This window comes from Ochrobactrum sp. BTU1 (assembly GCA_018798825.1).
Taxonomy (GTDB): domain Bacteria; phylum Pseudomonadota; class Alphaproteobacteria; order Rhizobiales; family Rhizobiaceae; genus Brucella.
The window spans coordinates 403,701-461,371 of the sequence record CP076356.1 but is presented as its reverse complement, the minus strand read 5'-3'; the positions used below and the strand labels follow the sequence as shown (position 1 = coordinate 461,371).

Here is a 57,671-nt window from a genome sequence, read left to right as displayed (position 1 = left end):
CTCAAGGTGAAACTACAATTCTATGCAGACAACCGATTTTAACCGTTACGCGGTTGTGATCATGCCATTCGTCAAACCGGCACGTCGGTTCGTACTTGAATTGTTGTCGTTGCCCGAAATTCTTTGATAGTGCCCCGCAAAAGAACATGCTTCAAACTCACTGGAAGGTTTTGCCATGTCTTCGCGGATGCTCCTGCAACTCTCCCTCCTTTCTGTGTTTTCCGCCAATATATTTCTCGCAAATAATAATGGTGCGCAAGCGGAAGACCTCGCCTTGAAAGATGCTGTGTCGATGGCCGGCATGCAACTCTTCCTCAATTCCGGCGCACCTGGATTGATAATCGCCGTAGTGCAGGGAGATAACACGGTTATTCAGGCATACGGGGAGACGGCGCCAGGCAGCAACGTCGAGCCCGACAGACATTCAATCTTTCGCATAGCGTCCGTTTCCAAGGTCTTCGCTGGCGACGCACTCGCAGCACTTGCAGCAACTGGCAAACTCAGCTTGACGGATCCGTTGGCAAAATATGCGCCAGACGGGACTAATGTTGAGAGGAACGGTCGACCTATAACACTTCTTGATTTGGCTACTCACTCGGCTGGTCTACCACGAGAGTTACCAAATCCGGACGTTAAAATCACTGATAATCCGTTTGCAGCTTTCGATCGCGAATATTACTGGAAATGGATCGGAAGTAATCAGCCCGCATACGCGCCTGGTACAACGACGATCTATTCGAATCTGGGATACGGCCTTTTGGGCGACGCCCTCGCTAAGGCTGGTGGCGCTGATTATTCAACTGTCCTCGCCCAAACCGTGATAAAGCCGGCCGGCCTCACTGATACGACGAATGTGTTGGACGAAACTCAGAAACAACGCTTGATGACGGGGCTTGACCCATTCGGTAAGCCGGATCCAAACAACCCTGTTCCCGAAATCATGTACGCCAGCGCTGGTATTTACACGACAGCAGACGACATGGCGCGTTGGATGCATTGGCATCTTGAAGGAGCCGCGCAGTCCAAAGAGGCGTTCTTGCTCGATCATACGCTTTGGTTACCCTACGACGGTCTTAAACATGTGGTGGGAACTGAAGTCACAGCTGGCGATGGCATGGGACTAGGCTGGGTTGCCACGATGCCCCGAAACGAAACGCCGTTTCTGCTAGGAAAGAGCGGCGGGCTTGGAGGGTTCATGAGTTACGCAGTTCTGTCGCCCCAACGCAAACTCGGCATATTTGTCGTTGCCAGCCGGGTAAACTTTGGCATGTTCGAAAATATTCATTCCCAGGTGCGCGAGTTAGCTGCTGAACTGGCGCGTTAATCATGCAGTCGTCCACAAGATCAATGTTCACCTGCATCAGCAGGTGCTGGACCTTCGCTATTTATCAAAAGATATTCAGCATTGTCGTATTCGGTGCCACAGCGTCATTTATGGTGACTACGACGAAAGTATCCGCGCAGGAAAAGAGGGATATTTTTAAGACTGAGATTTTTTTAACACCCTATAGCAAATTAGGCGATACGGGCGAGGCAGACGGCTATCCGCGGCTGAACGGCCAGCTTTTATTTATGGCTGGCTATACTGGCTATTTTGGCATTGATGACAGTAACCACCAGATACCTCGGTCGCACTGGAACAGTTTACAACCGACGGCAGAAGCAGCGCTTGTCTGGCAGCTGTCGCCACACTTCTCGGTACTTTCCAAAATCACCATTGACTCTTCCGAAGAAGCTACGAGGGACAATGCTTTTTCCGATCTCGGTATTGTTCTAAAAAACTTATTTGCTTCGTACACCAGCGATAATTTTGCACTTTATGGCGGCAAAATGGATCTGGGGTTTGGGGACGGCTGGCATGCCATCGATGGCCTCTATAGTGGTTTTACCGAAGATTTTGCGTATAAAGGCTCCTTGGGACTTGGCGGTCGTTACACGTTCAACACCGAGAATTGGGGATCTCACTCTCTAGCTGGTATCGTGTTTAAACACGATGACACGGTTCTCAGCCGTCGTCTGAGCCTCAATGACGGCTTTATATTCGCCACACATGATCAGCCGCCAGCATTTAGCGACGACTTGAACTCTTTTGTGCTGTCGTATGACTTCCGTAATGTTCCGGGCGTTAAAAGCATATCTGGCGGCGTGGACATCGGGCGGCTTTCAGCAGAGCCGGGTTCAGATGAAGGTTCCAGCACGATTTCCGCCCGGCTGCGCTATGATACCGCCTTGTCTGACAAGTGGGGCTTGAGCTGGTTTAGTGAAGCGACCTATTCCACTGGGTTTCGCTTGACACCTGTTTCCAATGGAAACGCTGTCACTTCAGTATCGCTCACCTATGATCGATGGCAGTTCGTCGCAACAAGTGCAGTGCGCAAACTTTCGGGCAGGGAGGATAAGTTGGCACCATACGGCCTTCAGCCCGACGGGGATTGGGGCGTGGCTGGAACCGTTACCTACGTCACGCCCATCGGAATTATCCTGCAAACTGGGCTGGTCCATCAACAAGATCAGACTGTGACTGTCAATCAGGGCGTTTTGCGCCTTGCTTTCCAAAAGGAGTTTTGAACCAGCCATGAGAACCAGAGCGTCGTTCATCGCTATTGCCTTCATCGTCGCGTTTAACTGCTCGACTGCCGCCGAAGCGCAGTCTGTTTTCATTCAGAACCGAACCAACCCAGCAGGTGACGTCGTGCAGATTCCCGAGGGGAGTACCGACAAAGCCGTCAAAGCCTTGCCTGAAATCATCGCTGACGTGATGAAGCGCAGTCAAGTACCTGGCCTGGCAGTTGCTGTTGTCAGTGGTGGGAAGACGGTTTTTGCACAAGGTTACGGCAAACGAGAGATGGGTAAAGATGGGACGGTTGATGCGGGCACCGTGTTCCAGATCGCCTCAATTTCAAAGTCGCTTTCTGCGACGATTGCTGCAATCGCCGTGACGAATGGTGCTGTTGAATGGGACGATCCGGTTTCCAAACATTTGCCAGACTTCAAATTGAGCAACAGTTATGTCTCGGAGCGCGCGACAATCGGGGACTTTTTCGCTCATCGCAGCGGTTTACCCGGCACCGCTGGAGATGATCTCGAGGACCTCGGCTTTAAACGTAATGATGTCCTTAAACGTTTGAAACTTCTGCCGCTCGATCAGTTCAGAACCTCATATCATTATGCAAATTTCAGCACGACGATTGGAGCAGAAGCAATAGCTGCGTCAATGCATCAGCCATGGGACAAGCTGGCGGATGAAATGCTACTGAAACCGCTTGGAATGACAGCAACCAGTTATCGCTTCTCCGATTTCACTGCAAAAGACAATCGTGCGGCGTTACATGCGTATCAGAATGGCTCTTTCCTGCGATTGGGCTCGCGAGACGCGGACGAGCAGGCCCCAGCTGGCGGTGTGTCGTCCAATGTCGTCGATTTAGCTGAATGGTTAAAACTACTTCTTGAAAATGGTGAGTATGATGGAAAGCGCATGATCGCTGAAGACGCGCTCGTGCCCGCGCTTTCACCACAGTCGTTTAGTGCGCGCGCGCATGATACCTCGTCACGATCGGGGTTTTATGGCTTTGGTTTCAACGTGAACACGGAGCTTGGTGGTCGGCCGTCCATGGGTCATTCAGGAGCATTTCTGCTCGGAGCAGGAACGGCATTCAAGATCGTCCCCTCCGCGGGTATTGGTATTATCGTACTGACCAACGGCGCGCCGGTTGGCGCTGCTGAGTCAGTCGTTGCTCAATTCACTGATATAGCCCTTTACGGCAAACCTTCTCGCGACTGGTTTGCGGCCTATAATGGAGCGATGAAGGGCTTTTTTACGCCGCAAGGCGACCTGTCTTTCAAAGAGAAGCCAGCAAACCCTTCGCCTGCAAAGCCTCTTGAAGCTTATACCGGTGTTTTCGAGAATCCCTATTTCGGCAAGACTACAATCAAAGAGAGCAACGGAGCGCTAATACTGGTTCTGGGTCCGAAACAAATGGAGTTTCCATTGCAGCATTGGGACGGAGACATTTTTTCTTTCGTTCCAGTCGGAGAAGCCGAACTCGTTGGTTCTCTCGCGTCAATTAGTTTCAAGGTCAAACAGGATCGAGCACAAGGCTTTACTATCGATTTTTATAATAGTGATGGCACAGGTCAGTGGACCAAAACGCAGCAATAGCAGTCAGGATGTTATGGGGCCCAGCATGAAGGCCCCATAATCAGACAATCACCACCTGTAGTGGAGAGCGCCTTTTCCTGCATAGCTGCTGTCTGAGCCGGAAAACTCAGCGTCGAAACCGGCACTGAGCGATAGCCCGCTCTTCCAGAGCATCTCACCTGAAATACCCGCAAGGGCGGTATCGCGTGACAGAGAAGCTCCATAAACCTTAAAATCCGTGCCTTCAAGTTCGGGTATAGATACAGATAAAGCGCGGCGATTGTTGAAATTTCGAAGCCACGCAGCCTTTCCTCGAATAGTGAGGAGCCCATCGTTGAAAGGAAATGATTGGTCAACACGTATGCCGATTTCGCTTCGTCCGACAGTTTCATGTCTCGACGCGAAGCTTAGAGCATAAGCGCTTTGCCCGGCATCGGCGCTTTCTGAATAGGATGGTAGATCGAAACTTACGAACTGTCCTGCAACATAGGGTGCGATACCAATGTGAGATGTCTGAAAGCGGTAACCAGCTTCCAGACGCCCTGACCCCGCCCCCGCATCATATCCAGCATGTAGCCGATCCGCCCCATTCAGTGCAACGATGCGGTCCGTTTCGATGTTTTGCCAACCATAAGCGAGTGCCGCATTGACATAAAGATTTCCGACTTCATGGCGACCGTAAACGCCGAGCTGGAATAAATCTGAATTGCCACTGCCAAGACTGTCGGCAAGGCTGAAACTGCTACGGCTACCCGCTATTGCAAACCCGACAGACGTTTCGGGGTATATCCGATAATCTGCGCCTACAGCCAACCCTGCAGTCTTGCTGACTAAGTCATGGGATCCAACAAATCTGTTCGCACTCAATTCCCGCTCAGAGCCGAAGCCTCCGCCCCACACATTCCAGCGTCCCACAAGAGGGCCAAAAGGCTCTGTTGAGGGCTTGCCCATAAGAGTCGACGGGTCCGTCATTGTTCCCATAAACTGGCCCATTGCGTCCACTGTCGTTTGTTGAATTGCGGTGGCCAATTCGCCAGAAGCAACCGTTAAACCCTTCGAATCTAGTCCACCATAAGCCAGAGGGATTTGGCCGTTTCTTTCAAAGTAGTCGACGAGAGCCGCCGACAAATTGCGTTGGTTTACGTTGAGGCCACTGAGATTGAGGGTCAGATCAAGGTATACATTGTCTACGTCGTAGCTCAAATTCGAGGTAAAGCTAGTCGGCAGGTCAGTTGTCAACTCCTCGCCGAAACGGCTCTCTTTGATCCCACCTACCGCATTAAGGATCGTGTAGCGGCGCATGACATACTTGTCAGCTGCGAAGGTTGCTAATACTGTCGCCCCGCCAAGATCGGCCTCTCCCACGACATTCGCGCGATCGGCGTCTGAACCAGACACCTCAACAGCGTAAGTTGACCCTCTAGAGAAGCTCAGATCGCCGTTAACGGTTAACGTTCCGATGGAATTGCCGGGTGCAAGGGTGCCCCCATCCACGTAAGTTGTCGGTACTACGCCGGTTCCGCCCAATTCACCATTCTCATAGATGGTGACCTGTGATGAAGACGCAATCGAGCCATTTACGGCAAGCCTCCCCTCATAAATATTTGTGGCGCCCAAGTAACTGCTGTCGGCAGTGAAATTGGTTGTACCCTCTCCAATCTGCAAAACATCACCAATTCCGGATATTCTTCCTGAGAATGTCATGTCGTTGGAACGGTTGAAGGCGAGTGTGCTGTTGTTAATTACATCCCCATGGATACTGCCAGCCTCACCGAGACCAATCACCAACATGCCAGCTGCAACTGCGGTACCCCCGCTATAAGTGTTTTTGCCAGCAAGCACAGTGATGCCATCGCCGATTTGTCCAAACGACCCTGAACCGGAGATTTCGCCCTTCAATACAACGGTTCCCAACCGATTGACGTTGAACGCCCCGTTGTTCTCGACATTTGCTGCAAGCGTGCCCTGTTCGCTGCCATCGCCCAGTTGCAATGTACCAGATGCAACTGTTACACCACCTCCATATTGATTTCTGCCGGTGAGAATAAGGGTGCCCGTCCCCAATTGCTCAAGTTTTCCATCGCCCCAAACCTGGCCGCCAAAATTCAAGATGTCCAAGCGGTTAAACGCAAGTATGCCATTGTTTTGGATATTTCCGCCAATCGAGCCTGATGTCCCACCGTCGCCGAGTTGAAGACGACCCGAAGCAATCGTCGTCGAGCCTGTATAGCTGCTATTACCAGTCAGAACAGTGGTTCCAACGCCGATCTGCTGTAGAGTGCCAGAACCGCTAATTATTCCATCGTATTTGATTGTGTCAGAACGGTTGAAGGCTAATACACCGTCATTACCGATGTCACCGATCAAAGATCCTGAAGTGCCGCCATTTCCAATTACTAAAGCACCAGATATAATCTCAGTACCACCACTGTAGGAATTTGTGCCAGTAAGTACAGTTACACCATCGCCGATCTGACTAACTGTTCCGCTGCCAGAAATACTGCCCGCGAACAAAACTGCATCGGAACGGTTGAAGAGTAAAGAGCCGTTATTGATGATATCTCCTTGAAGCCAGCCAGTTTTCCCACCGGTTCCCAGTTGAAGACTTCCCCCGGCGATCGTCGTACCGCCATAATAAGCATTGTCAGAATTAAAAACAGTCGTGCCCGTTCCCGCTTGCACAAATGCACCCGTTCCTATGATGGAGCTTTCGAAGCTGTATTGATCCGAGCGATCGACAACTAATGTGCCATCGTTCAATATACCGCCTATAATCGATCCACCGGTGCCGCCATCGCCGATTTGCAAGGTGCCGCCAGTAATGAATGTTCCACCAGTATAGGTATTGTTACCTGTGAGGGTCGTAACGCCAGGACCCGATTGGATGAGCGCACCCGCACCCGAAACCACGCCAGAATAGTTAACGCCGTCCTTCCTGCTAAAAACGAGGCCGCCATTATTGAAAATATCGCCGATTATCGAGCCTGTTGTTCCACCATCGCCAATTTGCAAGAGGCCGCTTGTAATTGTGGTGCCGCCACTATGGTTGGCATTGCCACTCAAAATAAGTGTACCTGCTCCTTCCTTGTTGAGGCTGCCGCTCCCAGAAATATCGGATTTGAGATGAAGTGTAGTATCAAATAAAGTATCAATTGTGGCCTCATTTGCCACCTCAATGTCGCGTGAAAGACTGAAAGTGCCAAGAGTAGCTAGCGTTGAACCGTCGATTGCAATAGGCGCGACCCCGGGTCCGATATTTTGCGCCGCCACTATAGCAAGCGTGCCACCAAGTATCTCCGTCCGGCCTTGAAAGTAGTTGTTACCAGTAAGGACAAGAATTCCATCGCCGGTCTTTGTGAAATTGCTGTTTGCGCCAACGCCTATTATATCGCCAGCAAAAGCAGTGTCAGCGTCCTGATTGATGGTGAGGCTTGCATTATCAATGGAGACCGTGCCACCGCTTCCAAAGAGCGAGCTCATGGTCACCGAATTTCCGTTGAGATCAAGCAGTCCGCCCGTCAAAGCAAAATCGGTCATGTCAGGAATCGCACCTGGGCTATCGGCCATCATACGAAGCGTGCCCGCTTCAATAAGCGTTCCCCCCGACCAATTGTTCGCAGCGTTTCCAAGCAGCAAGGTGCCGCCGCCTTGTTTGACCAATAAACCCGATCCGGTGATAGCGCCCGACATTTGCAGCTCTGTGCCGTCCATCACGTCGAACGCTGCTTCATCCGCCAATGTCACGACTCTTGCCATTGAGAGATTGCTGGTTGTCTGAAACGAGCTGCTATTGATCGTAATGCCGTTGCCGGCTGATCCCAAATTGTTGTCAGCCGAGATCTGCAGCGTGCCGCCACTGATTACGGTATCACCAGTGTAGTTGTTTGTTCCGGATAGGATGAGCAATCCGTCGCCTGTTTTCTCGAAACCTTCGTGACCGCTGATAGTAGAGGCAATCGTAGCGGTTTCTCCGGTGAGCACGCGAAGTTCCGGAACAGCGATGGATATGCCATTACCTGAGTATCCCACAAGGTTCAGAGAACCACTACCAGCGAGGGTGTAATTGCCATGGACGAATTGCAGACCAACAGCGGTCTGCGCTCCGTCTAACGTAACGGTACCCCCGATACCTCGGAAGACTGCTATGCCGCTACCCCAACTCGATCCGGTTCCGCTGCTACCACCAAGCGGATCAAGCCAATTTTGTTCGCTTCCAGACCAAGTTCCATCCCCACCATCAAGTGCGGTAGCGCTTCCTCCCCAAGTTTGGAGAACATTCAACCCGTTTGGCTGAACGAGGAGATCAACCACATTGGGCGCATAATCAAAGGTATAGGAGTAACCGAACGGGCTGCTGTCGGGTTTTTCGCCCACTAGCAAACCGTCGTTGGTAGTTGTAAGCGTTCCACTGTAGCTCATCAGCCGGTGATAGCCGATCAGCCCTGTGTCTGACGTACCAATGACATTCAGCGTTGCCCCATCCAGTTTCAAATCGCCTTCGATCTTTAAGGCAGCGGCCTTACTCGAGTTAGACGTCCCAAGGTTAAAATTAAAACTTGCACCGTATTTCAGATCGAGATCGCCATTGATCGTTAATGGCGTTTGCAACCCGGCTGCAATTGTACCGCCATTTTCCACGGTTGTGTCGCCGAGCGTACCTGAACCGATGAGATTGCCACCGGCTTCAATCTTGACTGTGCCATTGAGCGCAGCTGCTCTTTTTAACACGACGGTACTGTTGGAAATACTGGATTGCCCGGAAAACCCCGCCAAGCCTTGTCCGTCTATCGTGGTAGTACCACCCAGGAAGTTAATCTCTCCAGTCCCTTTGACGTCGGTGTTGAACCCGTAGTCGTTGCGGTTATGATTAATATTGAGCGTTCCTTCACTGCCCAGAACTACATTTGCCTGAACTTTTCCAGGTGCCATTGCGTTTTGTCCTGCACGCGCGCCGATATTCACTACGCCCTGTGCCCCGTTTTCTCCAACCCGTATGATGTTGGTGTTTGGTGCATGTCCGATCGTTGCGCCATTTGAGACCGTTAGAGAGCCATCGCCAATAGAACCTACATTGATATGCGCAACGTCGAGTACCGATCCCACTCCATCGACCAAAAGCGTAGCTATATCGCCGCCCGGATTGCCTGCCCCGATCTGCATGTTCTTTCCGAAAACCGCGCCACCATCGGAGATTGAAAGGCGACTACCTATATTTGCCGAGCCGTTAACATGCAGGACTGCATCCTGCCCGCTTACCGCGAGCGCGTTCTGAGAACCGGCGATGATTGCGGCTGTACTTCCCACCGATAAGTCGCCGTTGACAGTCACTCTGCCGCCATCCGCAATCGTCAGCGTGTCGTTGCCAAATCCAGAAACACTTAGTGCGTCATTGACTTTGAGGCTGCTATTTGCCCCCTCTATCCTGAGCATGGCCGTATCGCCCTGAGATGACCCGATTACGACATTGTCTGCCTTTAACTGAGAATTGGTGGACAGCACCAATGTTCCGCCATGCACACCAAGGTCCCCATCAAACGTTTGCGATGATCCAGTGAGAGACCATGTGCTATTGTCGCGCTTTTCTAGGGTGTTGAAGCCCTGAAATCTTGTTTCGAAGCCGGACAGATCGAATTGCGCGGCTTGCGCGCCACCAAAAGCCAGTGTGTTAGAATTCGATGGCTCGGCCTTCACGTTGCCTTTGAAACTATAGCCGGCGCCGAGTACCAGCGTGTTATTGCTGCCGGTGAACTGAACTGCATCGGCATAAGTCCCATCCGTGTTCTGTCCTCCTGCGATTGCACCAGCATTATAAAGGGTTGCGCCTTCGGTGGAAAAAAAGACGCCAACGCCCGCAGTCCCGTTGCGCCCGTTCGTACCAGTATACCACCAGCTCGGTGGATTGGACGATGTCGTGGGGGCTTTACCGCCGGCCCCTCCACTTCCACCTGAAATTGTGGCTCCAGACAAGTTGTTAACCGTCGCGCCTAGAGTTCCCGTATTTATCGAGATACCAATTCCACCATCACCGCCATCGCCACCATTGCCACCTGTATCTGCGCCACCACCACCGCGCCCCCCGTCTCCCCCTGTGCCACCGATGATTGTGCCAGAATTGGTGACTATTTGAGAACCACTGATTGCAGTAATGCCGTTGCCGCCACTGCCACCATTGCCGCCATCCGAAGCCGTATTACCACCAGCCAGACCTGCGCCACCATGTCCGCCAGCACCACCTTCTATTTTAACGCCGTTTTCAATCACTAAGACGGACTGTCCGGAGACACTGATAGCGTCTCCTCCTCCGCCCCCATCACCACTGCGCCCCCGCCCGTGGTCAGCGTGTCGTAGGGTGCACTTGGAATAGAAATAGGGCTGGAACATTCGATCTCGCCTTCATCGTCTTCACAGACCATAATGCTGCCGCCGCTATTTTCATCGGCATGTTGCCCCGAGATCCCTCCGACCCCGCCTTGACCACCGGCGCCACCCAGAACCAGACTTCCGCTCTCAACGGTTAGATCATAGGCCGTAGCAATTCCAATTCCACCACCGCCGCCGCCGCCACCGCCGCCACCGCTGCCTCCTTCACCAGGCGTGACAGTGAACACATTCCAGACGACGACCCCGTCGCCGCCTTGACCACCCGCGCCGCCCGCGCCGCCCGCACCCCGATGATTGTCTGGCCGACAAGAGTTTTTGCTGGTGCGGTTAAAATCACACCAGTACCACCACCCCCGCCTCCGCCGCCACCGCCACCGGAGGCGCCGTTGCCGGTTGCAAAAACACTTTGTCCTTCTTTTCCGATTTCCCCGCTCCCCCGGTTCCTCCGTCAAAAGCTTGGATCAGTGAATAGTCGGAAATTGTGGGACCTGAATACCCAATGGCACCATTGTTACCCGCTCGACCGCCTTGCGCACTTCTCGCACCTTCACCGCCGTCTCCGCCACCAGTTATCGATGCGTTCCTACCGTCGTGTTTGCCGCCGGCAGCGCCACCAGCACCACCACCACCACCGCCGCCACCGGAATTTGCTGTCGAGCCCGCACCTTCCCCGCCAGGATTACCTTTGGCATCAAAATGCGAAGGTGGGGTGCCTTCAGCGCCGCCTGCACCGCCACCGCCGGACGTTTTCTGTGCGAATGCTGTCTGGGTCAGAGATGTGCTCGCGATCACAGCCGCAACTCCGACAAACGCAAACCATGCGGGTCCAGATAGACAAGAGCTCACGTAATGGTCCCTTGAGCGTCGGCCAATCTTGTATATGCGATAGTCTAGACTGCCCGATTGTCCTAGAAGCTTTGCACCAGTCTTTCCGATCAAGGTCAAGTTACGCATTCATGGTCCCCGAGAGCGTCATCATCAGAATGCAATTTTGCTTATCTCAGCAGTTATACAAGCCCATTCGGATGAACCGACACTCCGGTTGGCTGAAACGACATTAACCAGCTTGAGAACAGCGAGATTTCACCCCTCATCAAAGACAAGAACTTGATGAATACCTTGCTCCCAGCACAACGAATCCTGACTCAATGAAACAGGGACTGCTGATGAGATATTGGCTCGACCTAACAGAAAGATGGCGATCAGCGCCCAGATGTCTTCGGGGGAGACCTTATGTCCTTGAACTCAATTGGTTAACGTCAGTCGCGGCTAGCGTGTCATGCATTGGCCCCGCCATGAGTTTCGTGCGAATTGCTTTAAGCAATATAGCTAGATGGAGGCATTCAAGATTATTCCACAGCGTCGCGACGCCAGGCAATAGAGATTGAAGTTGTAGATCTATATCAATATTAATTAATTCTAATATAAATAATTAATTCCGATAGAAATGAAATTAACTATATGAAAATGATTATCATGTTAAATCTCCACAGCGTGATAATATGTGATTCATTTATATAATTAAGTTAATATTAGAAATTTATAATATAATATATCAATATATTTATATTATTTACTTGTTCGATTTTTGATTTATTAGTCGAAATTGCTTGATTGATATTTTGATGTGAGCACCCAACCGTAGTCAAAAGGGTTCCAAAAATGTGTATCGCCTGTAATCCTGGTATGGTTTCTTATCTTCAATCCATGGCTTCACGCCGGGATTTTCTGAAGTTTCTTGGCGCCGGCGCAGCTGCCACAGCGTTTGCCTGCTCGACGACGGAAAGCGCGCAAGCGCAAACATCGTCAAACGGTGTGCAGGACATAATTTTCAAGAACGGCACCATTTTTACGATGGATCAATCGCAATCGCGTGCGGAGGCCGTCGCAATACGCGACAATCGAATTCTAGCTGTTGGGACGGCAGAAGCTGTGCAAGCTTCAATACGGGCGGGCGCTCGAGTAGTCGATCTCGAAGGCCGCACTTTAATGCCGGGATTGATCGATCCACACATGCATTTTGTATTCACTGCATTTCAGGACTGGATTGACGTCAGCCCAATCTCCACGCCAGATTATGCAACTGTTTGGGCAAAGCTCCGTAAAGGCGTGGCTGATGCGAAAGCCGGAGAGTGGGTTCGTGCTCAGCAATTTGACGCCAGCATCACAAGCGGCGCTAAGATACCCACGCTTGCAGAACTGGATGAACTGGCTCCCAACAATCCCTTCTTCATGCAGGAGAGCAATGGCCATATAGCTTACGCCAATAGTGCCGCATTCAAGGCAGCCGGTATTACTCGCAATACGTCTGATCCTTCTGGTGCTCGCTTCGTGCGAGATAGCAGCGGAAATCTAACCGGGCGTATTGAGGAGATGGCAGCGCAGCAAGAATTCCTGACGGCTATGCCCTCTCCCGACGCAGTTGAGATGGTCGGGCGTGTGAAACAGCTTTTGACCCAGGCAAGCTCGGTTGGCTGCACCATGCTTCACGACTGCGGCATTGGCATCATGGCAGGCGCAAAAGATCTCCAACTCCTGGATGCAGTATTTGCCGACGGCACTTCCCCTGTTCGCTATCGCGGTATGTTGGTCTCAACGATAATGGACGAGTGGGAAAAAGAAGGGATCAAGCCAGGGCGTGGAGACGATATTTTCCGGGTCGATGGGATAAAGGCTTGGGCTGATGGTTCCAATCAGGCTCAGACGGGCTTTCAAAGGGAGAATTATCTGGGATCGAATTCACGCGGAGCGCTCAATTACACTCTCGAACAAGTCACCGAGGTGATCCGCCGCGCTCATGCGGGCGGGTGGCAGGTTGGCGTTCATGCAAATGGCGATGCAGCAATCGATATGGTGCTAGATGCGTATGAAACAACGCTAGGCAAGAACGCAGATAGCCCGCTACGTCATCGGATTGAGCATTGTAGCGTGTTTCACCCTGATCAGATGAAACGCATGAAGGATATGGGCGTCTCGCCTTCTTTCCTCATAGGTCATATCCGTTGGTGGGGCAAAGCGTTCCGGGATCGAATTTTAGGTCCTGAACGTGCTCAATTCTACGATCCTTGTGCGTCGGCACTCGCGGCCGGTTTGAAAATATCACTGCATTCAGATTGGAACGTGACGCCTATTGAACCGTTGCGGTATGTTGAAGACGCCGTCACACGTGTGATGAATGAGGGCGGAGACGTCTTCTTTGCCAATGAGTGTATCCCGGTCGAAGCTGCTTTGCGTGCTGTAACAATTGACGCAGCTTGGCAATGTCATATGGACGAAGATATTGGATCGTTACAAAATGGAAAATTCGCAGATTTTGCGATCCTAGAGCAAGATCCTACAAAAAAGGACGCAAAGATCTCTAAGATCAAGGTGAGTGAGACCTGGATGGGCGGGACTCAGCAGTTCAAGGCCTGACAGGGGAACGCTCGGCCCCACCAAGCTATCGCAGGAAGCGATAAGCTAAATGCCATCTCTGCAAAGCGGAATGGCCCCCTTAGGGGAGCCATTCCTGCTATTGGTCAGTGGGAAGCTTTTGACCTCATTGCAATATTAGGCGATCACCGCGCAATATTGCACGGCACCCCATTTCCCGCACTTCCACTTCTCCTTTTCGAATCTGTCTGGGATGTAGGACTGACATCGTCGCTCACCCTCAATGACAACAGCAATTTCAACATCAGCGCGTGACTGTCTTTAAACCGGAAGCATATGCGTCATGGGCCACTATTATTTATGGCCCACTGCCCTTTTCGACGATCCTTAAGGGATGCAAATTAAATAGCTATAACGGGTCAAGTCGCGCAAAATCTAGGACGATGAGACCAAGAATGATCGCATTTCCCAATGCCTTTCGAAAAGTGCTGAAATCTAGAGAACGTTCGTAATAAAAAAGACAGTGCCTACGCCGCACGCCAGTGCAATTGCGGCAAACTGTAAACTGGGCAGGCGGTCGACCACGTCTATTGTTTCTGGAGCCCGGGCTGACGTTGTCGCGGCTTGCTTTCCATCAATAAGGAGCGATTGTAACTTACTAGATTTGTGGAAGCTATTCTCGTCCATGATTTTTCCTCCCATCTTCGCCCCATTTCTGTTCAACAGATTATTTTTACCATCGAGACAAAAACCGGTCATCCCTAACTTTCGATTATTTCTGCGACGTTCGATAGATGGAGGATCCGAGCGAATGGTAGCTTACTAAGCGCACCGACGAAATTAACCCGGATTGTCAGTGACCAGCTGGAACTCAGGAGCGGGAGGTATTCTGAGAAAATGTCAAAAGCCCCGGCACGTCTCCCAACATCCCGGGGCAGCGCAACTGGATGCGACCAAACTTCCTTCCGCTGCGCAGCATGCATTTAATCAAATCCAATCCGCGTGAAAAGATGAAAACCTTGTTGCCACTACATTCGGTCGACGGCTAAGACGGCTCGCGTACCCTGTTCATTTGAACGGACCCGTGCAACAGTCGACGAAGACCGGTGGCTCGTTGCCGATAGAGGCGACCACGGGGCCATATCAGTGATTTATTTCGACGAAGCCGTTGGGTTCTCCTTCGCGAACCAACGGGTTGAGAACGAAAGTGCCCATGGAGTTAACGCGGCGGCAATATTGATATCCAGCAAGGCTACGTCAAATTCGAAGCGACCTGCCACATCGCTTGCATGTTCCGAGAGTCCAACAGGCCTCAGGGTATGCGCACCAAGCTGCGCTTGTACTGAACCGCGGCGCTCGCCTGAAAGGTAGTGATCACAGACAATGGGCTAAGTTAACGGCACCCAAAAGAAGACACCTGACGCACAGAGAATAAGACCCTACTATTTGGCATACGTATAAATAGAACAGGTATTCTTCCAATATTTCTGAATTTAAATCAAAAAGAAAGGCTACTTTCTTTAATTTATATAATTTCTTTTATTTATAGCTGAATAAATTACACAGAAGTTTATGTTTTCTTTCTTCCAATGCATTTAACGAGTAACCGAAAGGTCGATATTAGCTTGGAGGAATATGAGTGACTTTCCTTCTGAAGAGAGTACAAAAGAAGGAATAGCAGTGAAGTCCTGTAACTTACATTCCGGACCTGGATGAGCCTAAATAAACGCTTGCCATAAATCTCTTTTCTAGACTACGTGGTTCGTGTGTCCGTTTTCGATGTTCTTAGCTCTAACTTATATCTTCAAACTGAAGATTTGCCTCCCAATCGCAATCCAAGAAGGATTGCGAGATAACCCATTACAACCGAAATCAGTAAATATAACGACGCTGACACCATATTTGCCGCTCCTCCAGCCATGAGAACATAGGCACCGTAAACGAAGGTGGAGAACGTAGAAAGCCCACCCATAATACCGGTTGAGACCAATGTGTTCACGTCTTCGCTGAGTGAACCTTTCTTATAAAGACTAGTTGAGAGCCCGAGTAGAAACGAGGCGGCAACATTCGCAACCAGGACGGATATTGGAAAACCTTCTGAAAGGTTCGGTATACCCAACATTAGAAATTCTCGGACCATAGCACCGACGGCGCCTCCGACGAATACGAGAATGATTGTGTTCATCATCGCAGTTCCCTCACCCAATCAAGTTTGCAAGAAGCGCTCCGAACGCCGCTGCGGCCAAGCCGAGAAGCACAGACCCCAGGAGATAAATAACTGCCAAGCTTTCGTAATGCTCGCGCGCTAACTTAACTGCATCAAGTTGCATCGAGCTGAACGTTGTATACCCACCAAGGAAACCAGTTAGTACCCCAGCCCTCAATAAATCGCCAAAGCGATCGTACCACTGCACTGTGAACAAAACAGACAGAAAGCCGATTGAAAAAGCACCAGTGACATTGATCAAGAATGTTCCGAGCGGGAATTTGCCCTTGTAGCATTCACCAGCAAGCGCACCCACCCACCACCTAAATAACGACCCAAGCCCCCCTCCGAGGCCAACCCACAGTATATCCAATGGCACCATTGAGCCCCTCCACGCCAATAGAAACAGTTGTGACCGCATTCGATGAATGCAAGTTATCACCCTTATTGACTTCTGTGTTCGAAAATTCTTTCCTAAGAACTATACGTGACACTTATTTTTCACTTACGGTTACTTGGTTGTATGACGCACTTAATTTGATTGAAGGCTGATTTCCGCGCTAAACGATCTAGTCACACATACCATCGTTCTGTAAAATTCGTCGAGCTAGCAGCAGCCGACCAATGGCAACACAGCGTCGGCGCCTCCATTATCTAATTTCAACTCGAGGAGACAGACTCTGGCAGTCAATTTCCAGCGCGGATTTTTCTCGATCTGACAGGGGCAGAGTGATATTCGCCCAACAGGCACGGGGTGACACATATTGGGGCGACAATTATTTGTAGCTCGACAAATGCGTTCGTCTCTCAAACATCAAACCTTGCGACGATCGCGCTTACGAAAACCTCAACGGAATTGAATGATTGCTCTAAAAAAGGTCCAAAAACACTGCCAATTCAGCACTCGATTCAAAAACACCAGAGATCTTACGACACGATCTTCTCCAGCGCTACCGCAAGAATGGCGCTGAATAAATTCCAAGAGATGGCTCAGCTTAAACGGCCCTTTAATAGATATTCTCTAATTAGCACCAGATGTCAGGCTTTGGAACGGGGATACTATGCTTACAGATTTTATTGTTGGCTCGACAGTGGGAATCGTCGTGATGCTGGTTCACTTGCTCGCAACCCTTTGCGTCTACCTATTCGTTCATCTGCTTGGCAGTAAACTCAACGAGAATAGAGTAATATTCTTGGTTGTATCGCTGATCAGCTTATATATTATACTTTTTATCTGCCTATGCTGCTGTGTGACAATATGGGCGCTGACATATTATCATATGGGCCTAGTCGATAACTATGGCGATGCCTTTTATACAGCAATGTTGAATTACACGACGCTAGGATCCGGAGACCTCAGTCAAATCGCTCGAACGCGTCTGTTCGGACCTATCACAGGAGCCAGCGGTATCTTGATGTTCGGATGGGCAGCAGCCTTGCTGGTGTATATAATCCAGCTGCATTTGCCGGGGATGCTCAAAAAGCGCTGGGAAAGTTAAACCATCCGCGCACCCTTCCTTTTGAAAGCCGCATTCGAAGACATTTTATACAATTGCGGGAGAGCGTGTGGATGAAGGCCGTTCTGCAAATTGTCTTCAGCAACCGGGACTCTGGACTACGCCGCACTTGATCGTTTGAGCCAACAGCGACTGTATGATCAACGCTACAAGCATGTAACAATTCAAATCGTCGGATTAAACAGACGACCGATTTCTGAACGTTGGCAAAAGGGAAAGTTTATCCAATCATTGTGGGCAGCATTATCCGGCGCGAAAATCCCTGGGGGTGTGCAGTTCGATTCTGCTCGTCTCGGAGGTTGAGCCGTACTGGCCGGCTATATGCGGTTTGAAATCGCTACGGTCCTTCAAAGCTTGGCATTACACTGAAGCGTTTGTGAACAGAGTCAGAGGGCTCATATTAACACCATCTGTCGTATCAATATCCATGATATCGCCAGAGGAAAGAAACGGTCAAATATCTCTCACAATCTTGATAACAGCAGACGCCGAGCGTAGCTCCCGGATGAAAAAAGTATTACTGTCAACATCGGTTGCAACACGTTGGGACTGATCTTCAATGCATCTTTCTCAAAGGATCAGCGGGCCTTTCCAAAATATCGCTGCCAGATTGATTGTAAGGAACTAGCTGTGTATATACTGGAAGAAAACCGCTGGGTACAGTGAGCTGAGAGCAGGACATGAAATTGAAAAGAATGCATATTTCGTTGAGCGTAGTCGTTGCTTTTATATGCATCGGACTTTTAGTGGCCTACAATGTAGACCTTGGCGAATGGAAAGCCGACCAAGTCAACTCAGAATAGTTGCACTTCACATAAACACGTCTGCCAATAGCGAATAAATCAGTCGCTACGGGAGTGATCATCAAAAACTGTTCTTCTTAAAGTTGATTCATTTTTGCACTATTACCTTCGTCCTGTCGGTAGCACATTCATGCGATTGGCAGCGGCAATTTGATCTATTTCGACGAAATACCTCATCGTGAAATGAAATTGAGTATGAGGGTAGCGTCGGGGCAATTAGTCAACAGTTATGCTGAGCATGGTAGGGCCTCGAGACCAAGCAGCAAAATAGACCAACCAAATACTGTGCATTTGGGAAGTGGATAAATACCAGATCGACATGGAACAGCACGTCTTCGTCCCACTTTACTCCGCACGACATGGCCTGCTCCTCGGGTGCAGCAGCCGTTGAATTTCGGTTTGTTCAAAGTTGGCGCTGGAACAAGGGCTGTCAGCCGGTAACGTTTATGACGCCTCGTGCCTTCGAATAAGTTCCAATAAGGCGTGCCCGCAGGAGAACAGTATACTCAGCAAAATGAAGCTTCCTGCAAACGAGGGTGACTATCACTCTAACCACTGCGATCATGGCTGGTGAATTGGGTGCCAGTTGCATCGCGTTAATTTGAAAAGGAACTGTTGATCTTATCATCGCCGCCAAGCGTTATGAGCTTATCAACCAAGCCTTAATCCGGGCTGTTTATTTCCAATTGTAGCGAGGAGCCCCTCATCGTGGCTTATCGCCAATATGCCAACTTGGAGTTTGTTGGCAAAGGCCAGCAAAAAATGCCAGATCTGAGCTTGAGCGACCGGATCGAGGGCAGAAGTAATCTCGTCTGCGATCAAATAGCGTGGCTTCGCACCAAGGGCACGCAGTATCGAAACACGTTGTAATTGCCCTCCAGACAACTCATGCGGATATCGTTCAGCCCAATCTCTTTGAACACCCAACGCACGCTCTAATTCCGGGTCAACCGCTCCAGGCTCTCTAATCACTTTTCCGATACGCCATCGCGGATTCATAGCGGAGAGTGGAGACTGATGCAGATATTGTACGGGCCACCAGTGGTGCAAATCAGATCGTTGGTTATCGAGCGTAACTTCACCTGAATCAGGTCGACGCAATCCGGCCAAAATCCGCCCCAAAGTGGTTTTTCCGCATCCCGACGGGCCCGAAACACAATAAATCTCGCCTGGCTTTACACTCATTGAAAGGTTTGAAAAGACAGTTGCCTTCCCGAACAATACGCTAATATTTCTTGCTTCAAGCATATGCGTTAAAACCGTTCTGCGGCAATGCACGCCACATCGATTGTGCATATCGGGAATTCAGCTTCTCACCTGCACCGCTAAAAGCTGAAACTGGGGCCACACAGCAAATTTTACCTTCGTTGAGAATTGCTATCCGGTCAGCATAGGGAAATACCGAAACAAGATCATGCGTTATGAGTAACACTGCACCGCCATTATCAGCCTGCTTCCGCAATTGTTGAAGGATCGTATCACAATTGAGCGGGTCCAAACCGGCGGTTGGCTCGTCTGCAATTAACAGGGCAGGTCCGCCCGCAGTGGCTTGTGCCATCAAAATGCGCCGCGCCATGCCCCCAGAAAGCTGATGGGGATATAAGCTAGCAACTTCAGAACTTAGTCCTACTTGTTCTAGACGAGCTTTAATCTGCGGCGTTTTACCGGCGCGTCGCGCCGCCCAGCTTATAAGAGACCCGGTATCAGCTGTTGGGTCAAGGTAAGTAGTTTGTTGCGGAAGAAAAGCAATTTCACGGCCGCGTTTTTTCATAAGGACCGGTTCAGTCAACAATGAACTCTGAAAATACACGCTGCCCTCAACCATAGCATTGGGTGGCAAAAGCCCAAGAATGGCATGCGCCAATATACTTTTCCCGGCCCCTGAATGCCCGATCAGTGCCACAATCTCACCTTGAGCAACGTTAAGGTCTATATCCGACAAGCGAGCGATGCGCTCTTGCCGGAAAAGCCCGGTGTACCGGCTGAACGAAACGGAAAGTTTTGTTAATTCCAACATCAGATCTGAGCCTCTCTTGGATTAGTGAGCCGTCGTATACCGGTGGCAATCACATCGAAGCACAACACCATAATCAACAAAGCCAATCCTGGGAAAAGCGCGAGCCACCAGCGTCCCCCCATGATGTTTTTCATCGCATCCGACAACATAATCCCAATGGCGGGCCTCGAAGGCTCCAGGCCGAAACCGATGAATGTCAGGCCAGCCTCGTGCAATATGGCATGTGGAAACATCAGTAAAAATCCAACCAGCATCTGCGGTAACAGGTGCGGCAGGATGTGGTTGAGGAGAATAAAGCTGTGTGACTTACCAAAGCTCCGCGATGCTTCGACCCAACGCGCTGCCCGAACCTGAAGAAGCTCAGCACGCAAAATTCGAGCAAAACGTGGCCAGTGAGAGACCGCAACTGCAATGATCACAGCGCCAGTGCCACCGCCTAAAGCAAAACTGATCAGAATAAGTAACACTAGATGCGGCATCGACAACATTCCATCAATGACAAATGCGCAGAGAGCATCTGTCACTTTACCAAAACCCGAGAGCAACACGACAACAAGTGCAATGATAACAGAAAGGCTTGCAGCTAGAATCCCGACTCTTAGACTCAGTGTCAGCCCGTGCATGGTCCGCGCGAACATATCACGCCCCATCTGGTCGGTTCCAAACCATTGGGAAAAGGAGGGGGGCATATTCCTTACTGCGAAATCTGCCCTTATCCCTACATCGCCGTAGAGCCAGGCAGACAAAGCGAGAGTTGTGATAATAGTCAGGGCGAAAAGCGTGCTTAACAGTGCCCGTATTCGCCCATTGAAGGAGATTTTTCTCATAATCCCTCTTTCAAGCGCGGATCAGCGAAACGGTATAAAAGATCGGCAATCATATTTCCCGTCGAGACTATCACTGTTGTCAGTATCGCAATGGCGAGAAGCAGTGCGACATCGCCGCGGATACCTGCCTCCACAGTGGCGCGTCCAAGGCCTGGCCAAGAAAAAACTTGTTCTGCCAGAATGGCTCCACCAAATATCTCGCCAATCGACGCAAATAGAACAGTAAGGGCTGGCAAAGCAGCATTGCGAATACCGTGTCGCAGGATAATATCCGTTTGGGTCGCACCTTGAGCACGGGCAAAAATAATGTAGTCAGATTGCAAAACTTCCATGAGTTTGGCGCGCGAGTGCAAAGCAATCTGGGCCACACCAAAGAGGGTCAATGCAGACAATGGCAGGACCAGATGTTGAATGCGTTCAACAAATGTTACCTGATCGGAAGGAACCCCAATCGGCCCCGCACAGCATATTGGTGTCCACCCAAGCTGTACGGAAAATAGCGCAAGCATGAGCATGCCGAGCCAGAATGTCGGAGTGGCGGCAAGAACATAGCAATAGAGCCTTATCATGCGGTCGATCCATCGACCTTCCCAAGCGGCTGAAATAAGTCCGAGACCAAAGCCAAGTACACCGGACAATAGCCACGCCAAACCGGTCAGGGTTAGCGATATCCAGATGCGGCTGCTCAAAGCCTCACTGACGGATGTATTATAGGTAATGCTATAGCCAAGATCGCCGGTGAGAATATTACCGCTCCAGTGCAGAAATTGCTCATGGAGTGGTCGGTCAAATCCCCAGATAGCAGCGATCTGCATTTTTTGCTCTGGTCCGACATACGCGATCGCAGGGCCAAGATACGCATTAACCGGATCAAATGGCGACGCTTTCAACAAGACAAACAGAGCGAGAGCTACCACGGCGATCAACGCACATAGACGCAACAGCCGCTGCGCGATCAGGGCCAGGATGTGAACCGTCACTCGCAGATCCACCGCCAATTGGCGATTGTTGCGGTAATCGGCCAGCCGTGACCATGCGGCTCAATCTGGGTTTGGCCGAGATCGAGACACTTATTTACGAGATAGACGTGGTCAAAATTGACGAGCCATGCCCATGCATTATCTCCCTTTAAGCCGTAGTGATCCGCTGCTTTAGACCAGTACGGCAATGATGCCTCCAGACTCTCTGCCCCTTGTGCCTTTTCGAACAGAATTTCGACGTCCGGATTAGCGTAAAAGCTCGGGTTCATATATTCAACGCCAGCGAGTTTTTCAGCAAAAAGACTGTAAAGCTGGTATGGTGAATGGCTGCCGAAGCCAAACATTACTGGCTCGGAATTCATCACACGCCCGATGGCGTCCCAGCTTGCGCCGCGCGGTGTTGCGTCAATACCGAGTGGGCGAAGCAATTCGGCTGCAGTTTCAGCCAATGCTTGCCGTGTCGCATCGCTTGCAGGATAGTTGATAGGGAAAGCAGCCCGTATACCGTCCTTGACACGCGTACCATCACTGCTAACAACCCATCCAGCTTCATCAAGTATAGCCTTCGCGCCATCAAGTTTAAACTCGATCTGATCCGATTTTCCCGACCATGGAAGCCCGTCGGCCGGGCCGAAAGCCGGCGTTCCATGGCCATGCAACGCCACATCAACGATAAGCTCGCGATCTAGACCTTGATTAATGGCTTTCCGAATTGCCAAATCAGACGTGACATCATTGCCGATTTTACGACCGTCAATCACTTTCGGTTTTATAAGAGGCAAACTGATGCCACGATTATCGACAGTTTGAACCGACACGGCCTTGAAGCCATTTGGAACGGCATCTGCAAGCTGGGAAGGTACCGCTACCATATCAACCGAACCAGCACTCGCCGCCGCCAGGCCAGCATCGGCGCCTGTAAACAGGAATGTGACTTTCTGGAATGGCGACTTTTCGCCGTAATAGGCGTCATTTCGCTCAACGATCAGCTGTTCACCTTCGTTCCATGCAACAAACTTGTATGGGCCGGAGCCGATAGGTCGACGACCATATTCCGGGCCATAAGCATTAGCAGGAACTATACCGAGAGTATAGAAAGCCTCTACAAAAGTAATCCAGGGCTTAGCGAGCGAAATACGAACAGTGTTTTTATCAAGCGCCTCGGCCTTTTCCATGACACTCATGTCAATCGCATTGGCTGAGGTTTTAGCAGTATTGAAAGTGAAAGCGACATCATCCGCCGTTACCGGCGAACCATTGGAGAAGCGAACATCATCGCGTATTTGGATGGTCCAAATCTTATGGTCGTCCGAAAGCTTCCATTGTGTTGCAAGATCAGGCTGGGTATCGAGATTAACGTCCCTGCGTAAAAGCGTTGATTGAAAAAGCGGGTTACCGTAACCGCCCCAACCAGCCATTGGATCGAAACCGTTCTCTGGCTCACCGCCAATTGCAAGAACCAATGTATTTTTTGGTGCTGCAACGACTGATGTAATCCCACTCAGACCCACAACCGCCCCGAGGAAAACGCATGCCCACTTCATCCCGCCCTCCGAAGTATGATCTTTTCCTATAATCATCTTACTTGTGGAGAATTCGCGATGCAACAAAGATATACGCAAGCTCGGAATTATTATTGTATTTCGACTTTCCGCCTAGCAAGTTATATAGCCAGAGCATAATTACTCTGGCTATATAATCATATTGTATGGGAGATTTATAACTTTTTACTTATCCATATGCTTTTTCATACCCCAAAGATTAAAAGCATTCTCACCATAAAGCTGGTCATCTAGACCTTCACGCTGAATGTCGTCGGAAACGCGCAAATGACCGGTAGCATCCAAGATTTTGAGAAGGATGTTGGTGATGATCCACGCGTAAGCGGCCACGATCACAACGGCGAGCACCTGAACGCCGAGTTGATAGGCGCTTGCCGAAACCGCATTGATGCTGGAGCTGGCTGTAATACCAATCAGGATAGCGCCGGTCATGCCACCAACGCCGTGTGCACGCCAGACCTCCAGTGTATCATCAATCTTCAGCCACTTCTGGACGTACTTCGCATTAAAGCAGGCCGAAGCGCCAATCGCACCTATGAGCAGCGCGGTGATAGGTTCAACATAACCTGCGGCGGGAGTGATAGTTGCAAGACCTGTTACTGCCCCCACAAGAACGCCGGAGAAGGACGGCCGACCGGACTCCTTCCACTCCCAAATCATCCACACCAGCATGGCAACAGAGCCAGAGAGCATGGTGTTTGTGAACGCATAGGCAGCCAGTGCATCTGCAGCGTAAGCGCCGCCTGCGTTAAAACCGAACCAGCCGAACCACAAAAGACCAGCGCCGATGGCAACCAGTGGCAGACTTGCAGGCTGGGATTCTGCCTCACCCGCTGCAAATTTACGTTTACCGAGATATTTTGCAGCGGCCAGAGCCGAGAAACCTGCGGATACGTGAATGACGATACCGCCCGCAAAGTCTACGACGCCCAGTTTTGCAAGAAAGCCACCCCCCCAAATCCAATGGGCGGCTGGAAGGTAAACGAGGATCGTCCACAAGGTGATGAAGAAAAGATAAGCGCCGAATTTGAAGCGCCCGACAAATGCACCGGTCATCAGCGCCGGCGTAATGATCGCGAACATCATCTGATATGCAAAAACCATCATGAAAGGCACGTTTGGAGCAATCTCCGGATTCGGATCGATACCTACATGGTACATGCCAAAATAGGTGGTGAAATCGCCAATGACGCCGCCTATCGTTGGACCGAATACAAGGCTGAAGCCGCCAAATACCCAGATCAAGCCAACCACGCCCATACATACGAAGTTCTGTATCATGATCGACAGTACATCGCGCTGTCTGACTAGCCCACCGTAAAACAAAGCGAGGGCGGGTGTCATCATACAGACGAGTGCAGTGCAGATTAGAATAAAGGCTGTATCACCCGCATTGATAGAGTTCATATTGCACTCCTTCAGAACTGAAGTTCAGATTCTTGCTCGGTTATAATCCAGATACCTTACTTATCTGTCAGTATATGTTGCTGGACAGGGCGGTGTGGATGGGGCGCGAAGAGCTTCTTTGGCGCAACAAACAAATACATTGTTAGTACATATGGCGCTGTAAACGACGGGATACCCATTGGGGACATGATCACATCGTAAGCACCCTGAATAAACACTGTCGTAATGATCGCAAGTACGGCGTATGCGATGACTTTGCGGTCAGTTTTGAGGAAAACCACCCCTACTGCGATAGCCGTCAAAACTGGGCTGAAACCGTATAGCCCCTGAATGACAACGGATGGTTCGGCCCGCATGAAAATTGCTGTGCTCATGGCGATCACTGATCCCAGAGCGGCAGCGATGCCTGCAGGACGTGAGGCAATAAAGATGCCGATAAGAATGATCGCGCCACTAACCTCATTCCCCAGCAGGAAAACCTGCCCAATATTGCGGAAGAAAATCTGAACGAGCTCAATATTGGCGGGGATGGTCGTCGCACCTTGCACATAGTCCGATACCAGCTTCGCACTCTCGCCGGTTACGGCGAGTGACCCAAAAGAATAGGCTCCCGCGACCATCAGCCAGCCCGTGAGGACAAAAGGACCTGTCGAACCCGGAATGCCCCAGCTTTTGGTAAGGGTTGCACTGAAGGCGGAGGTAATGACTGAGCTAACCGCTGACCCCACAATAATATAGAACCAGAGCTGCGGTGACGCGGCAATAAAAGTTGGCAAAGCGACGCCAACTAGAATCCCGTTGAAGCCGAACAGTCCGGCATTAACGGAAGGCCTGTCACAATCGAGCCCCTGCGCTGTTAGTGTCGCGACAAGCAGGCCGATAACTGCGCCTATTGTGGTGGCCCAAACACCTGTTGCGTAGGATGCGTAGGCGATTGCGATGAGAAACAATAATCCCGTAAAGGCATTCTCCATGAAAAAGACTTGTCCGGATCCTCGCAGACACGCCAGTGGAAAATTATTCTTCTTTTCAGCCATTCGAACATCCCCTCTCGATCAGCGCCATAGAAATTCTTCTGGCAGACTACGCCCCCGCACCTCTTCTCTTACGATCTGCCAGAAGCGCCGAACCTCGGCACGAACATCGTAACTCTCAATGCCTACAGCGCGTAAAATAAGCCCCGCATTGTTAGGCAATTGCGATACGCCAGATACTGCGCGCGGTGCGTCGGTGCCAAAATTGACCTGCACACGGCCTTTGATACGCTCGGCTACATCAGGCGGTGTTAAACAGATGATATTCGCGAACGCATCAAAGCCTCGCATGACGGCTGAGAAATCAATAGTCGGATTGCCTTTCTCGATCAGCACCTTGTCTGCAAAAAGTCTCTTTCCGTCCGGGCGTTTGGCCGTGATCTGCATAGATAGAAGATCGAAGCCGAAGCGTTCGCTCTCGTCGTGATGCTTACGTCCCGTCATCATCATCTCGCCATAGAGCAACGTTGCGCGCTCATCGATAACAATGTCTGTATGGTTGATGAAACGGGAGTTACGATAGGGAATAGTGAAGTCAGGCAGATATTCCAGATAGCTATCTGCTTCCAATGTTAAGGTTTGATATTGGGAGGCGTAGTTGGCGTCCATCTGATGAACACGATTTGCACCTTGTGACGTAACCTGCGCGCAGGCGCCCTCGCCCACTGAAATATCGATCTTATAGCGGTCGCCTTGCAAAATGCCGCCGCCGATCGAAATGATCGAGCATATCGGCAATTCTGGCATTGCTTCATCCCAGTAGAGCGCCTGCTGCACCAAAAGTGGTGCAACCCGGTAAAGATCATGGAGCACCGAGCGGCCGTGGCGTATGGAAAACCCTAGGCGCAACTCGCCAATCTTACCCGGCCCTGCAGCACGCATCTGCGCGGGTTGTGTGTGATACCCACTCAGTTCTCGTGCTGTATCGATACGTTTTAATCGCTCGTGCAGGCTCATGAGCTTATCCGACCGCTTCCTTGTCTTGTACTAGCTCTACATCGAAAAGTGCCATATCAAGGATTAGTCTCATCAGATCGTCAACGCCTTCACCCGTCTTGCAGTTGGTGAAAACGAAAGGCTTCTTGCCGCGCATAAGCTTCGAATCGCGGTCCATGACTTCGAGGCTAGCACCCACGTGAGGCGCGAGATCCTTCTTGTTAATGACCAGAATATCCGACTGGCACACACCAGCACCATTCTTGCGCGGGATTTTATCACCAGCGGCAACGTCGATGACATAGATGAAAAAGTCAGCCAATGCAGGACTAAAGGTAAGCGTGAGATTGTCGCCGCCCGATTCAATTAGGATCACGTCGCTGTCAGGATATTTCTCTTCCAACTCTTCAACAGCGGCGATATTCATCGAAGGATCTTCGCGAACGGCGGTATGCGGGCACGCGCCGGTTTCAACACCGACGATCTTCTCTTCGATGAGAATGCCGTTGAGGGTTCGGCGCACCTGTTTGGCATCTTCGGTGGTCACAACGTCATTCGTGATGATTAAAGGCTTGATGCCCAAAGCGATCAGGCGTGGCGTGATTGTTTCAATCACTGCTGTTTTGCCAGAACCAACAGGTCCACCGATACCAATACGCGTGATCTTCTTCATAATTCATTCCTGTTCTAAAATGCTATTCAGTTCATGAATAGACGGACATGCGTTTTTGTGTGATGGGCGACCAGGACGTCGAAAACAGGTGCAAAGCTGGACATTTCGTCGAGTGCAAGGTCGCAAATATCGCTGTAATCGCCTTCAACGCGGTTTTGTGCAGCGAACAATATCCGCTGCGTGTCGAGATGGTCGATACGCATCAGACGCACCGCAGCACTCATGATCATCGATGCAACGCCATATTGATGCACAACGAAAGCCTGCTTTTCGTCTGCGCCCATATGTGCAAGTGCCATTGCCTGACCCACCGGAAAGCATCCCGGAGTATTGCCGGACTTAATGTCTTTCAGCCATCGCTCGAGCGATGGAAAGTCGCTGATCTTGAGAGAGAGTTCCGCAAATTTCTTACCCATTCGGGAAAGCATGAGCTGTTGCTCCTCACCGACACGGCGGTCCCATATCTCATGATCGGCTGCAAGCAGCGCGTCATAGTCGTTGGCTACAGTCGCGCGATGCGCATGAAGAAAAGCGATGCCATCCATGTGGGCTGCTTGACGAACCACCAGCTCGACAAACTGTTGCAAAGTGGCGGTATTGGTTACCACCTCCGTCTGCAATGCGGATTCCAGGCCGTTTGAAAACGCAAACGCTCCAACCGGTAGCGTAGAGTCCGAAAATTGCAGCAATCTCGCTAAAAGAACCATGTCCTGCATGGAAGCCCGCTTTTCGTTCTGTGTATCCGACATCATCTAGCCGTGATGGTGATCATGGCCATCATGAGGGTGGTCGTGGTTATGCTTATGGGAATGCAAATCATGGTTCCGATCATGATCATGGGCACCATGGTGATGATGCGGCGTTGCATCAGCGCCCGCAAAGAGCATGCGCACTTCTCTGGCGTCGAGCTTAGCGGCGATTTCTTCGCCCGGCGCGAAATATGTTTTTACCCGATCAAAAGCATGCGTGCGCATGACCGATGCCATCACCTTCTGATCGACAGAAAGTGGGACATAAACGGTGGCACCCTTGATGACGGCGGGCCAATGCTGATTACCCAGACCATGACCCAGCTCAAAACATATGCGCAGGATTTCCTGCGGTGCAAGATCCTCAAGACCCTGAAGCTCGATCACCATGACTTCCTTGAGGGCGATCCGTGCGACAACAATGATTTTGTTCTCTTGGTCGTAATAAAGCACATCACCATCGTGCAGATGCTCAGAACGAGGTAGCGAAATAGCCAGCTCAATGCCACTTTCACTGGCTTTGCGAAGACGGCTTTTAGGGGCTTCCCACTGCTCCATCGCAAGATAATCGACCGCAGCGTCGTTTGCGCGATCATGCCAAAGGGAATCTTTGATGTTGCCGAGTGTCTTCTCAACGAGAATCATTAGTTGCTCCGGAAGCTTACAAATTTCATATCTTCGCTGGATCAAACTCACAGGATTAGTGATTTCATCCGGCGCAGTCATTTTTAAACCCCAAGGAAGGAAAATTCCTGGGGGCTCGTCAAGCTAGCTGAAGAAGTACAGCTGCGTCAGCGGAATATTGGTAGCCGGTTCAACCGTTGCATGTTTACCATCAACGGTAACCGCAAACGTTTCCGGATTGACTTCAATAGTTGGCAAAGCACTGTTGCGAACCATTGAACTTTTGCTGATTGTGCGCGTCCCATGCACAGGCACAACTTGTGACTGAAGCTCGTAACGGTTAGCAATACCTGCATCAAAACCGGCAAGCGAGGTGAACGTGACGCGCGTTTTAGGCAATGTACTGCCCAAAGAACCATACATAGGGCGGTAAAGCACTGGCTGCGGTGTCGGCAACGAAGCATTCGGATCGCCCATCAGTGCCCATGAAATCATGCCGCCCTTGATGACCATTTTTGGCTTCGCGCCAAAAAATGCGGGTTCCCAGAGAACTAGATCGGCCATCTTGCCGATTTCAATCGAACCGACCACATGGGATACGCCCTGCGCGATAGCCGGATTGATCGTTACCTTGGAGACGAAACGCAAAACGCGTTGATTGTCGTTACCGGACTTATCACCTTCATAGGCACCGAAACGGATCTTCATCAAATGTGCGGTCTGAATCGTGCGCAGCCAGTTTTCACCCACGCGGCCCATTGCCTGACTATCACTTGACAGAATCGAGATTGCGCCGATGTCATGCAACACGTTTTCAGCAGCAATGGTTTCGGGACGAACTCGGCTTTCAGCAAAAGCGACGTCGGTCGGAATCTTCGGGCTAAGATTGTGACAGATCATCGTCATGTCAAACAATTCGGCCTGTGAGTTGATGCCATATGGCAGTGTCGGATTGGTCGAGCTTGGAATGACATTCGACTGACCAGCCACTCGGATAATGTCGGGCGCGTGCCCGCCGCCTGCGCCTTCCGTGTGATAAGTGTGAATGGTGCGGCCTTCAAAAGCGGCAATCGTGTTTTCAACGAAACCCGCTTCGTTCAGCGTATCGGTATGGATACAGACCTGAACATCATAGTCATCAGCAACGCGCAGCGACGTGCGAATAGCTTCCGGCGTACTGCCCCAATCTTCATGGATTTTAAGGCCCATGGCGCCGGCGCGGATCTGTTCTTCGATTGATGCGGTTGATGATGAATTTCCCTTACCCAGAACCCCGGCGTTAACAGGCCAACCGTCGAACGAGCGCAACATCATTTCGATGTTCCACGTTCCCGGTGTAATGGTCGTGCCATTCGTGCCATCCGTGGGGCCAATACCGCCGCCAAACAAAGTCGTTACGCCATTGCTGAGCGCTGCTTGAGCCTGCTGCGGTGAAATGAAATGTACGTGAGCGTCAATGCCGCCAGCAGTCAAGATCAAATGTTCGCCTGATATAGCATCAGTGCCCGGACCGATTGGAAGCGTTACACCGGTCATCGTAGACGGGTTGCCTGCTTTACCGATCCCATAGATCAGGCCGTTCTTAATGCCAACGTCTGCCTTGATGACCCCCTGAACTGGATCCAGGATCGTTACGTTTGTTATGACAAGATCCGGGGCGCCAGCTGCACTGGTATATTCGCTGTCATAGCCCATGCCATCGCGGAGAGTTTTGCCACCGCCATAGACGGCCTCTTCACCGTAAACACGCAGATCCTGCTCAATTTCAATATAAAGATCAGTATCGCCCAGACGAATTTTGTCGCCAGTCGTTGGACCGTAAAGGTCCGAATATTGCTGCCTTGAAATCTTTGCCATCTCATTATCCTGTTCGCTGATATGTGGGGCGGGCAATTACGACTTATTCTTGAAGCCGTATCGCTCGACGCGCTCCATTGCATCCGTCAGGCGAGGCCGAGTCTCGTTGTAACTTTCTTCACCGACCCAGCCGTTTACCAGGCCATTGAACCCGAGCACACGCTGTTTGCCCTGATAAGGAACAAGAACAACTTCCTTTTCATCGCCCGGCTCAAAACGCAAAGCGGTTGTCGCAGGAATATTCAAGCGCTTGCCAAATGTCTGCTCACGATCGAATTCGAGAGCCGCATTGACTTCAAAGAAATGATAATGCGATCCGACCTGAATTGGGCGATCACCGGTGTTACGAACCTTTAGCGTGGTGGTTGGGTAACCGGCATTAATTTCAATATCACCTTTGCCGAGAACCAGACCCCCAACAGGCGCTTTACTCTTGTCTGCAGCCATAACTGAGCCTCCCTGCGGGATTACTGAATAGGATCGTGGACGGTAACCAGTCGGCTGCCATCGGTGAACACAGCTTCAACTTGTACGTAAGGTATCATCTCGACAACACCTTCCATCACATCGTCTCTCGTGATGGTCTTGCGGGCGAGTTCCATGACTTCTTCAAGGGTTTTACCGGCGCGCGCGCCATCAAGCGCTGCGACGGCGATAAGGGAAACTGTTTCTGGATGATTGAGTTTCAAACCTTGATCTTTACGACGCTGCGCAACGATCGCGAGCGTATAGATCATCAGTTTATCAATTTCTCGCGGCGTGAAATGCATACGAAACCTCCGTCCGAAGAAGAGGGGAAAACGGCATTCAGTCGCCTTTTATACCACCCCCCATTTTATTCACCACGATTAAGCTAACAACGCAACTTTAATGGAGCAAGATATATTTGCTCACAAAGCGAAATAAAATTAAGACGAGATATGAATAAAGACTATCCGCTTCATAATTCTTCAGAAGAATATCTAAATTCATTAATTTGCAATTAAGGTAGATCGTTAGAATCCAGCGTCAAATTTTGCCTAAAACGAGAATCCAGGACACCGCCATGATCATACATAACACCGTAACAACTGCACCCGTTCGCGCAAATTCGGCAAAAGATATTCTAATGCCCCGTGCCGCCGCCTGCTCGACCACGATAATTCCTGCCAGACTTCCAAAGACGATCATATTGCTTGAAAAGCCAGTGCCTAATGCGAGTGCCGCTCCTAGCGCATCAGCACCCGTACCCGAATGAAGATAAGGTACGAGCAACATAACCGCTGGATTATTGCCGACCAGATTACTTAACACGCCACCTACTAACAGAAGCGAAATCGGTTCATTAAGGTCAAGACCGGCTTCCCTTAAATGATTGAGCAAGTCTTGCGGAAGACCCGTCGAGGAGACTGCGGCGTTAACGATAAACAAACCCATAATCAAAAGCAGGAGATCTCCGTCGACATGCTTTAGCATGTCATGTGAAGAAATTTTTCGGCTAACCAACAAAATACCCGCGCCCCCCATAGCGACCAGCTCACGTGGAAGATCACTGAAGATGAACAGGCCAATGACGACGATTGCAACCACTGCGGTCTTTGCTGTCTCCATCAGATCGATTGAGCCGGCTTCAGATGTATCTGTTGCCGCGGACATTGGCTGCTTCAGCTCCCAACGGCCGCGATACGCAAACACAATCACACCCCAGACAACGGGCAAAGAAAGGACGGCTGGCAACGCAGCAATTTTCAGAAAACCATTGAAAGACAATCCAAGTTGCTGTGCGGTAATCATGTTCTGCGGACTACCGATAAGGGTGGCCGTGGAACCCGTATTCACAGCAAAACAAAACGCAAGAAGGAAAGGGACCGGGTTCAATCCTCGCGCCAGACTGACAGAGACCAGTAATGGAGTCATGGCAACAGCAACCACATCCTTTGTCAAAAATGCTGAGAATGCCGCGCCGGTAATAATCATCACGCCGACCAGATGCGGTGGCGACAATGGCAACTCCGTCATCCTCTTTGCCACCCAGCCATAAAAGCCCGATACCGAGAAACCTGCCGACACGACCATCAGGCCAAACAACATTCCCAGTGTTCGATAATCAATCGCGTTCCAGGCAGCCTGAGCGGTTATACTGCCGACCACCAACATCGCCAACGCTCCAATAATCGCAGCGCCTGTTCGGTCAACTTTGAAACCTGGAAGAGTTCCGCAGCCCATCGCAAGATACACGAGTAAAAAAACGAGAACTGTCAGATCCATGATTACTCACTATTGCAAAGGTAAACGTCGCCTGGCTTAGTTTTCTGTCGATAGAACATTTTAAAGCAATGGTTTCAATGCAATATTTCAATACTCGCCCGGACAAGACTGCGATTAATTCCTGAGAAATCACCAAGTAAAAATTCGGACAAGCCCTTTGTTCCGGCCGACACTCACGAAGATACTAATGTGAGTGACTGTCATGGGGAATAATTGAAACATCCCCATAAACCACGGCGCGCTGCGAAATGATTGAGTTCGCAAACTCTTTTACCGACTTCACATCTCCTCTGAGAAGGCTCACCTCAAGGCAAAGATCCTCGTTTAAATGAACATGCAACGAAGCAACGGACATATTGTGATGTTCGTGATGCGAGCTAGTCAGTTTTTTAGCGAGGTCACGCGCATCATGTTGAAAGACGTAGCTTAAAACACCAACACATTGCCCTGAGGAATCCGATGCAACCGCTGCCTCATTCATGCTGGAACGCACAAGATCGCGGACTGCTTCAGAACGATTGGCATAACCTTTCAAAACAATCAGCGCATCAAGATCTTCCATCAGACCATCATCCACTGTGATTGTAATTCTCTGCATCAGATATACCTCTCTCGCACCAATTCATGCACAGTAAGTGAGAAATCAAAATTAGTGGTTTGAATTTGACGCTAGAACCCCAGCCTACGTAAACCCCGTTTCAAACGTCAAACTCGGTCCCTAGATACAAAAGCTTGCTCGTAGTCATTTGGGTTCCACACATTTGTTCAACGCCTGCATAGAGGAACACAAATGTTGAAATCAGACCACGAGAAAAAAGACAAGTGGGGGTTGAAAGGGAGAAAAAGGGATAGCCAGTATTCTCCGATTTCAAACTTCTTATCATTTCAACGCCTTACTGGAGAAATGCGTCCGTCGCGTCAGGAAGATTGAGGCGCGAAATCTTCTCGAGTGACGCAACTTTAAGTTCTGTCACAGAAAACAGCCGTTGAAGATCGAACTTTGTGAAATTTATACCGCTATAAGTTCGCACGTAGAACTGTTTCTTGTTGAGATCAGCAAGAACAGTCCATGACGTGTATTCAGTCTTGTATTCCTGTTCATTTGTGGCCGAAATGCCTTCAATATCCAACCCGCCAGACTGAGGGGGGTCAATCGTTATGCCGCGGGGCCGATCGAAATTATTCATAATGTGCGCAAGTGCGGAAACTGCGTTTCCAGGTTGTGTTTTTTCAGCGAATGTCGAGTAATATGCAGCGCGAACAAACCGCCCTACTGATGTGTTGGACGCCGGTAGCCCCGCGGTTGCAATTCCAGAATCCGGCTGAGTGACGTCCAGTCCACCAAATTTTCCAGTTGACTGATCGAGATTGGTCAGAAACGTATAATTATTCAGGTTGGTGAGATGCCAGGTGAATTCCGGGCCGTTCGTCATCACACCAACAGGGTTATCATAAACATTCTGTTTTTCGCTAGAAAACTCTATAACGATTGATTGCCCTAAGGTGTCATGCACCACGAAATGGAAAGGCGTTTTGGCACCATGCAGGGGCGCAAGCGATGTCAATATAACGGTATCTTCAGATAGCTTTGCTTTAACATCACTGGCGGTTTCAAACTGCCCAAGCACCCATGCGCCCAGATCAATAGCTGCGAGCAAAGCCTTGGTTTTTTCTGCATTGTCAGCGGGCCCTGATGCGCCGGCGTAGGCGAGTACGCTAAATGTTAGACCTTTCTCATTGACCCCTTCAACGATCTTGAGATCCGCAAGGCTGCCATTGGGTACAGCGATTGCAAAGATTGCATATTTCGCCTGAAATTCAAGTGGACTGTGGTCGTCTACAACCGAGGTAAACCGATGTCCTTTGGGGATTGATGCGATAACGTATGGCAATTCCATCGATAGTTCCATGGTGCGCCCAGCATACGCCCCCGCATTTGCATCCTTAAATAAAAGAGCAGTACAAGCGAACCAAAACTCCGGTGCCATCTGAGAACTTTGAAAATCAGCAAGAAATGGCAGAACAGTTGATAGAACAGACACTTTATGCCCCCCTTGGAAAAGACCGGATACGATTAACGTAAAATGCTTATTTTCTAGAAGTATCAGCTGATTACGACATGTTCAAGTAATTACAAACCAACTGCGACAGTTATGGATGAGGGCATTCTAATCGCACCGTTTAAACTGACCTTGAATTTGAACAATGCAATTATACGCGGCATTCTTGGCAACAATTTTTTCAAGAAACTTGTTGATCACACAGTGGAACCCGGATTGCTTATAGCGATATCATTGGCTTCAGCAGCCGGGGCAAGTTTATCCACTTCAGCTATGAAGGCATCCAGCTTAGCTGTTTCAGGTAGTTTATGGATGGCTTCACAGCCAACAAGGTAATCGTCCACGCGACCGACGAGTTGTTCAGCGTCATCGATGCGCGGCAACCATAAGAGCGCTTCCTTGCTTGTAGGAGGTGGCTCTGCCAGAAAGCTTTGAACCCATTTGCGCAGGCCAAATATCTCGACGTAAATGTTATGCCGTTCTTCAACGGTATCATCAAACGAGCTTTGGCTGGCTCCCCGCAGCCCATCGATATATTTCGCTATCGCCTTGAGCGGCTTGTCATAGCGCGTAGCGAACGAAACTTTCACCGGTTTTGGCCAAATAAAATAGCCGAAAACAAGCACAATCACGGCACCAAGAAATGTATCGATCAGGCGCTGCGGGCCATAGTCAACGGTCGGCCCTGCCACAATGAGATCGATCAAAATCAAAATGAGTGGAGTGAGGAAAGCACATTGCCAGGCGTAGTTTTTAAGTGAAGCCCAGGGAATAATTGCGCTCAGAAGACCTACCACGACGACAAGGCATAGCCCTTTAGGTACCAGATAAAAGATCAGGATCCCGAGCAGAACTCCAACCATAGTACCCGCGCTTCGCTGCAAAGAACGCACAAACACGGAGCCAAAATCGGGCTTGAGTATCACAGCGACCGAGAGCGGAATCCAGTAAGAGCGATTTCCCGGAAGATAGAACTCGGCAAGCATTGCAATCAGCATGCATAAGGCTAGACTGAAAATGTTCACCAGATCACTGCGCGGCGCTTCAAACTGAGCACGTAGGCGGCCTTCATTGAGACCGCCAAGTTCATGGGAAAGACTTCGCAGGGAAGGTGTTTGCGATGAGCTTACGAACCAAAGTGGAGCGCAAGCCAGTTCCCACATTTGCGCGACCAGAGTGGCGACTGCGCCATTTTCCAATGCTGGAGCGGTCGATGAGCGTTGTATTCCGGGCTTGAGAACAGCCTTTGACATCAGTTCAAGCGATTGAGCAACCTCACTTAAATTGCCAGCATCAGCCTGTTGGGTTGCTAGCACAACAATCAACCGATCCGCGAGCGTAAGAATCTTCTTCCCTGTTTCAAAGTCTTCGCTGCCATCAGCTTTGCGCGTTTGCGCCCGGAGGATAACGCTATAAGCATTAGCTTGCGCCTCTATCGCTTCGTGCAAAGCAGTTTTGATTTCGGCATTGTCTTTCGGCTTCCGCGACGCGACGCGGGCAAGATTTGCCAAAGACGCGAACAGCAGCGAAGTGAGTTTACGTTCTGGCTGTTTCGGAATTAATATCGCTTCTATGCCCAGAAGGAGTGCTGCATATAGCGCTCCAAGACCAAACAAGAGCGGCATCGTCATAGATAATGACGACTGCGTCGCATGGGAGGCGACCACCGTCATAATCAACATTTGAAGTGCACCAGCCGAAAAGGTCTTTCCCCAGAAGCTGATCCAACCGGAAACCATGGCAATCAAAACAACACCTGCGATGGTTAGCAGACCTTGTTCGGCAATAACTGAGCCAATCGCAAATCCGCCGATACCGAACGGAACGGCCGTAAAAATGCGATTGAACCGGTCACGATAAGGATCGGTTTGCACGCTTATTGCCGATAGCAAACCGCCCAAACAGACGAAAAGCGCCGCTACAGCATTGCCACAAAGGAACCCGATGGTTAACGGCACGGTGGTTATAAGCGCAAGCCTCAGGGAGTGTCGCCACGGCCAGTAAACTACCGGCTGCACGTTGAACACATTACGCATCCACGTTTGCGGCGGATCACTCATTGCAAACAATGCCCATATGACACCTGCTTTTGCGATACAGCCTATTCTGGCTGAACCCATCAGACGAAAATCGCCGTCGCAGTCCATAGATGTGCTACAAGAAAGTTATACTTTTCAACCTTCAAACAGCGCCGACGGTGAGGAGCACGAGCTTAAATAAGCCCAAAGAAGCGAACGACGGACCAGATCGATACGATTATCGCCACTATCGCCATGATTACACTTTTGTTCTGAACTGCGGCTGCCACCGCAAGACAGACAAGCGCAAACAGCGCTAAACCATCCAGAAAAACAGAATAATCATATAGAAACTGCATCTTAACTCCCCCATTGGCAGACACTGTTACGAACTTTTTCTTATCAAAGCTTCGAAAGTCTAATGAAACGCAATCGAATTACAGACTAATCATAGGACGTGCAGCATGGATGTCCACGTAATTTCTACGGCCAACTAAAATAATCTGTGCCTAAAAACTATTTCAAATTGAATTCACAACATCGTTTTGCAGGGTGAGGCAGAAAGCGCTCAGTCGGAGCAATAGAATATTTTATTATTAATTAGGCATTTGACACATAGCTGATCATACTGCTTGCAGCGGCTTTCGGCTTTTCGTAACCTTGCATTGGGTTTAAGAATCGGCGGTTTACCCGTTGTGGGCAGAAGTAGGTAGCGGAGACCTTATCGCGTGTCAGGTCCGTCAGTATCTTTATTTGGGGCATATTTTCCATCATGGATGCTTTGTCTTCTGATTTCAATAATCATCACCCTGTTGCTTCGGATGTTGTTTATTCGTCTGGGAATTGATGACATTTTTCCATTTCGCCTCACAGCCTATACCGCAATCGTCATAGCGATCGCCTGTGGCCTCGCTCTTTTTGTATATGGGCGATGATATGACAGGCAACGCTTACAGCAAAAGAGAATTCAGCATCGTGGGCGTGCTGGTGACTGGTGTTCTTCTGATCGTCGCATTCGTGATGGCATGGCTTTATCTTCGTGCTTCACACGACAATCCACTATCTGACGATGCGGTCATTGGCGCTAATATTGTCAATATTGGCGCGACAGTTCCCGGCAGGATCGTTTCGATAGAAGTTCAGGAAAATCAAGCCGTAAAAAAAGGCGACCTGCTTTTCACAATTGATCCGGAACCGCTTCGACTTTTGGTAGAGCAGACGTCCGCAGATCTCGCAATCGCAGAAGCGGCGCTGGATTCCCAAAGGCGCGCTGTAAAGGCTGAAACGCAGAACGCATTGATCGCAGACCAGCAAATCGCCCGCGCGCGAACCAATCTTGATCTTGCAGAAGCAACGCTTAAACGACTAGAGGCACTAAGTCCCAAAGGTTACGTCACACGCCAGCAGGTGGATGACGCAAAGACACTACGAAACGATGCTCAGATCAGCCTTACTCAGGCTGTCAAACAGGCTGAGGCTGCAAATACGTTAGTTGGCACACTCGACAGTGCACAGGCCCTTGTCCGCGCCAGGCAAGCCGCCCTGGCATTGGCTCAGCACAACCTCGACAACAGCATCGTGCGTGCACCACACGATGGACGCGTGGTTGGCGTGATCAATGGTACGGGGCAGATTATTGCGCCGGGGCAGTCTGTTTTCACGCTCATCGACACGTCAAGCTGGTATGCCTCGGCCACTTTTCCGGAAACGGAGCTTAATGGCATAAAAGTCGGCGATTGTGCTCAGGTTCGTATTCTTGCCAATAGCTCTATTGTTATTAAAGGCATCGTTGAGGGAATTGGCTGGGGTGTATCCTCGGAAGATCTTATCAATATTCCACGAAGTCTGCCCTATGTTCCCAAAAATCTTAACTGGGTCCGGATTGCTCAGCGCTTCCCTGTGCGTGTAAAATTAATCGATCCGCCGGAACAGCTCACGCGTTCGGGAGCATCGGCAGTTGTGACAGTGTTAAATGGCAAGAAGTGCTAGACGAACCCTCTGGGGCGCCGTCCGCGATACTTTAGCGGATTTGGCACCTTTTCCCGGACGCCTAGCAACATCTTGGCGCGTAGCAGCGGTATGCGCGCTTGTGGCCGGCGTCGCCATGATGTTTCACATCCCAGAATCCGCGATCAGCTGTTACCTTGTTATATTTCTGATGAAAGCGGACGGCGCCGAAAATACCGTTGTTGCGACCGCTGCGATCATTGCAATTACACTACTTGTTGCTTTGATGATCCCCGTACTGCAATGGACGGTGGATTCGGCGCTGCTTCGTATTCTGGTTATGATTGTCGTGTCGTTCGTTTTTATTTTCATCGGAGCTGCGAGCAAACTTGGTGAAGGCGGTAGTATCGTCGCGCTCATCATAGCGTTCATTCTCAGTCTGGTGAACGAAGTGCCGATCAATGGTGTGATTTCGTTTGCATTGCGCTATGCGTGGGAAATGGCAATTCTGCCAATGTTCATGATTGCCGGCTTCTGTCTGTTTTTCGGTCGCTGGAGCTTGTCTTTGTTGCGTGAGGAAATGCGGGAACGCCTGCTGGTGGCACGGGATGCTCTGCTTGCGAAAACACCTGTTGCCGCATCGGCGTTGCAAGAAAAGCTGGGGGCCGCCAACGACGATCAATACAAACGCTCAATGCTTGTAAAAATACTTCACCAAACCACAAGCCACAAAGCAGCACAGATTGAGACCGATATACCCGCCTCTTATCAGTTACTTTTTGCAGTATCAGCTCTTCCGTCAAACACGACAGCTGAGAACAAAAAAGAGTATATTCAGCACATCGATAAAATGGTTGAAGCTCTGGATAGGGGTGCGGCCCTTCCGTCGCCTGAGCAAGAGCCTCGACCATCGCAGGACAGATATGAAGCGGGCATTCTCCAGGCTCTCAGAAATATCGCAGGGAGTGAGAAGACTGAATATAAAAAAGGATCTGGCGACAGCTTCATTGCGGCAGATATCTTTTCGAACCCTATTTACCAGCGCTTTGCACTCAAGACGACGTTCGCGGCGATTCTGTGCTATTTGTTTTATGCCGCAATAAACTGGCAGGGCATCCACACTGCTATGGTCACATGCTATGTCGCTGCCATGGGGACTGCCGGCGACACAATTCACAAACTTGCATTGCGCATTACTGGATGCCTGATTGGCGCAACAATCGGCATTGTTTCGCTTATGTTCCTCATGCCACAGCTTGAATCTGTCGGCGGCCTGATGATCCTTGTTTTTGGCGTGGCACTCCTCGCTGCATGGGTGACAGCAGGCAGTGAAAAAGTATCTTACGGCGGCGTTCAGATTGGACTGGCTTTCACTCTCACTGTCCTACAAGGTTTTGGTCCCACGACTGATATGGACACAGCGCGCGACCGTATTGTTGGCATTTTGGTCGGTAACTTTGCAGTCTATATTGTTTCGACACTCATATGGCCTGCCCCGGTCGCAACAGTTATTGGTCAACGACTTTCGGACACTGCCCGCAAAATTGCAGAAATTGCAGCAGCACCGTATCAGCAACGCATGATGATGATTGCAACAGCGGCAGAAGCTGAACGCCTTCTCGATGAAGTGCGATATTGCTTTTATCTTCTGCCTTTCGAACCTCCGGGCTTAAGACCATCTCCTGAACTCGAAAAAACATTGAGTGTTGCAACCGACCAGCTTGCCTCACTCAACAAGGAAGTTTACTTCTCAGATGAGATAATCCCAGATGCTGTGACAAGATTAAGTATTCTGTCATCACAACTCGGGTCTATCTGCAAACAAGGTGAAGGCTTATCTGATGATCGGGCTTCCCCGGTTGCTAGTGTGAAAAGTACGGGGGCAGAAAAGATCGATATGCATCTTACACATCTGGAAGCAATATTGGCGGATGGTAAGGTATGATTAAGCCTGCTCAGCCCTTCGCCGTTATTCTGACTGTCATTCTCACTTTGGTATTGAATGGGTGTGCCACAGACGCACTCAAACTTGCTCCGGAAGCGCCCGACAAGCCGTGGACTGACGGTAAGAAACTTAGTTCACCTAAAAGTGCTTCCCCGGATTCAAAAGATTTCAGTGTTCCGGCCAATCCGGAACTCGCTTTGATTTCAAGCCCGGTATCTGCGGACACCCATTCGGAATATGATCTGGCGCATTTGATCGACCTTGCGCAGCGAAGCAATCCAGCGACGCGAAACGCCTGGGAAAAAGCCCGTCAGGCCGCGCTTTCCGTGGGCATGGTTGAAGCTACAATGCTGCCAATCATTACAGCCAATGTGATTGGGGGAGCACAGAAAACGACAACGCCCGTCGATGTACCCCTGATCGGGGAAAGAGATATCGACACCACGCTGAAAGGTGTAACACCTTCTGTTGCCCTGCAATGGCTGGTTTTTGATTTCGGACAGCGCTCAGCTTTGGCAGATGCTGCGAAGCAGGTTTCTTTCGCGGCAAATGTTACGTTTAACGCTATGCACCAAAAGGTCATTTTTGACGTTACGCGCACCTATTATGAATATTGCGCATCGGTGGCAGGCTATCGCATCTCGGAACAAACCCTCCGCAACAGCAAAGCAGTGCTGGCTGCAGTTCAGGCCAGGCTGAATGAAGGCCGTGCTACTACGGTTGAACTGGCACTTGCCCGCCAACAAGTAGCACAATCGGAACTGCGAATTGTCAGAGCACAAGGCCAGAAGGACAATACTTATCAGGGGCTTCTCGCCGCAATGGGTGTGAACGCGATGCTGAAGATCAAGGTCGACGGCTCGATGAAACAGAAGCTTCCGGCCAGCTTTGACGGCGTGACTCAATCAGTTCTGGAATCTGCTCTGTCCCAGCGCCCTGACGTCATTGCAAGCTATGCAGCATTGCAGGCGACAAAATCTGGCGTCAAGGTTGCACAGGCCGAGTTCATGCCAAAGGTATTCGTGGCAGCTACTCTTGCCTCGTCTTCGAACTCGTTTAATGCCGGGAGCCTGCCGACGATTGGCAATCAATCCTCGGGCGCAGGCATCCTCATCGGCGCGACAGTACCACTTTTTGACGGGGGCCTTCGGGCTGCACAGCTCAAAAATGCGCAATCGGTCCAAAATGCTGCGACAGAAACGTTCCGCAGAGTTCAGCTCGATGCCGTTGCTGAAATTGTCGTCGCATCCAATGCGCTGAGAACCGCCCTCGCTGCCAATAAAGCCGCGGGCGTACTGGTACAGACTTCTGCGACAGCTTTTGATGCAGCGCTCGATTCGTATAAGAATGGCCTGGGTACAATCACCGTAGTAAATGAGACAAACAACGCATTGCTGGATGCGAAACTCGCACAAACCGATGCTCAAGCAGGTGCACGGATCGCCGCAGCCAATCTGGCATTTTTCACAGGTGCATTGACTTCAAGCAAAAGCCTCGCTGGCGTAAGGAATGACTTTTGAGTTTTTCGTTTGGAAATAACAGAAGCAAAACCCCGAAGCGTTTGTTGGTTTCAAACTCTAGCTACAGGGATTAGATGTCGAAATACTGGGTAGCTGCTGGTGTCACGATTTTATTTTCTCTCGCTGCCTTTGCGGCATGGTTCCTGATGCGCCGTAGGCGCGGATGGTCACACAGCATATCTATCCATCTTGTGTTCATTGCGATGATGTTCGGCGCGATCCTGACGATCCGACAAGCCGCCTATATGTTGCTCAAGGATTATCATATCACCGACATTACACCTGATATGATCAAAACTGCCACTAGTTTTGTAATGGCGCTTCTTGCCATGCAACAACTCTTCCAGCTGATCAACCGCCTGACACACAGCCAGATCAATCGGGGCAATGACGTGACTTCGGCACGTATGGTTGCGCGAATTTTGAAGCTGACTATATTTCTGATCATCCTGCTCCTTTTCGGCGAGCATTTTGGTATTGGGCTTTCAGGACTGCTCGCTTTCGGTGGCATCGGCGGCATCGCTATCGGCGTGGCGGGAAAGGATATGCTGAGCAATCTTTTCTCCGGCGTCATGCTTTATTTCGACCGTCCTTTCAGTATCGGTGACTGGATCAGCTCACCCGATCGGAACATTGAAGGCACAGTGGTCGAAATTGGTTGGCGGATAACGAAGATCATGACGTTTGATAAACGCCCGCTTTATGTTCCGAATGCGGTGTTTTCCACGATCAGTGTGGTCAATCCTGGACGTATGACGAACAGACGCATCACAACGACAATTGGTCTGCGCTATGAGGATGCAGATAAAATCTCAGTTGTAGTTGAGAGCATTCGCAATATGCTGAAAGGCAACAAAGATATTGATCAAAAACAGACGTTGTTGGTTTATTTTGACGCCTTTGGTGACTCGTCGCTCAATATAATGGTCTATTGCTTCACAAAAACGACCGTTTGGGCAGAATGGCTGGCTGCACAACAGGAAATCTACCTCAAAATTATCGAAATCGTCCATTCAAATGGTGCCGACTTCGCTTTCTCAAGTGAAACGCTTTACATGCAGCCCTCCTCAAGGGACACGCATCCACAGATCGAAGTGAGCACGACAGATCCGTGAATACCGAGATGAAGGGCATTGGATTGACCGTTTTTGGCAGACTGTCTTTATCAATTTGCTCAGCGGACTGTTATGCTCTCAGCCATCGCATCCACCGCATCGAAGTCAGAACCCACAAAGGGTTTTTGACATATTCGGACAGTTCTATGCTATTCGGTGCCTTATGCTTTTTTGTAGTGCTTTGGTTCTCCGGAAATGTAGCCTGCAGGCAGCAATTTGACATACACTTGCAGAGGCTTTCGTGGCTTGAATGTTTCTGTCCATCAGGGATAAATGACAAACCATTGTGCTCGACATCAAACGAGGGTTTGCTGTTTCTCGATATAGAAAATGGGGTAAAGGGTGGTGGTGAAGACAGAAGAATCCACAAATGGTATTACTGAGAATGCGGGTTCTCTAACGAAGATTTCTGATCCAGTTCTTCTGCTGGGAAATGCCGGAAGCCGTTCCGCTCAGGCAAGGTTCATCGCACTGGCTTGTTTGACAGGCATTCTCACCGGGATCGTGGGATCTTACTTTCATCTTATCATCAATATTCTGATTGCTTGGCCTCATATGGTCAGTGAGTATATCAGTGGTCCTAAGCTGCTGATCAGCGTTGCACTGATTACGATGCTGTGTACGGTATTTGCCGCCTATATCGTCAGACGTATTGCACCAGAAGCGGGCGGCAGTGGCGTTCAAGAGATCGAAGGCGCAATGGAAGGCCTGCGGGTCGTTCATTGGCGGCGAATTCTCCCTGTGAAGTTCAGTATGGGCATCTTATCGATCTCATCGGGTCTGGTACTCGGTCGTGAAGGCCCTACAATCCATATTGGCGCTTCGCTGGGTGCTGCTCTCAATGATTTTTTCAGAAACAGCGTCCCTGAGCGCCGAGGGCTGCTGGCCGCAGGTGCTGCGGCTGGCCTTGCATGCGCTTTCAATGCGCCGCTTGCAGCCGTTCTGTTCGTCATTGAAGAAACGCACCGCCAATTCCCCTACACGTTCCGCACCTATATGGGCGTTATAGCAGCCGCATTACTCTCAACGATCATGGCTCAGATCATCGGCGGCACGGCCCCTGACCTTTCAATGCCCAAAATTGACGTGTCATTGCACCTGCTCCCAGGCTTTTTTGTTCTGGGGTGCCTGCTTGGTTTCATTGGTGTTGGATTGAATAGAAGCATCCTTTGGACAGGTGGTATCGCAGCCCGGTTGCATTCGCGGGTACCCTATCTTTTTCCTGCACTGATTGGTCTGGGCATTGGTGTGCTGTTTATCCTCATGCCTCTCTCAGTCACAGGCGGCGACCTGATCATTCGGCAACTCACCAATGGAAACCCGGGCTTACTGCTGCTTCTGGGACTTGCTTGCTTACGTTTCTTAACGATGGTTGGCAGCTATGCCAGTGGCGTTCCTGGGGGTATCTTTGCTCCCATACTTGCACTTGCAACCTGCATTGGTTTGGCTTTCGGTGGTCTGATTGAAATGCTCGTTCTGAATGCTGAGAATATCCCTCTTGCCTTCGCGATCGCTGCTATGGGTGGCCTTTTTACAGCTTCCGTACGCGCACCTATCGTGGGAGTTGTTTTGACGCTAGAACTCACTTCTTCTTATGGTCTTACAATACCGCTAATTTTGACTTGCTTGGCGGCTAACCTTACTGCACAGTTCATGGGTGGACGACCGCTTTACGAGCAATTACTTGACCGCACGTTGGCCCAGGCGGGTATTAAACCAAAGCCCATAGCTTCGGAGGAGCGAGCTGGTCTGGCTTAGGTGCGAAACAGCGTTGATTGATGATTGAGGTATGATTCAATGAACCCTCCAACGATCCCTGTAATCCTTACGCTCGAAATTTTGTCTAGTTGAGAAGGATGTAATCGAGGGATACTTTTAAAAATTGTAGCCACGATTAGCTCGGAAAACCCAAAGTTGGTCTGTTTTCCTTATGAAGCGCTTTCACTTCGATTTCGAAGTGAACGTTATGCGCTGAAAATGGCTGCTTGCACAGAACCCGCACAAATTAAGAATTTCAGTCACTGTTGATATTTGTCCGTCTGACAGCTTTCGGCACACCTGAGGCTTTTAACAATTAGATGAGCGATCAGTGCTATGTTTTTCTGTGCCTATTTGCTAGATAATGCAATAACAAAATGACAAAAAGGACAATCCGTTGACTTCAACTGACGACAAAAAGCTTGTGCAACGCTTTAAGCAGCTTTCAAAAAACTTGAAGGCCGAGCAGCGGCGGCTTCTGGAAATTGCAGCTGAGAATGACAGCTTGCCCAGCAATAATGCGCTCAGACAAATTGCTGAGCTGGAACTAAACATTGCAGCTGTGGAGAACAACATAGCGGAACTTGGCGTAAAGTGAGCGTGGTCGCTCCCGCAACCGGCACTTGATTGTAGCGAACCGCAATCGATATCAAACGGACCCGCAATCAACGCAGGCTTTTCTTTAGATTGACGAGAATTGAGGCAGCGCCCGGAACGGCCACTGAACCCGGTGAGACCGGCCTGCAATCGTCGTCTCCGGATAAGAGTTCAATGTAATCAGGAAGCGTATCGTCTGATTGAGAACCTCGCAATTTCCGTCGAGGGCGCAATCGTCACTCAATGATTTTACTGAATTTTCAAGCTCAATCCCCATCACCAAACGGGTTGAGAATTTCTCGTATCAGTAGCGGACTGCAGCCATATAGAATAGAAGTGGTGCGTGCAGGTTTGCGATTTTATTGAGATTGATAAGTAAATTTGGGGCAATATATTGGGGTATCATTAGTTAATCTTAAATAGTAATGTGTTTTTATATTAAACTATTATTTTTCATCCACCGCATTAGCGAGGCCTTATAAATATTCAAATCAGATTTTATGACTTGATAATTAAAGAAAAAAGGGCAGTCACTCGGACTTCCACGCTATTTGCCGAGTGACTGCCTCTCGTTCTCTCCAATGAAGGCAAGGTTTTTCAAATAAGAAACGCCCTACCAATAACTGTGACAATCAGCCGACTTGGTCTGTGATACTCACCAATATACCCCCCTTACCAGCCACGATGATTACGATTTAATCGCAAGGCACCGCAGATGTCGGCCAGCCAGTTTTGTTGCCAAGTGACAATACTCACGTTGAATGCCGTCTGACTTGCGAGACTTATTCGACGGTCAAGTGGGCCGAACGGCCATACTCCACGCTGAATGCGTATCCTTCAAATATCATTTCCTAGACTCGGCCGGCCTCCTTAGCCAAGCATCGCTTTACGCTGAAAGCAGTGGGTCACGGGGGTCTTTCATGCATGGGTGCCGCGCGGTTCTAAGTTAACCTTATTTTCCTTCTGCTCCAATATTGCTATGAACCAATCAGTGTGTCCGCCATCCAGCTTCGTTTTATGAGGATTCCCATCACGGCTGCATTTTTCTCGCCTCGTCTAAGCAGATCAAGGGCATAGTCTAATCGCTGCCTGGCTGTCGCATTCTGGGTTTCGGATGCACCAACTAGCACCATCTGCTCAATTCTCTCTGGCCATTGATACGCAAACTCAGTCGCACTAAACCACCCTAGGATATACCGGTCAGATCTATGCTCGTCAGATCTTCTGCCTTCGAGATCTTAGATATCTTAGAGATGCAGGCTGCCAGAAATGCGAAGCCCTCATCTTCTGGAATATCGTCAGCGCTTGTGCGCGGTGTATCGACGAGAATGATGGACTGTCGCTTAAGAGCAAACTTTCGAGATGGAGCAGCGAATAATTGTCCTGAAAACCGCCACCAATTACAAGTTTTGGTTGGTTGCTGGCTTTTTTGTGACCCAACTTTGCAATAGCAAAATCCGCCAGACAGATGTTCGAGCCAGTAGGCGTCATTTTGTGATGACGAGAACAGAGATAATACGCAAGCGATGAGACACTTCTGCATCGAAGTATGTCTCTCCATTTGATCGGTAGATGAAGCCTCTCTGCTAAGCGCGTCTGAACCTCGACGAGGGTCCAGGAGTCTGCATCCATGGCGAAGAAATTGCGATCGATATCCACGTTGTTAATTTTAAGAAGCTCAGCGCAAATCGCCGAGATGTCCTGCACTAGAATGACGTAATCATCCGCAGAAGGGCTTGAGTCTAAGCTAAGCGTTCAATTTTGCGCGTCAAGCCTTGTTACTGGCGTGTTATTGGGGCGCGGGTGCGGCATTCTCTTTGTCGAAACCATTTGTCTATCGGCTTTTCATAGCCGACCTTGGGTAGAGTTTCCAAAGTAGCTCTTCTCGCGGCAGTTTCTTTAAAAACAAGCGCAAGGCGTGGGCGATCGTTTTCTCTCGCACCACAGCTTAAAGAAAATCAATTGACCTAGCGGTCATTAATATCGTCACGTGCTACGCGTGCCGCTCTCAAACGATCCGTCTTTAGTTTAACCGCTGATTTCTCGTCATCGAGGATCTTCCATGCTGGATGGTTCATGCGCAATCTCTGAGAAGTACTCAACGCAGGCTGCGGCTTGAAGAGATTATCTTTAGTTAGTTCTGGCATCATCGCTACTCCTTTGTCTACTCACAGACTCAAACCAAGCTTGATTTGAGCCTATCGAGCACGACTTTTCGAACATCCGCCGCCGCTCCGTCTCAGGACATTTGAGAGCATTGACCATTCGTTTGATCGACGTTGCTGGATTATCGGCGTAATTGGCAACTGCTGTGGCTTTTTAGTCGACGCACCGCTTAGTTCAGCCTGTGCGACAGGTGTATATGCATGACTTGTTGGATTTACCATAGGAACCTTCCTGTAAAATCTTTATCTTCAAGCGGCTATGATGAAGAGTTCGAACACGCATCGTCGCTCGAAAAAGCGTCCGCGCGCCGTCCATGCCCGGATAAACTGACAGGCTAAAGTTCCCGGCCAGCCATCTTTGTCTCATGTTACAGATCAATTGATAGTCCATACGACGCGCCACAGAGGCAGACCGACGAACTGCTGACGGGATACCATCGGCGTCCACGCTGCGGTCATCGAATAGAAAGGCAAGGGTATTGAACCGCTTAGCCGCTTCGTTTTTATGAAAAACCAATATGCTCAAATATAAATTGCGACGCTCTGATGCTTGGCGTGAGTTTATACAATCTATAAGAATGCTATTCGTTCACAGCGCATTAATAAATGCGCGAAAACTATACTCGTACTATATTCTCAGCGTTCTATTAGTCAAGTTTTATCTCGAAAAACAAAACCTTTTATTGATTTTATTTTGAAAGAGAATGACCTGAAAGAATTACTTAAACGTTTTTTAGCGATGAGGTGGGTGGGGTCAACGGCGCTGGAGAAGCGCAGTTGATGAATTAGGGCGTTCCGTAAGCAGCAGTCGCTTCTGGGAATGGCGCGCTTTCAACCCGATGGTCTCGCATCACGCCCGACATGAAGTGATGTAACACTAAATTCGATTGATGAAAGAGTGGGCCGGGTAGTGGCTTCATTCTAGCCGTCACGTAACCTGCTTTGGCCATCATCTGATTGAGGATTCTGTTGCTGATATGGAAATTTACAAGATGGATACTGGAAGACATAGCGTCCTCCTTTCACATTGCGGGCATGGACACTTTGCCCCGTCGACGACCCGTTTAAAAAATCTATTGCCGACGGCCTACAGTCGGGCATTTCGATATATAATGCAAGAAAAAAATTAAGGTCATTTAAAGGCGTGGTGCTAATTCAGGATATATATTCTAATATTATAAGTTTTAAGCGAAAAATAATCGAGTGCGCAATGCAAGAAATATATCCAAATACATTTCTTATTTACTTGTTTAATTCCATTCCGTCAATTCTAAACTTTATAATATGTGATCTTTACATTTATATACGCCAAACGAAAATGAAAAACAGACTGCGTTGCTTTAATGCCTATCGCACCGGCATTGTGCCCGCTACCGTTACCCAGCCGACAAGGATTATCGAGATGCGAAATGGTTGAACACGGATTTATCAGATAAAAATTGCAATCTCTGTCGAAAAAAGGAGCAACTTATTTGTTGCGGGCGTATGCGGAGCCAAAGTGCTGCAAATCGCGTTTCTTCGTGGCTTCAAGCACCACTGAACGCATCGGGTTGGGTCAATTACAGAGCGATTTAGGCTGAAACCACAATCGCGGGTGTTGCGACTGCTTTCCCCACCCCTTTTAAACTTGGGTATATTTCCTCCACTCCACAGTTGTTCAGGCGCTAGTCGATCTAAGAACTGAAACGCCCTGTCGAGTCTGTGGCAATTTTGACAAATGCCGTGGTGGCGGGTGTTGGCTCGCAAACCATCAAACACAGCTCGAACGCGGCTTGTGGGTCGGCGATTTCATGATACGCAATGCGATCAGGGCGGAAGCTCGCCATGCTGGCGGGAACAATGGAAATTCCTGCTCCCACAGCAACGAGCGATAAAACGGCGTGCATCCCGTGCGCTTCCTGGGCGATTTGCGGAACAAAGCCGGCATCCGCACACAACCGCACCACCTTAAGGTGAAACCCACGTCCTTCAAGCATAGGCCACAAAATAAACTTGCTGTCCGAAAGGTCAGCGAGGACTAGCCCCGTGCTCTGAGACAAGGGATGATCGAACGGCAAGGCTATGCAAAGCCGGTCATGATCGAAGACATGTTGAGCGATACCGTCAGCATCTCCAAGGGGAGGAATGACGATAGCGGCATCGAGTGCCCCGTCGCGCAGGCCAACAATTTGCATTGCCGTTGTTGCTTCGCGCAATTCCAATCGCACGTCCGGCCTTGCGTGGCGGAACGCCTTTACCGTGTCGGGGAGCCGTCCGTAGAGCGCGCTGCCAACATACCCCAGTCTGACAATGCCTGAGAAACCCGCTGCAGTTTCCCGCGCTGTGCGGATCGCGAAGTGTGCCTGACGAAGGGTCTCGCGCGCTTCGCGCAGAAACGCGTGACCTGCGGCGGTAAGCCCGATGATCCGATTGGGGGCCCTATCGATCAGGTCGACACCTAGCTCTTCCTCCAACCGTCGAATGGCAACTGTTAACGGCGGTTGAGACATGCCAAGTCGTGAGGCCGCACGGTGGAAGTGCCCCTCCTCCGCGACTGCCACGAATTGCTCCATTTTTCGCAGGTCGATCATGCCGCGTTTTGGTGAAGCTTTCCCGTTCGATATATCAAACATATCAAAACCTAATTTTTTCAATATTGGACGTATCATAATATTTCGACCATCCTGCATGCAATGAAGGAAAAAATCATGAAGAAGTTAGATTTTCGCGGACGTACTGTGCTTATAACGGGAGCGGGCCGTGGCTTGGGGCTCGCCTATGCACGCGCCATCGGTCATCTCGGCGCGACGATCCTCGTGCACGACGTCGGCGCGAGACGCGATGGAACCGGAATGGACCCCGCGATTGCGGAGAACGCTGCCTCAAGCCTTTCAAGTGATGGGATCATGGCGCAACCCTTCCACACTCCAATCGACACTCGCGATTGCTGCCATAGCCTTATTGAGGCTTGTCTGAACGTAAATGGACGTCTTGATGCGGTCATCCACAACGCTGGTTGGGTAGACTACGAACCGGTTGAGGAACTTGAGGAAGCTTCATTTGACCGCATGATGACTATCGCCGCGAAAGCACCACTTTGGATCGCTCAAGCAGCATGGCCTATAATGAGTAAGGCTGGATATGGACGGATCGTCCTTACAACCTCCTGCCGCGCGCTTTATCCACAATACGTTCAAAAAGGGCTGATCGCTTACGCCGCAGCCAAGATGGCCGCCGTGGGCATCACGAATGTACTCGCCCACGAGGGAGCGGCACACGGCATCGTCGTCAATGCTGTTTCTCCCGTTGCTAAGACACGGATGTGGGGCGTTGAAGGCGAACCGGACGAGCTAAAGCCGGAAACCGTCGCTCCAGGTGTAGCTTTTCTTGCTTCTCCCGAGTGCAAAGAAGGGGGATGGATATTGCGTGCTGCAAACGGTCAGTTTCATGCCACTCGTGCGGTGGAAGCCGACAGCGTCGACTACCCGCGTGACCTGTGTGGTATCCGAGCTTCGACCCCTAATGCTGTGGCGGAAGCATGGGAAAAAATCGCAATCGTTGCGCCCGAACCGCGGTCGTGATCACGGCCGGATCTGCAAGACTTGCTTGAAAACGGGCGCGAACATACCATCAACCGGCTGTCGCTTTCGCATCTGAGCCTTATGCAGCTCTCTGCGCTTGGTACGACCCACGCCGCGGACAAATTGGCAATCAAACTGCAATCCCGCTCTCACCGCGATTAATTGAGGGTCATTGGTGGAGAGGGGATGGCAGATGCAAAGTGACAGAAACCGGGTTCAGTACTGCACTTTTAAAGACTCTGACCCACTTAGTGCCGGGAAGAGTGGTAGAACTTCCTGAGCAAGCTCCTCGATAATCTCAGATGGAGGGCGCTGTGCGAACTGAATTCCCAAAGCAGCATGATTGACACCAGCCTCCCGCCATTCTTCAAGCAGAGAGACGAGAGCTTTGCGACCAGTCCTCAGAACATACCCACCTTGTAACGGCGTTCGGGGGAAATCTGGATCATCAACGAGATCGATCCATTCATTTGTCATGTGAGGGCGAAACCCTCCATCAGGAATCTTTGCTCGCCACGCTGCGATGTTTTGTGCGAGTCTTCTGGGTCCATCCGCTGTGTGAGTAGATTGCGGATAAGTGAGCCATCCATCCGCATTGTGTGCAACCCATTCGGGTGTCTGTCGGCTCGAGCCTGTTATAATCAGCGGAATACGCCCCACTGTCGGTTGGGGCAGGAATTCAACCCCGTTCACATTACCAAGTATTGAAGAAATTTCCGGTCGTTGTGAAACGGTAAGCTGACGAAAAAACGAAACTGCTTCTTTAAAGCGAGCGCCACGTTGATCCATATCGATCCCGTAAGCTGGGAATTCGCTGGGGCGATCGCCTGATGCTATACCCATCACAAGACGCCCGCCAGAAAGATTATCAATAGTCGATGCAGCTTTTGCCAGATCGATAGGATGGCGCAATGTAAATATGGCGCTACCCGTCGCCAGAGTGATATTCTTAGTTTTTGCTGCGAGATAGGCGAGATATGTAAAGGGATCAAATACTTGTCCCGCATCTCCGAATGCCGGGTCAAAAAGTGGAACATCGCGGACCCATATGGCAGCGAACCCAAGTCTGTCGATGTTTTGCACCACCCGCGACTGATCCTGCAACACGTCGAGACTGCCCTGATAGAACCGCAACGGCAGAAAAACACCGAGGGTGAGTTTGTCTGGTGCAAACATTCGTCTGTAACCGGGATGGTTTTCAAAGGCGTCGGAGGATACCCCCGATAAGGATTGAGCCTGTTTCTGATTATGATTAGACGAGAGATGCATAGGAATTTCCAGACTATTTTTAAGGGCCAGTAGCAGGGACAGGGATAAGCACGCCGCGCTTAACAGCATCTCTTTCTGCCATTCTGTAATGCCAGGCTGAGAGATTGCTGAAATTCGACAAGTCAAATCCGCAGATCATTGCAATATGTGTCCAACCAAAGTTGGCGATATCTGCGATGGAATACTCGTCTCCGGCGAACCATTGATTGCGGCTCAAATGGCGGTCCAAAGTTGAAAAGGCTTCCTCAGTTAAAACTTGGTAGCGCTCGATTGCAGCCGGGAAAGACTGGGGAGCAAACATCTCAAAATGAACACGCTGCCCGAGGATTGGTCCCACGCTCGATGCATGGAACTGTAGCCACTGGATTGCTTTCCAGCGATCACCGGAATCGACGGGCAAAAGTCTCCCGGCTTTTTTTGCGAGATAGAGAAGAATTGCTGCTGATTCAAACAGTGTTATGCCGGCATCGTTGTCGACGATGACCGGAATGCGCCCATGAGGATTGAGCTCCAGGAACTCGAGCGTGCGATTATCCGCATTTTCAATTTTCACGTGATGGGTTTGATAAGCAAGGTCAAGCTCTTCAAGCGCGATAGTGATTTTGAACCCATTGGGCGATGCATCTGTATAGAGGTCAATCATCCCGTCTTCTTTCGAAGTGCTTCGCTTTCAAATCTGACAATTTATGGCGTCCTTTCTTCAACCTGTCCTGGGACGAGTGGGGCATTCGGTACGGAACAGTTAAAAGGAGAGGCTGGGTTTGAGAAACGATCAATTCTCAATCATAATTTAGATTGCCTATATTCTTAGACGAAAAATATCTGTTCTGGTTTTAAGGTTTCAGTGTTAGCAATCAGGCCTAGCGGGGCTCCTTTAGATGACCCGATCAGACTTGAAAGATAAGAGGAAGTGATGGGACGAGTGCTACCGCTTCTGGCATTGCGGGCATTTACAGAGACCGCCCGCCATAGGAGCCTTAAACGGGCAGCAGAGGCTATGGGCGTTACTGCGGGCGCTGTCAGCCAACAATTGCGCCTGTTGGAACAGCGTACCGGAAAAAGCCTATTTTCCCGCACACGTTACGGCGTTGAACTGACAGATGACGGTGCGTGTGCTTACCCTGCCCTTCAACTGGCCTTTGATCAGATTGAACTCAGTCTCAATCAGCTCGAGAGCAAATCCAAGTCCCAGTCAGTCACGATATCGACGGTTCCTTCGTTCGCAGCGTCTTGGCTCGTACCGCGCTTGGGAAAATTCAAAGACAAGAATCCAGATATTGAATTGCGCATTGAAGCAAGCCCCAATCTCGTTGATCTGCGTCGTGGTCCAGTTGATATCGCGATCAGGCACGGGCTTGGGAACTATCCCGGCTGTAACAGCGCCCATTTGATCACCCCTAAAATGGTCGCTGTCGCAAGCGCTGAATTGTTGGCTTCAGGTCCAAAGATACGGACTATAGAAGATTGTTTGGCTCATCCACTTCTCCAAGATGCTGACCGCGCCGACTGGCAGCTGTGGTTTCAAGCGCTGGGCGTTGCTCCTGATGAACGTATGTTGCGCGGCCCTTCGTTTGATGATGATTATCTGCTCATCAGAGCTGCGATATCAGGACAAGGGATTGCCTTGATCCGCGATATTTATGCCGCGGAGGAAGTAAACGCCGGTCGATTGGTCGTGGCAATCGATCAGCCTTGGCCCACGGAATTTGCCTATTACATCGTGACCGCAGAGCATCGGACACAACGACCCGAAATGCGCAAATTTATCGAGTGGATAGTGACGGAGGCCGCTTCATGCCCGCATTGAATCATGCCGAAAGCCTTCGTCCTCCGCTGCCAACGGCGTGACACGTTTGCCTTCGATCAAACGGGAGAACATGGAAACAAACACTTTTCCCTCGCTTCGTTTTTGAAACTAATGAATATCGGCTTGTCTGTAGCGATCCTCGCAATAGCTCTCTCCTGCCCCAACCATCCCTATGGGCTTAGTTGGGTTGAGTTTGTGTGAAGAGCCCGTTGCCGTCGAAGTGCTAGCGCCTTTGTTAAATTGTGACGCGGAAATTCTGCGATTGGACGCGTGCCCACCCCGCCATATCGTCATGCTGTTTTCCGCTCCTGTGGGAATTCTGAAGATGAGACTTGCATTCGTTACCGAACAGCATCGACGCGTACAACGCCGTTATTGCAGTGGTTGGCGGAGATGGTGCGGCGTGTAGAATGACTGTGGCTTGACGCTGTACGGAAATCTCAACGGCTCTTCAGCGCGGATACTGGAACCTCTTCCTGAAGGCGAATGATATGAACGTCAGTTAAATCTCTGAGATGTTCTTCGACAGTTTCGCGTGACACCCATTAATTCGCGCCCCGGACTCACTCAAATTGCATTCTTACCGTCTTCGTCAACGCTCTGGGAGTGCCTGACCGATATCAATGGAACGAAGATCGATCATCATAGGCTCTGCGATTGTGATGATTTAATGCGCGGGAAATTTCCTATTAAATTACCTTATTTGTGACTGACATGTTAGTGAAGTATCTTTTACCAATCAATCATATTGACTCTTTGTTTCAGCTCTTGATAAAAGCTCGATCAGGCTGTGGAGGAGCTTGTCTCGTCGGCGGCACGTATCGAGCTGATGGAGTCCTCACTGCATGTTTAAAACTAATCAACTCAAAGCTCGCCTTTTGGCGGGAGAGGTCGCATTCGGCTGCTGGGTGGCCGGCGGCTCCGTTACAGCTGCCGAGATTTTAGGTCATATCGGATTTGATTTCTTACTTCTTGATCATGAGCACGGCGTCGGTGATGCTGCAACAATCGTTGATGAGTTGCGGGCCGTCGCAGGAACCCCAACGCCCGCGATTGTACGCGTTCCGTGGAACGATCATGTCTATTTGAAGCGTATTCTCGACGCTGGCGTTCAGTCAGTCATGATCCCGTCCGTGGAAAATGTTGAGGAAGCACGTTCTGCGGTCGCAGCTTGCTATTATCCACCACATGGACGCCGTGGCTATGCGGCAGGTGTCGTACGCGCATCGACCTATGGACTTGTTCCAAATTACATCCATCAGGCAAACGAAAACCTTCTAACAATTTGTCAGGTTGAATCTGCCTCAGCTGTCGAGCAGATTGACGCTATCTGTGCAATTGAAGGTCTCGACTGCGTCTTCATTGGCGTTAATGACTTGGCCGGATCTATTGGCAAGCTGGAACAGACGGATGATCCCGAAGTTCGTGCGCTCGTTAAGAGAGCCGAAGAAGCTATTTTGCGTTCAGGAAAGATCATGGGGACCGTTCCTAACGCAGGCGCCTCGGTCGCAGACCTGGTCGCACGTGGATATCGTATTATTGCTGGACCGCATGACGTCGCGCTTCTTCGCGATGCGGCGAAAGGCGCGTTGGACGCATATAAAAGCATCAGTAATCCCTCTTCCCCACGGTCAGACGATCAAAAGTTGCGCGCATACTGACAACGGCGTGCCGCTATTCGGCACCCCCTCAATTTCCAAGTATCCTTGCCACACCCCGGAAAGACTATCCCATGTCCATCCAACGTCTTGCACCACGCATGAGTGTTATCGGCGCGTCTCCAACAGCCGAAATTTCCAATAAAGTTCGCGCCTTACGTACAGCAGGTTTCGACGTCGTAAACCTCGGCGAAGGTGAGCTTGACTTCGCCACGCCAAAATCAATCGCCGATGCAGGTGTTGAAGCCATCCGTAATGGCGAAACAAAATATACGGCCGTGTCCGGCACAGCGGCCCTAAAGGCTGCGATAATCCATAAATTCAAGTCTGAGAATAATCTGAGTTACGAGGCCAACCAGGTCATTGCAGGGGCTGGCGCCAAGCAGCTGATTTTCAACGCATTCTTTGCCACTCTGGATGCGGGTGATGAAGTCATTATCCCAGCACCTTACTGGGTTTCATATCCTGATATGATCCGCCTTGCCGGCGGCGTTCCAGTTTCCGTCGCAACAAAGCGAAGCAACCGCTGGATATTGCAGCCCGAAGAATTAGAAGCTGCAATCACCCCAAATACCCGCTGGGTTATTCTAAATTCGCCAAGCAATCCGACTGGAGCCGTTTACTCTAAGGATGAACTCAAGGCATTGACTGATGTCCTTTTGCGTCATCCTAGCGTGCTTGTTATGGCAGATGACATTTATGAACATGTTGTTTATCAGGGGACCTTTGAAACGCCCGCAGCGGTAGAGCCCGCACTTTTTGATCGCACACTTACGATCAATGGGGTCTCCAAGGGTTTCTCCATGACTGGCTGGCGGCTTGGCTATTCTGGCGGTCCTGCCTGGCTCGTTTCTGCAATGGAGATGTTGCAGTCCCAGAGCACGGCACATCCGTCATCCATCAGTCAGGGAGCCGCCGTCGC

Annotated in this window: 45 protein-coding genes and 2 pseudogenes (1 of these 47 only partly in view); 17 read left to right on the top strand and 30 right to left on the bottom strand. The window is 50.2% G+C overall.

The genetic code is table 11. The annotated features are described in order from the left end of the window. The first annotated feature begins 187 nt into the window (after positions 1-187). The 3 genes and pseudogenes from ampH to KMS41_21265 all read left to right on the top strand — a co-directional run bounded on the left by ampH (position 188) and on the right by KMS41_21265 (position 4,159). Complete coding sequence (gene ampH, locus KMS41_21275; GenBank protein QWK81148.1) at positions 188-1,324, top strand: D-alanyl-D-alanine-carboxypeptidase/endopeptidase AmpH; 1,137 nt, start codon at positions 188-190, stop codon at positions 1,322-1,324. Positions 1,325-1,458: 134 nt separating this feature from the next. Next, positions 1,459-2,568, top strand: a pseudogene (locus KMS41_21270) (hypothetical protein). A 7-nt stretch (positions 2,569-2,575) separates the two neighbouring features. Next, the gene (locus tag KMS41_21265) at positions 2,576-4,159 is read left to right on the top strand and encodes a serine hydrolase (protein QWK81085.1); all 1,584 of its coding nucleotides are present in this window, start codon (positions 2,576-2,578) and stop codon (positions 4,157-4,159) included. 48 nt (positions 4,160-4,207) lie between these two features. Here the strand turns inward: KMS41_21265 and KMS41_21260 are convergent, their stop codons facing one another. After that, the gene (locus tag KMS41_21260; protein ID QWK81084.1) at positions 4,208-10,105 is read right to left on the bottom strand and encodes an autotransporter-associated beta strand repeat-containing protein; all 5,898 of its coding nucleotides are present in this window, start codon (positions 10,103-10,105) and stop codon (positions 4,208-4,210) included. Positions 10,106-10,151: 46 nt separating this feature from the next. On the opposite strand from KMS41_21260, the pseudogene KMS41_21255 reads away from it, so the two are divergent. Then, positions 10,152-10,376: pseudogene (locus tag KMS41_21255) on the top strand (hypothetical protein). A 22-nt stretch (positions 10,377-10,398) separates the two neighbouring features. Here the strand turns inward: KMS41_21255 and KMS41_21250 are convergent. Genes KMS41_21250 through KMS41_21240 form a run of 3 tightly spaced genes read right to left on the bottom strand, consistent with a single transcriptional unit; the run spans position 10,399 to position 11,311 of the window. Further along, positions 10,399-10,746: a hypothetical protein gene (locus tag KMS41_21250; GenBank protein QWK81203.1), complete on the bottom strand. Its 348-nt coding sequence runs from the start codon at positions 10,744-10,746 to the stop codon at positions 10,399-10,401. Then, a complete protein-coding gene (locus KMS41_21245) occupies positions 10,653-10,856 on the bottom strand; it encodes a hypothetical protein (GenBank protein ID QWK81083.1) in 204 nt (67 codons plus the stop codon). The genes KMS41_21250 and KMS41_21245 overlap by 94 nt, the downstream gene beginning before the upstream one ends. Continuing rightward, complete coding sequence (locus KMS41_21240; GenBank protein QWK81202.1) at positions 10,853-11,311, bottom strand: hypothetical protein; 459 nt, start codon at positions 11,309-11,311, stop codon at positions 10,853-10,855. The genes KMS41_21245 and KMS41_21240 overlap by 4 nt, the downstream gene beginning before the upstream one ends. A gap of 870 nt (positions 11,312-12,181) precedes the next feature. On the opposite strand from KMS41_21240, the gene KMS41_21235 reads away from it, so the two are divergent. After that, on the top strand, positions 12,182-13,933 hold the full coding sequence (locus KMS41_21235; GenBank protein QWK81082.1) for an amidohydrolase: 1,752 nt from the start codon (positions 12,182-12,184) through the stop codon (positions 13,931-13,933). A gap of 1,762 nt (positions 13,934-15,695) precedes the next feature. Here KMS41_21235 and KMS41_21230 read toward each other — a convergent pair. Both KMS41_21230 and crcB read right to left on the bottom strand, forming a co-directional pair. Further along, positions 15,696-16,079: a CrcB family protein gene (locus KMS41_21230; protein ID QWK81081.1), complete on the bottom strand. Its 384-nt coding sequence runs from the start codon at positions 16,077-16,079 to the stop codon at positions 15,696-15,698. A gap of 10 nt (positions 16,080-16,089) precedes the next feature. Then, entirely contained in the window at positions 16,090-16,479 is a 390-nt protein-coding gene (gene crcB, locus KMS41_21225; protein QWK81080.1) for a fluoride efflux transporter CrcB, read from the bottom strand. 679 nt (positions 16,480-17,158) lie between these two features. Here crcB and KMS41_21220 point away from each other — a divergent pair. Then, entirely contained in the window at positions 17,159-17,596 is a 438-nt protein-coding gene (locus KMS41_21220; protein QWK81079.1) for a potassium channel family protein, read from the top strand. A 1,472-nt stretch (positions 17,597-19,068) separates the two neighbouring features. Here the strand turns inward: KMS41_21220 and KMS41_21215 are convergent. The 19 genes from KMS41_21215 to KMS41_21125 all read right to left on the bottom strand — a co-directional run bounded on the left by KMS41_21215 (position 19,069) and on the right by KMS41_21125 (position 37,767). Next, positions 19,069-19,665 carry an ATP-binding cassette domain-containing protein gene (locus KMS41_21215; protein ID QWK81078.1) on the bottom strand — a complete coding sequence of 199 codons (597 nt, stop codon included), beginning with the start codon at positions 19,663-19,665 and terminating at the stop codon, positions 19,069-19,071. Further along, positions 19,658-20,434, bottom strand: a complete 777-nt coding sequence (locus KMS41_21210) for an ATP-binding cassette domain-containing protein (protein ID QWK81077.1) — start codon at positions 20,432-20,434, stop codon at positions 19,658-19,660. The genes KMS41_21215 and KMS41_21210 overlap by 8 nt, the downstream gene beginning before the upstream one ends. Continuing rightward, entirely contained in the window at positions 20,434-21,261 is an 828-nt protein-coding gene (locus KMS41_21205) for an ABC transporter permease (protein ID QWK81076.1), read from the bottom strand. Before KMS41_21205 ends, KMS41_21210 begins: the two co-directional genes overlap by 1 nt. Then, positions 21,258-22,220, bottom strand: coding sequence for an ABC transporter permease (locus KMS41_21200; protein QWK81147.1), 963 nt, complete (start codon positions 22,218-22,220; stop codon positions 21,258-21,260). Before KMS41_21200 ends, KMS41_21205 begins: the two co-directional genes overlap by 4 nt. Before the next feature lie 17 nt (positions 22,221-22,237). Further along, positions 22,238-23,785, bottom strand: coding sequence for an ABC transporter substrate-binding protein (locus KMS41_21195; protein QWK81075.1), 1,548 nt, complete (start codon positions 23,783-23,785; stop codon positions 22,238-22,240). Between the two features lie 183 nt (positions 23,786-23,968). Beyond that, positions 23,969-25,210, bottom strand: coding sequence for an ammonium transporter (locus KMS41_21190; protein ID QWK81074.1), 1,242 nt, complete (start codon positions 25,208-25,210; stop codon positions 23,969-23,971). 56 nt (positions 25,211-25,266) lie between these two features. Next, positions 25,267-26,247, bottom strand: coding sequence for an urea transporter (yut, locus tag KMS41_21185; GenBank protein QWK81073.1), 981 nt, complete (start codon positions 26,245-26,247; stop codon positions 25,267-25,269). A gap of 18 nt (positions 26,248-26,265) precedes the next feature. Then, entirely contained in the window at positions 26,266-27,201 is a 936-nt protein-coding gene (locus tag KMS41_21180) for an urease accessory protein UreD (protein QWK81072.1), read from the bottom strand. Between the two features lie 4 nt (positions 27,202-27,205). Further along, the gene (gene ureG / locus KMS41_21175; GenBank protein ID QWK81071.1) at positions 27,206-27,853 is read right to left on the bottom strand and encodes an urease accessory protein UreG; all 648 of its coding nucleotides are present in this window, start codon (positions 27,851-27,853) and stop codon (positions 27,206-27,208) included. Between the two features lie 26 nt (positions 27,854-27,879). Further along, positions 27,880-28,560 (bottom strand): urease accessory protein UreF, encoded by a 681-nt coding sequence (locus KMS41_21170; protein QWK81146.1) that lies wholly within the window; start codon positions 28,558-28,560, stop codon positions 27,880-27,882. Positions 28,561-28,605: 45 nt separating this feature from the next. Then, on the bottom strand, positions 28,606-29,247 hold the full coding sequence (ureE, locus tag KMS41_21165) for an urease accessory protein UreE (GenBank protein QWK81070.1): 642 nt from the start codon (positions 29,245-29,247) through the stop codon (positions 28,606-28,608). Between the two features lie 123 nt (positions 29,248-29,370). Next, positions 29,371-31,083: an urease subunit alpha gene (locus KMS41_21160; protein ID QWK81069.1), complete on the bottom strand. Its 1,713-nt coding sequence runs from the start codon at positions 31,081-31,083 to the stop codon at positions 29,371-29,373. A gap of 36 nt (positions 31,084-31,119) precedes the next feature. Continuing rightward, the gene (locus KMS41_21155) at positions 31,120-31,530 is read right to left on the bottom strand and encodes an urease subunit beta (protein QWK81068.1); all 411 of its coding nucleotides are present in this window, start codon (positions 31,528-31,530) and stop codon (positions 31,120-31,122) included. Between the two features lie 20 nt (positions 31,531-31,550). Then, complete coding sequence (locus KMS41_21150) at positions 31,551-31,853, bottom strand: urease subunit gamma (protein QWK81067.1); 303 nt, start codon at positions 31,851-31,853, stop codon at positions 31,551-31,553. Between the two features lie 238 nt (positions 31,854-32,091). Beyond that, complete coding sequence (locus KMS41_21145) at positions 32,092-33,330, bottom strand: transporter (protein ID QWK81066.1); 1,239 nt, start codon at positions 33,328-33,330, stop codon at positions 32,092-32,094. A 184-nt stretch (positions 33,331-33,514) separates the two neighbouring features. Next, positions 33,515-33,928: a nickel-responsive transcriptional regulator NikR gene (gene nikR / locus KMS41_21140; GenBank protein ID QWK81065.1), complete on the bottom strand. Its 414-nt coding sequence runs from the start codon at positions 33,926-33,928 to the stop codon at positions 33,515-33,517. A 295-nt stretch (positions 33,929-34,223) separates the two neighbouring features. Beyond that, on the bottom strand, positions 34,224-35,318 hold the full coding sequence (locus KMS41_21135; protein ID QWK81145.1) for a linear amide C-N hydrolase: 1,095 nt from the start codon (positions 35,316-35,318) through the stop codon (positions 34,224-34,226). 269 nt (positions 35,319-35,587) lie between these two features. Then, positions 35,588-37,510 carry an FUSC family protein gene (locus KMS41_21130; GenBank protein ID QWK81064.1) on the bottom strand — a complete coding sequence of 641 codons (1,923 nt, stop codon included), beginning with the start codon at positions 37,508-37,510 and terminating at the stop codon, positions 35,588-35,590. A 92-nt stretch (positions 37,511-37,602) separates the two neighbouring features. Then, entirely contained in the window at positions 37,603-37,767 is a 165-nt protein-coding gene (locus tag KMS41_21125; protein ID QWK81063.1) for a hypothetical protein, read from the bottom strand. A 369-nt stretch (positions 37,768-38,136) separates the two neighbouring features. On the opposite strand from KMS41_21125, the gene KMS41_21120 reads away from it, so the two are divergent. The 7 genes from KMS41_21120 to KMS41_21090 all read left to right on the top strand — a co-directional run bounded on the left by KMS41_21120 (position 38,137) and on the right by KMS41_21090 (position 46,291). Continuing rightward, positions 38,137-38,343, top strand: a complete 207-nt coding sequence (locus KMS41_21120; protein QWK81062.1) for a DUF1656 domain-containing protein — start codon at positions 38,137-38,139, stop codon at positions 38,341-38,343. Position 38,344: 1 nt separating this feature from the next. Continuing rightward, positions 38,345-39,397: a multidrug transporter subunit MdtN gene (gene mdtN, locus KMS41_21115; protein ID QWK81061.1), complete on the top strand. Its 1,053-nt coding sequence runs from the start codon at positions 38,345-38,347 to the stop codon at positions 39,395-39,397. A gap of 115 nt (positions 39,398-39,512) precedes the next feature. Next, positions 39,513-41,300 (top strand): FUSC family protein, encoded by a 1,788-nt coding sequence (locus KMS41_21110; GenBank protein ID QWK81060.1) that lies wholly within the window; start codon positions 39,513-39,515, stop codon positions 41,298-41,300. Continuing rightward, positions 41,297-42,820 (top strand): TolC family protein, encoded by a 1,524-nt coding sequence (locus KMS41_21105; protein ID QWK81059.1) that lies wholly within the window; start codon positions 41,297-41,299, stop codon positions 42,818-42,820. The genes KMS41_21110 and KMS41_21105 overlap by 4 nt, the downstream gene beginning before the upstream one ends. Positions 42,821-42,894: 74 nt before the next feature. Beyond that, complete coding sequence (locus KMS41_21100; GenBank protein ID QWK81058.1) at positions 42,895-43,935, top strand: mechanosensitive ion channel family protein; 1,041 nt, start codon at positions 42,895-42,897, stop codon at positions 43,933-43,935. A gap of 426 nt (positions 43,936-44,361) precedes the next feature. Continuing rightward, positions 44,362-45,693, top strand: a complete 1,332-nt coding sequence (gene clcA / locus KMS41_21095; protein ID QWK81144.1) for a H(+)/Cl(-) exchange transporter ClcA — start codon at positions 44,362-44,364, stop codon at positions 45,691-45,693. Positions 45,694-46,090: 397 nt separating this feature from the next. After that, entirely contained in the window at positions 46,091-46,291 is a 201-nt protein-coding gene (locus KMS41_21090) for a hypothetical protein (GenBank protein QWK81201.1), read from the top strand. Between the two features lie 1,214 nt (positions 46,292-47,505). Here KMS41_21090 and KMS41_21085 read toward each other — a convergent pair. From KMS41_21085 to KMS41_21075, 3 genes are all read right to left on the bottom strand, one after another. After that, positions 47,506-47,997, bottom strand: a complete 492-nt coding sequence (locus KMS41_21085) for an acyl carrier protein (GenBank protein QWK81057.1) — start codon at positions 47,995-47,997, stop codon at positions 47,506-47,508. A 1,243-nt stretch (positions 47,998-49,240) separates the two neighbouring features. Further along, complete coding sequence (locus KMS41_21080) at positions 49,241-49,465, bottom strand: hypothetical protein (protein QWK81056.1); 225 nt, start codon at positions 49,463-49,465, stop codon at positions 49,241-49,243. A gap of 663 nt (positions 49,466-50,128) precedes the next feature. Next, positions 50,129-51,067 carry a LysR family transcriptional regulator gene (locus KMS41_21075; GenBank protein ID QWK81055.1) on the bottom strand — a complete coding sequence of 313 codons (939 nt, stop codon included), beginning with the start codon at positions 51,065-51,067 and terminating at the stop codon, positions 50,129-50,131. Between the two features lie 75 nt (positions 51,068-51,142). Here KMS41_21075 and KMS41_21070 point away from each other — a divergent pair, with 75 nt between their 5' ends. Further along, positions 51,143-52,015: an SDR family NAD(P)-dependent oxidoreductase gene (locus KMS41_21070; GenBank protein QWK81054.1), complete on the top strand. Its 873-nt coding sequence runs from the start codon at positions 51,143-51,145 to the stop codon at positions 52,013-52,015. Positions 52,016-52,231: 216 nt separating this feature from the next. Here the strand turns inward: KMS41_21070 and KMS41_21065 are convergent, their stop codons facing one another. Further along, the gene (locus KMS41_21065) at positions 52,232-53,284 is read right to left on the bottom strand and encodes an LLM class oxidoreductase (GenBank protein QWK81053.1); all 1,053 of its coding nucleotides are present in this window, start codon (positions 53,282-53,284) and stop codon (positions 52,232-52,234) included. Between the two features lie 19 nt (positions 53,285-53,303). Further along, a complete protein-coding gene (locus KMS41_21060; protein ID QWK81052.1) occupies positions 53,304-53,927 on the bottom strand; it encodes a glutathione S-transferase N-terminal domain-containing protein in 624 nt (207 codons plus the stop codon). A 270-nt stretch (positions 53,928-54,197) separates the two neighbouring features. Between KMS41_21060 and gcvA the strand changes: the two genes are divergently transcribed. The 3 genes from gcvA to KMS41_21045 all read left to right on the top strand — a co-directional run. Next, a complete protein-coding gene (gene gcvA, locus KMS41_21055) occupies positions 54,198-55,091 on the top strand; it encodes a transcriptional regulator GcvA (protein QWK81051.1) in 894 nt (297 codons plus the stop codon). 845 nt (positions 55,092-55,936) lie between these two features. Continuing rightward, a complete protein-coding gene (locus KMS41_21050) occupies positions 55,937-56,752 on the top strand; it encodes a 4-hydroxy-2-oxovalerate aldolase (GenBank protein QWK81050.1) in 816 nt (271 codons plus the stop codon). A 98-nt stretch (positions 56,753-56,850) separates the two neighbouring features. Then, positions 56,851-57,671, top strand: the 5' portion of a protein-coding gene (locus KMS41_21045; GenBank protein ID QWK81143.1) for a pyridoxal phosphate-dependent aminotransferase. 361 nt of this gene lie beyond the right edge of the window; 821 of the gene's 1,182 nt are visible here — the first part of the coding sequence; the start codon lies at positions 56,851-56,853; its stop codon lies off the right edge, out of view.

What these genes read in the sequence shown, in the direction of transcription:
- ampH (QWK81148.1), top strand. Translation starts at nt 188, where the DNA reads ATGCTCCTGCAACTCTCCCTCCTTTCTGTGTTTTCCGCCAATATATTT.
- KMS41_21265 (QWK81085.1), top strand. Translation starts at nt 2,576, where the DNA reads ATGAGAACCAGAGCGTCGTTCATCGCTATTGCCTTCATCGTCGCGTTT.
- KMS41_21235 (QWK81082.1), top strand. Translation starts at nt 12,182, where the DNA reads ATGTGTATCGCCTGTAATCCTGGTATGGTTTCTTATCTTCAATCCATG.
- KMS41_21230 (QWK81081.1), bottom strand. Translation starts at nt 16,079, where the DNA reads ATGATGAACACAATCATTCTCGTATTCGTCGGAGGCGCCGTCGGTGCT.
- crcB (QWK81080.1), bottom strand. Translation starts at nt 16,479, where the DNA reads ATGGTGCCATTGGATATACTGTGGGTTGGCCTCGGAGGGGGGCTTGGG.
- KMS41_21220 (QWK81079.1), top strand. Translation starts at nt 17,159, where the DNA reads ATGCTTACAGATTTTATTGTTGGCTCGACAGTGGGAATCGTCGTGATG.
- KMS41_21215 (QWK81078.1), bottom strand. Translation starts at nt 19,665, where the DNA reads ATGCTTGAAGCAAGAAATATTAGCGTATTGTTCGGGAAGGCAACTGTC.
- KMS41_21210 (QWK81077.1), bottom strand. Translation starts at nt 20,434, where the DNA reads ATGTTGGAATTAACAAAACTTTCCGTTTCGTTCAGCCGGTACACCGGG.
- KMS41_21205 (QWK81076.1), bottom strand. Translation starts at nt 21,261, where the DNA reads ATGAGAAAAATCTCCTTCAATGGGCGAATACGGGCACTGTTAAGCACG.
- KMS41_21195 (QWK81075.1), bottom strand. Translation starts at nt 23,785, where the DNA reads ATGAAGTGGGCATGCGTTTTCCTCGGGGCGGTTGTGGGTCTGAGTGGG.
- KMS41_21190 (QWK81074.1), bottom strand. Translation starts at nt 25,210, where the DNA reads ATGAACTCTATCAATGCGGGTGATACAGCCTTTATTCTAATCTGCACT.
- yut (QWK81073.1), bottom strand. Translation starts at nt 26,247, where the DNA reads ATGGCTGAAAAGAAGAATAATTTTCCACTGGCGTGTCTGCGAGGATCC.
- KMS41_21180 (QWK81072.1), bottom strand. Translation starts at nt 27,201, where the DNA reads ATGAGCCTGCACGAGCGATTAAAACGTATCGATACAGCACGAGAACTG.
- ureG (QWK81071.1), bottom strand. Translation starts at nt 27,853, where the DNA reads ATGAAGAAGATCACGCGTATTGGTATCGGTGGACCTGTTGGTTCTGGC.
- KMS41_21170 (QWK81146.1), bottom strand. Translation starts at nt 28,560, where the DNA reads ATGGTTCTTTTAGCGAGATTGCTGCAATTTTCGGACTCTACGCTACCG.
- ureE (QWK81070.1), bottom strand. Translation starts at nt 29,247, where the DNA reads ATGATTCTCGTTGAGAAGACACTCGGCAACATCAAAGATTCCCTTTGG.
- KMS41_21160 (QWK81069.1), bottom strand. Translation starts at nt 31,083, where the DNA reads ATGGCAAAGATTTCAAGGCAGCAATATTCGGACCTTTACGGTCCAACG.
- KMS41_21155 (QWK81068.1), bottom strand. Translation starts at nt 31,530, where the DNA reads ATGGCTGCAGACAAGAGTAAAGCGCCTGTTGGGGGTCTGGTTCTCGGC.
- KMS41_21150 (QWK81067.1), bottom strand. Translation starts at nt 31,853, where the DNA reads ATGCATTTCACGCCGCGAGAAATTGATAAACTGATGATCTATACGCTC.
- KMS41_21145 (QWK81066.1), bottom strand. Translation starts at nt 33,330, where the DNA reads ATGGATCTGACAGTTCTCGTTTTTTTACTCGTGTATCTTGCGATGGGC.
- nikR (QWK81065.1), bottom strand. Translation starts at nt 33,928, where the DNA reads ATGCAGAGAATTACAATCACAGTGGATGATGGTCTGATGGAAGATCTT.
- KMS41_21135 (QWK81145.1), bottom strand. Translation starts at nt 35,318, where the DNA reads ATGGCACCGGAGTTTTGGTTCGCTTGTACTGCTCTTTTATTTAAGGAT.
- KMS41_21130 (QWK81064.1), bottom strand. Translation starts at nt 37,510, where the DNA reads ATGGGTTCAGCCAGAATAGGCTGTATCGCAAAAGCAGGTGTCATATGG.
- KMS41_21125 (QWK81063.1), bottom strand. Translation starts at nt 37,767, where the DNA reads ATGCAGTTTCTATATGATTATTCTGTTTTTCTGGATGGTTTAGCGCTG.
- mdtN (QWK81061.1), top strand. Translation starts at nt 38,345, where the DNA reads ATGACAGGCAACGCTTACAGCAAAAGAGAATTCAGCATCGTGGGCGTG.
- KMS41_21110 (QWK81060.1), top strand. Translation starts at nt 39,513, where the DNA reads ATGATGTTTCACATCCCAGAATCCGCGATCAGCTGTTACCTTGTTATA.
- KMS41_21105 (QWK81059.1), top strand. Translation starts at nt 41,297, where the DNA reads ATGATTAAGCCTGCTCAGCCCTTCGCCGTTATTCTGACTGTCATTCTC.
- KMS41_21100 (QWK81058.1), top strand. Translation starts at nt 42,895, where the DNA reads ATGTCGAAATACTGGGTAGCTGCTGGTGTCACGATTTTATTTTCTCTC.
- KMS41_21080 (QWK81056.1), bottom strand. Translation starts at nt 49,465, where the DNA reads ATGTCTTCCAGTATCCATCTTGTAAATTTCCATATCAGCAACAGAATC.
- KMS41_21075 (QWK81055.1), bottom strand. Translation starts at nt 51,067, where the DNA reads ATGTTTGATATATCGAACGGGAAAGCTTCACCAAAACGCGGCATGATC.
- KMS41_21070 (QWK81054.1), top strand. Translation starts at nt 51,143, where the DNA reads ATGAAGAAGTTAGATTTTCGCGGACGTACTGTGCTTATAACGGGAGCG.
- KMS41_21065 (QWK81053.1), bottom strand. Translation starts at nt 53,284, where the DNA reads ATGCATCTCTCGTCTAATCATAATCAGAAACAGGCTCAATCCTTATCG.
- KMS41_21060 (QWK81052.1), bottom strand. Translation starts at nt 53,927, where the DNA reads ATGATTGACCTCTATACAGATGCATCGCCCAATGGGTTCAAAATCACT.
- gcvA (QWK81051.1), top strand. Translation starts at nt 54,198, where the DNA reads ATGGGACGAGTGCTACCGCTTCTGGCATTGCGGGCATTTACAGAGACC.
- KMS41_21050 (QWK81050.1), top strand. Translation starts at nt 55,937, where the DNA reads ATGTTTAAAACTAATCAACTCAAAGCTCGCCTTTTGGCGGGAGAGGTC.